Source organism: Parabacteroides provencensis (assembly GCF_900232875.1).
Taxonomy (GTDB): Bacteria; Bacteroidota; Bacteroidia; order Bacteroidales; family Tannerellaceae; genus Parabacteroides; species Parabacteroides chinchillae.
In genome coordinates this window covers 1,431,593-1,489,263 of sequence record NZ_LT960488.1, presented here as the reverse complement: position 1 = coordinate 1,489,263, position 57,671 = coordinate 1,431,593, and the positions used below count along the sequence as shown (strand labels likewise).

Here is a 57,671-nt window from a genome sequence, read left to right as displayed (position 1 = left end):
CGGACAAACAATCGGTTGTACTTTCGGCGGGCCAACCGAGTTTAAATTTAATGGCGTCTTTATTCCCGATTATGTGGATATTTTATGGCCTGATGGTGCTATAAAAGGCTATTTCGATACTTTTCCCGGGCTTTATGATGACGTATATATGGATCTGACATTTGTACAGGTATTTGATCGTTTGGGATTGGATGCCCCGGTCGATTCTTTTGCTATGGCTTTTGCAAATGCTGATTATATGTTATGGGCTGCGAATCAAACAGCACGGTATAATATTTTGAATGGAACGATGCCTCCTGCTTCTGGTCATTGGTTGCGCAATCCGCATGCTGATGATATCGATTTTCAGATTGAAGCAGATTTTTCAGGCTTAATGTCACCGGGGATGCCTAATACTGCAGCCGGAATATGTGACCGGATAGGACATATCATGAATTATGGGAACGGTTGGTATGGAGGTGTTTTTGTTGGGGCGATGTATTCGTTGGCATTCGTTTATGATGATATTGAACAGGTGGTAAACGAAGCAATCAACATTATTCCGAAAGAAAGTACATTTTATCAATGTATTACGGATGTAATCCGTTGGCATAAACAATATCCTGACGATTGGAAACAAGCCTGGGCTCAATGTAAAATTAAGTGGGATAATGACAAAGGATCGCCTCATGGTGTGTTTAACTATTATAATATTGATGCTGTCATAAACAGTGCTTATATTGTGATCGGTTTATTGTATGGTGAGGGAGATTATGCCCGTACTTTGGAAATTTCGACCCGGTGCGGTTTTGATTCCGACTGTAACCCGGCTTCGGCAGGTGGAATTTTAGGTACGATGTTAGGTTATAGTAAAATTCCGGAATATTGGAAGAAAAATTTATATGAAGTAGAAGATTTGCCGTTTGCTTATACAGATATTTCTCTTAATAAAGTTTATCAGCTAAGTTATAATCAAGCTCTGCAAGTGATAGAGCGGAATGGTGGAAAAATAGAAGATGGTGAAATAGTTATACATTGTCAGACACCCGAACCTGTGGCTTTTGAGGAATGTTTTGCCGGTCATTATCCAGTGAAAAAAGAATCAGTTAATAAAAATCTGCAGGATTGGAAAGAATTTGAGTTTGATGGAATCGGTTTTGCGGTTACGGGCGCTGTATCAAGTAATGATCCTAAGTATGTAGCTCGGGTAGAGACTTATATTGATGGCGAATTGGTAGAGACGGCCCCGCTTCCGGCTGACATGATTCGTCGCCGGGAAGATCTTTTTTATAAGTATCAACTCCCTAAAGGTGTGCATAAGGTTTCTTTTAAGTGGTTAAACCCTCAGCCTGGTGCAACTATAAATGTATATGATCTGGTACTGTATTCGGATAAACCGAAAGAACCGGTTCGTTATCAATAGAAATAAAAACGCCGTTCAGGAAAATCCGGAACGGCGTTTTGTGTTATGAATAAGAATTAATATCTTCTACGGCTATAATCATCACGATTGTTATTTCCATAACCACCACCGCGGTTATTTCCGTAACCACCACGATTACCTCCGCGGCCGCCACCGAATCCGCCACCTGCAGGTCTTTCTGTTCTCGGACGTGCTACGCTTACTGAAATTGTTTTGCCTTCAAAATTTGTATCGTTCAACTCTTCAATAGCTTTTTGCCCTTCATTATCGTCTGGCATTTCTACGAAACCGAAACCGCGTGAACGCCCTGTTTCTCTATCGGTAATAATATTAGCTGAAGTTACTTCGCCGTACTGTGAAAATAAATCCTGTAAGCTGTCACTACTTGTGCCATAGCTTAAATTTGAAACATAAATGTTCATCTGCTTTTGTAAATTAAAATTGTTGTTTATTTAATGATCGAGATTCGCACGGCGTTCATTCCTCGCGTACCACGTTCTATTTCAAATATCACTTTGTCGCCTTCTGCAATCTCTTCCGGAGCTGCAGAGATATGGAAGAAGTATTTTTCTTTACTTTCCGTATCTATTATAAAACCATAACCTTTTGAGCTGTTAAAATGTTCTACCAATCCATTAAATTCGGTAGGTTGTTCTATCTCTGTTTGTTTTGGAACCGATACAAGGATTTCGGAAGCGTCAATTTCTTCTTTAGGCATAATATCCTGGGGGGTAGAGTGGATAAGTCCGTTTTCATCCACGTAAGCAAGCATTTCTTCAAAAGAACGACTGCCCTTGTTGAGGCGTTCTTCTTTTTTCTTTAGCTTTTCTTCTCTTTTGGTTTGTTTTAGTTTTTCTCTTTCCCGTTTCCCGGATGTTATTCTTTTAGCCATTAATTAATTTGTTTAAAGGGGTATACAAATGATGTCAATTTTGATAATGGAAAATCCGCTGTTACAGTAAAACGGAATTAAACACTTACAAAGAAGATTCAGAATAAACCCGGTTGTCAATGTTACAAAGGTATGGATATTATTTTGTTATTCACTTAAAATACTCTTGATTTATTTTTGTTTGATTATATTATTATTCATTTTCTATGAGTATTAACAGGTGGTAAATCATATACATACAGAGGTTCATCATCGAAAACACTCAAAACGTATAGTTTATTTCGGGATTCATCAACCGAGAGGTAGCGAGTCCGTTTATTTATTTGTATAGTCCGGATATAGTTTCCATCATAGTCATATTGTTCTATTGAAAAACAAAATTTATTGTCTTTTTTATCATCTTCAATAACTTCTTTGGGAGTTTTGCCACTGTATAGACAATATATATATTGCTCTCCTAATGATACATCTAAGTAATATGATACAGAGGTTATATCCAGCCAGTCTTTTATATCATTATGTTTTTTATGCTGATCGGGATACTTTATAATAGTACATGTATTTGTTTCTAAATTGAAGATATGTATTTGCCGGAAATATTGGTAAGCATAAACTAATATCTTTCTGACAGGATTAATTTCTAAACTGCCTATATAGGCACTCCATACATGTACTTGAGGGTCTAACGCAAGATTATATATTCGTGTTTTTGTCGTATCCCCTGCATGGTAACAGTATAAACTATTTCCGTTTGTCTCATTTTTAGCCATGTAGGACATATTGCCTGAAGAAACAAGTTTCATTGTTTCTCCGATATTTGTCCAGATAGAGTCTAAGTGTATATTAAAATCTTTGTCGATCAAAAAATGCCTGCAAATGCCACTATCATAAACTTCGCCAATAAAACCGGGACAGTTTCTGAAACCGGAAAAATCGGGATATAACATTTCATTCGGTCCGTTTCCTATTATTCCGAACTTGCCTATTCTCTTTTTCTCTGACAATGAATAAGCTAAAAAGTAAGGTTCATTTTGAGTTACTGCATTTTCTACAATGCACGTATCTCCTTTGACAAATATGCGGCCTGCAGGCTTTATGTAACCTTCCCTAAAACGAATGTGATATCCTTTTAAAACAGGAGATTGAATAACAGGTTGATTTTCCATATTGATAATTTCTCCCGAAAAGGAATTGTTCTTTATCGTTTCATTGGGTACATGGGTACATCCTGATATAAATACAGAAATAAAAAGAAGGGAAATACCAGAAATGTGTTTTATTTTTGTTTTTTTCATATGATGGGCTGTACTAATCTAAGATTGATAGTTAATGTGTTTTATCACGTGAATGCAAAATCGGTACAATATAAACGAAATATTCGTAATAAATTAAAGTATGTTCGTCTAATTTGTCTTCTATAACTTTATTTATTAATCTTGCGTATTTACTCTATTTTAAACCATCGGGATGTTTTTCCAAAAACATCCCGATGGTTTTATAAAATGATCCTGATGATTTAAAATATACAATTAAGTAGGGATTGTAAAATCGTTGAAAAGGAAATGTTGTATGGGGGAGCTTCCGGTTTTTATTATTTCCGTAATATTTTATATATTTACACCCTATTATAAAGGATTGTATGAAACCAGAAGATATTACGGAACAAGAAGACAAACAGGAGTTAGAAGAGACGGACAGCCAGTCGGTAACTGACGAAAACCAGGATACATCAAAAGAAACCAATCAGGAAACCCATTCGGAATATAGAGTGCCTACAAAGACGGAGGGACGTGTGACCTACCATTTATCGGGTATGTATCAGGATTGGTTTCTGGATTATGCATCGTATGTTATTTTGGAACGTGCTGTTCCGCATATCAATGATGGGTTGAAGCCTGTACAACGCCGTATTCTTCACTCCATGAAACGCCTGGATGACGGGCGATATAATAAAGTGGCTAATATCGTGGGACATACGATGCAATTTCACCCGCATGGCGATGCTTCAATTGGTGATGCGTTGGTACAATTAGGGCAGAAAGATCTGCTGATAGATTGCCAGGGTAACTGGGGGAATATTTTAACGGGAGACGGCGCTGCAGCTCCCCGTTATATAGAAGCTCGTCTTTCTAAATTTGCTTTGGAGACAGTTTTTAATCCGAAAACTACAACCTGGCAACTTTCGTATGATGGACGTAATAAAGAACCGGTAACGCTTCCGATTAAATATCCCCTGCTTTTAGCACAAGGAGTGGAAGGTATTGCGGTAGGTTTGTCTTCTAAGATATTACCACATAATTTTAATGAACTTTTAGATGCTTCGATTGCTTACCTGAAAGGAGAAGGGTTTGCTCTTTATCCTGATTTTCAGACGGGAGGGTATATTGATGTTTCCAAATATAATGACGGAGAGAGGGGGGGATCTGTAAAGGTTCGTGCCAAAATCAATAAACTGGATAATAAGACTCTTGTCATTACTGAAATACCATACGGGCGTACTACCTCTACTTTGATAGAATCGATCCTGAAGGCGAACGATAAGGGTAAAATTAAAATCCGGAAAGTCGATGATAATACGGCGAAGAATGTGGAAATACTGGTGCATTTGGCAGCCGGTGTATCATCTGATAAGACAATTGATGCACTTTATGCATTTACGGATTGTGAAATTAGCATCTCGCCGAATTGTTGTATTATTAAGGACGAAAAACCTCATTTTTTGACAGTGAGCGATGTGCTCCGTCATTCAACGGATAACACGTTGGTGTTGTTACGTACCGAACTGGAAATCCAGAAAATGGAGCAGGAAGAGGCATTATTTTTCGCTTCTTTGGAACGAATTTTTATAGAAGAACGTATTTATAAAGATAAAGCATTTGAAGAGGCAAAAGATATGGATGCGGCAATAGCTCATATAGACTTACGTCTGGAGCCGTTTAAACCAAATTTCATAAGGGAAGTAACCCGTGACGATATCCTGAAATTAATGGAAATCAAGATGGGACGTATCCTGAAATTTAACTCGGATAAATGTGATAGCCTGATAGCCCAGATTAAGGAAGAGATAGCGCGTATTACTAATCATTTGAATAATATTGTAGCGTATACTATCGATTGGTTTGCTATGCTGAAAGAGAAATATGGCAAGAATTATCCGCGTATGACAGAGGTGCGCAGTTTCGATACGATTGAAGCGACCAAAGTTGTTGAAGCTAACGAAAAATTATATATTAACCGTGCCGAAGGATTTATAGGCATGGGGCTGAAGAAAGATGAATATATTTGTAACTGTTCCGATATAGACGATATTATAATTTTCTACCGGAATGGCACTTATAAAGTGGTGAAGGTTAGCGATAAAATGTTTGTCGGCAAAGATATTTTATACGTAAATGTATTTAAACGTAATGATAACCGTACGATTTACAATGTTGTGTATCGTGACGGCAAGGCCGGTTGTAATTTTATCAAACGCTTTGCCGTAACAGGTGTTACGCGTGATAAAGAATATGATGTAACAAAAGGTACGGAAGGCTCGCGCGTACTTTATTTCAGTGCTAATCCGAATGGAGAAGCAGAGACAATTAAAGTGATACTGAAACCTAAGCCTCGCCAGAAGTTGCTTGTGTTTGAAAAGGATTTTAGTGATATTGCCATTAAAGGACGTGCTTCGATGGGTAATATCCTGACAAAAGCAGATATACATAAGATTTCTTTGAAACAGAAAGGTTCTTCTACTTTGGGAGGCCGCCAGGTCTGGTTTGACCGGGATGTTTTACGTCTGAATTATGATGGGCGCGGAGAGGAACTGGGTGAATTCCAGAGCGATGACCAGATTTTAGTAATTTTGCAAAATGGAGATTTCTATACGACAAACTTTGATCTGAGTAATCATTACGATACCAATATCCTCATAATTGAAAAATTTGATTCTAATAAAGTCTGGACTGCAGCACTTTATGATGCCGATCAGAATTATCCTTATCTGAAACGGTTTCAATTGGAAGCCGGTAGCCGGAAACAGAATTTCCTGGGTGAAAATCCGAAAAACCGTTTGTTTATTCTGACAGATGAAGCTTATCCCCGTTTTGAAGTGATATTTGGCGGCTTGGATTCTTTCCGTGAACCTTTGGTGCTGGATGCAGAAGAGTTCATTGCGGTGAAGGGATTTAAAGCGAAAGGAAAGCGTATCACAACATTTGGAGTGGAAACTATTAATGAACTGGAGCCGGTACGTTTTATTTCGTCTAAGGAACAAGGAGATCATGAAGAGAAAAATAATGGAAATGAACAGGATGAGGAAGCCGATGGAAAAAGCGATTCAGATATTCTGGACGAAATTACAGGACAGATGAATTTATTTGAAAAATAGCCTATGAGACGAATAATTGGTTTGCTGACGGGATATTTTCTTTTTGTGGCGATTTTGCCTGTGGTGGCACAGTCGGAAGAAAAAGAGGACTATTGGACGGTAAATGAAGGAACGATGATCGGGGCGGGACGAATGCATTTAATGGATACGTATCTGACACCGGGAAATGAAGTTAATTATACTGGCTGGACTTTGCGTGTCATGGATGAACGCATGAAAAGAGTCAAACTGGCAAATTATAAGGTAACCCGTCAACAAATTGTGAGTCTGGATGGTGGAAAGACACTTAACCCGGCGGGAAGTGCGATAGATTATGCTTTGTTCTTGGATTATACTTTAGGGTATTATTATAATTTCCCCGTTTTTGTACCCGGATTAAAATTATTGGCGGGAGGAGCCGGACATTTATTGGCCGGATGTATTTATAATACACGAAACACAAATAATCCGGTATCGGCAAAAGCCGATATCGGTTTGAACCTGTCCGGAATGGCAATTTATAATTTTCGGGTCAGAAATTATCCTATCACATTCCGTTACCAGCTGATGGTGCCGTTTGCAGGGATTTCTTTTGCACCACATTATAACCAATCATATTATGAGATGTTCGGGTTAGGAAATAATTCGGGGATGGTTCATTTCAATTCTTTCCATAATAAGTTTGCTATGAAACATTATATTACTGCCGATTTTCCGGTAGGCTGTCTGACAATTCGGATGGGGTATTTGAATAGTCGTTACCAGACAGATGTAAATCAGATAAGCAGTCATATTATAACGCATACTTTTATGCTCGGTTTCGTAAAGGAATTTGTGGCTTTCGGAGGTAAACGCGCAATGAACAATAAACACACATACAAGAGTACTTATTATTAGAATGAAAATACGATACTATATATTGTACGGTTTGCTTTTGCCTGTTATTCTGTTTTCAGGATGTGAAAAAGCAGATGAATACGTTTCATCTCCGACAGCTAATTTTGAGGCTTTATGGAAGATCGTGGATGAAAACTATTGTTTTTTTGAATATAAGGATATTGATTGGGATGAAGTGCATGAACGTTACCGTGTACAGATTTCGGATACAATGAGCCGGTATACCATGTTTGATGTTTTGGCAAGTATGCTGAACGAACTGAAAGATGGACATACAAACCTTATATCATCTTTTGATATGTCCCGTTACTGGGCTTGGTATGAAGATTATGCTCCGAATTTTTATAAAGATATACAAAGCCGTTATTTAGGTACTAATTATAAAATTGCAGGCGGATTGAAATATACCCGGTTGGCAGATGACGAATTCGGGTATGTTTATTATGGCAGTTTTTCTAGTGGGGTAGGTGAAGCTAACTTGGATGAAATGTTCTTGTATTTTAAAGATTGTAAGGGGCTCATTTTTGATGTACGGGATAATGGAGGAGGTTCATTGACTTATGCCGATCGTATTGCTGCCCGTTTTATGGAAGAAAGGATGCTGACAGGATATATACAGCACAAAACGGGTAAAGGCCATGCCGATTTTTCCGATCCTTATCCTATCTATTTATCTCCAACGATGGATCACGTACGTTGGTTACGCCCTACTGTGGTGTTAACAAACCGTCATTGTTTTAGTTCTGCAAATGACTTTGTGCAGAAAATGATGCTGATGCCTTATGTTACGGTAATTGGAGACAGAACCGGAGGTGGAAGTGGCTTGCCATTTACTTCTGAACTTCCAAATGGGTGGAGTGTCCGATTTTCTGCTTCTCCGATGCTCGATGCAAGTAAGCAGAATACAGAATTTGGCATTAATCCGGATATTAATGTCCAGATGACTTCGGGCGATGTCCAGCGTGGAAAAGATACTCTGATAGAGTCTGCAATATCTTTCCTTAAAGAACAGACAAGTGACAAATAAAAAGGTGTAAATGGTAAAACTTTACTTTTGTCATAAAAACTTGTCTGAAATATTTGTGTATTATTAAAAAAGAATTACCTTTGCACCGCAATCAAAAGCGGCTGTGGTGTAATTGGTAGCCACGCCAGACTTAGGATCTGGTGCTTCACGGCGTGGGGGTTCGAGTCCCTTCAGCCGCACAAAATGCAAAATCCTTCTAAGATATTCTTAGAGGGATTTTTTGTTTTCATACCTTTTTATCTTGGGAAGTATATTAAAATTGCGGATATAAATTTACGTACATTTTTTACTTTGAAATGCTGACTTTAAATGTTAAATTTAAACGTTTTTAGTTCTATTGTATGTAGTTTTATACAGACTAACACTTTTTGGCTATAGGGGCTTTGGGGCTTAACATATATTATTCGGAAAACGCTTGACAAAAAGGTTTTTGGAATGTATATTTGCAATGTGGTTTTTTCATAATAGTATTAGATTTAAGGTTAACAAAGTTGGTTAGGGGTTGTCGGGAGACAACCTTTAATTTTTTATATAGGTATAATCGCCTTACAGAGATTGCAAATAAATATCCTGTAAGGCGATTATTTAATTTTTAACCAGTGCATAGATATTGCCCGGCATTGTTTTAATTATTCCATTCATTTCCATTTCAAATAAAATTCCGGATAATTGATGGACTGCTATGTCCAGATGAAGCGCCAGCTGGTTAATATGAAGTTCTTTCTTTTCATTAAGTAATGATTGTATCTGGGCGAAATCTTCCCTTTCGGGAAAGGACAGTTCGGTTTGTATAGCGCCGGATTGTTTTTGTTGAGGTATATCCCAGCGCATGGCTGATATCAGGTCTTCGGCAGAGGTGATAAGACCTGCTTTGTTTTGTTTGACTAGCAAATGGCATCCTTTGGAATGTGTGTCTGTAACTCTTCCGGGAAATGTGAAAACATCTCTGCCATACGAAAAAGCAATATCGGCAGTGATTAAAGACCCTCCTTTGTCGGCAGATTCGATAACGATAGTTGCATCCGCCAGCCCAGCGACAATCCGGTTGCGCTTTACAAAATTAGGTTTGTCTGGTTCTGTTTTGCTGGGAAAGTCGGTGAGAAGACCACCCTGTGGTAGCATCTCTATTGCCGTATTGCGATGTATAGAGGGATAAATGCGATCTAGTCCGTGCGCGAGGACAGCTACCGTTGCCAATTGATTCTTTAATGCATTTCTGTGAGCACAGATATCTATACCGTAGGCCAGTCCGCTAACAATTAGCGTATCTGGTAAAAGACTTGCCATTTTATCGATTAATCCGGCTGTTAATTCGCGTCCGTAGTCAGTTGAATGGCGTGTCCCCACGATACTGATGATATGCTTCTGGTTTAAGTTGGCATTTCCTTTAAAATAAAATAAAACCGGAGCGTCCGGGCATTGCTTCAAACGTTCCGGATATTCGTTGTCTGTCAGGAAGTAGGGGGTGATATTATTCTTTTCTATAAAGGCCAGTTCCTGTTCGGCTTTTAGGAATACCTCCGGACGCTTGATCTCTGCTGCTAACAGTGTTCCTATACCCGGTACTTTTTCCAATGTTTGTTTTTTCTCTGAAAAGATAGCCTCGGGATCTCCGAATGTTTCTAAAAGATGGCGGGCCAGGATATCTCCCACCCCGTTTATCATAGTCAGGCTTATTTGGTAAATCAGTTTGTTTGTCATGTATTACTTGTTCAATCGTTTCAGCATTTCGTCGAAATACTCTCCCCTGGTTAATTTGCCATCTTGTACAATGACAGATTCTACAATGCCCTTAGTTGCGAGGGCACCGTCTGACGCCCGGTAAATATCCTGTTCGAATACGAGTTTTACCCCTTTTTTGTATACATTCAGGCCGGAGATATAACTGTCACCGCTTTTAAGTGATGTTTTGTATTGTATCTCTACCCGCGATACGAAACCATCTATGCCTTTGTCATGCATGGCACCGAAGTTTTCTCCCAGCGATTCCAGAAATTCATGACGTGTATGTTCCATATAATGTTGGTAATTGGAATTATTTACAACCCCCTGCAGGTCACATTCGTAGTCGCGTACTTTATCTGTCAGTTTAAAAACATATTCTTTCATGTTATTTCAGTTCATTTATAATGATATTCGGTTCCATTTTATAAAGTCGGTCGGAAGGACGTATTTTCTCATTGACTTTGAATGAAAAACGTTCACCTTTTACGGTTTCATGTACCGGTTTCATGTCGACGCGGATTTCGTTTATTGTCTGCATGACAGCCCCGGTCGTGGGTCCGGTAATCAGAATTTCGTCTCCTACATTCAATTTGCCTGATTCCATTTCAAATTCGGCAACTCCCAATCCACTGAAATATTTAATACCTTTGGCTAAGTATACTTTCTTTTTAGTGGCTCCCGAACCATATTTACTACTCCATTCACCCAGGCGTTGTCCTAAATAGTAACCGTCCCAGAAACCGCGGTTAAAGACACTTTTTAGCCGTTGATCCCACTCGTCTACCTTTTCTTCATTAAAAGTACCGTTGCAATAGGCTTGTACGGCTTCTTTGTAGCATTCGGTAACAATACGCACATACTCCGGCCCGCGGGCACGTCCTTCTATCTTAAAGACTCGTACGCCGGCATCCATCATTTTATTCATAAAATGGATCGTTTTTAAGTCTTTTGGAGACATGATGTATTGATTTTCTATGTCCAGCTCAACATTGCTGTCTTTATCTTTCACTGTATAGGCACGACGACATATCTGCATACAAGCTCCCCTGTTGGCCGAAGCATTCATTTCGTGCAGGCTTAAATAGCATTTACCTGAGACGGCCATGCATAAGGCTCCATGAGCAAACATTTCGATGCGGATCAATTCTCCTTTGGGACCTTTGATCTGTTGTTCTACGATCTGTTTGTATATATCGCTTACTTGTTTCAAGTTCAATTCACGTGCCAGCACTACCACATCTGCAAAACGGGCATAAAATTTTAATGCTTCTACGTTGGAAATGTTCAATTGAGTGGATAAATGTACTTCTTGCCCGATACTGTTGGCATAATCCATTGCAGCTACGTCTGCTGCAATTACAGCGGAAATTCCGGCAGCTTTTGCTGCATCGATAATTTCGCGCATCAAAGGGATGTCTTCTCCGTAAATAACAGTGTTTACGGTTAGGTAACTTTTGATTCCGTGTTCACGACAAATGGAGACGATACGGCGTAAATCGTCTGTTGTGAAATTGTTGGAGGAGCGGGAACGCATGTTCAGTCCCTCAATCCCGAAATAAATAGAATCGGCACCTCCCTGTATGGCTGCCATTAAAGATTCGTAAGAACCTACTGGCGCCATTATTTCAAAATTTTTCTCGTTCAATGTTCTCTCTGAATTAAATATTTACCTCACAAAGATACACGTTATTTTTGGAATTGCCTACATGACAGGCTGTACCACTTCCCAGCCGGTAATTGTCTGGAGAAAGCCTACAAGCTCTTTAGCCATTTTTTTATGTTGTTTCATTGAAGGATGCCAACCGGAACCATAGCCAAGTGAACCGTCTTGCGGGGTCATGTCAAAACGATAGACATTGGTGTATCCTTCGGTTTTAAGTTTAGCAAGCGCTTGATCCATGGCATTTCTTACGTCTTTCAATGGTTTACCATTCAACATAACACCACTCAGAAGAACGATCTTTGCTTTGGGATAATAACTACGAAGATCATGGATAAAATTAACATAGGCATTTTTTAGTTTGCCGGTATCATACGTGTTATTTGATACGTCGTTTGTTCCGAGATTGATACAAATTACATCTGGTATATATCGGGAAAAGTCCCATGTTTCAGTACTGTCCATGAATTGTGTTTGGTAATACAAATCAGGAAGACAAGTGCCGGCTGAGCCCTCTATCGAATCACCATAATTGCGATATACACCGATACCGGATTTTGCTACAACCTGATGTTGTGCGTTAAACGCCCGGGCTGTTGTTGCTCCGTAGGTATAATAGAAGTTTTCATCTTTATAGTCAAAGGGACTCTCAGCTTCCGCTTCTATACCGTATCCGCAGGTAATGGAGTTTCCGATAAATTCGATTTTCTTTTCCGGCAGGGCTGGAGGTGGTAATAATTTCATCCCTTTATCCAGATAAAATCCGCGGAATTCAGGACGGAAATCCCTTCCTTCGTAGGCTAACATGATTACAGCTTTGTGTTTGCCCTTGGAAAGATGGCTGGCTATCGGAAGAATACTGTCGTTTTCCATAGATGTAACTCTAAAAGGTTTACCACCATCAAGTTCTACCGTGAAATATCCGCTGTGCGGTTTTACTCTCATAGAGAGGGAAGTGCCTTCGAAGTTTATTATGATTTGTACCCCAGGATAAGTGAATGCCGGAGATTTGGGATTTTGGAAACTGACACGACCGGTATATAGAATATTTGAGTTGTCGGCCGGAATAAAAGTGCTTTGCTGTGCATAAACTTCGGTTGTACAAAAAATACTTCCTATTAGGAGTAATAATAAAATATCAATTCTTTTCATACGTATGATTTAATATGTTAGACGTGCAAATATACCGTATTCTTGCCGGAAAAGCTGTATTTTTGCAATTGTAAAAAGAAGAGTTATATATAGATATGAAGATAGGTACTATTGATTTAGGTGAGCGCCCGGTATTTCTTGCCCCGATGGAAGACGTGACGGATATTTCTTTTCGGTTAATGTGTAAACGTTTCGGAGCGGATATGGTTTATACGGAATTTGTATCTAGTGATGCCTTGATCCGTAGCGTAAATAAGACGCAGCAGAAATTACAGGTTGCTGAAGATGAACGGCCGGTCGCTATTCAGATATATGGAAAAGATGTGGAGTCGATGGTTGAAGCTGCCCGTATTTGTGAAGCTGCCCGTCCGGATATTTTAGATATTAATTTTGGTTGTCCCGTTAAAAAGGTTGCAGGAAAGGGAGCTGGCGCGGGTATGTTACGCAATATACCTTTGATGTTGCAAATTACGCGTGAAGTAGTAAAAGCTGTAAATATTCCGGTTACTGTCAAAACACGTTTAGGGTGGGATGCAGACAATAAGATTATAGTAGATATTGCCGAACAATTGCAGGATTGCGGTATTGCCGCCCTTTCTATTCATGGGAGAACGAGGGCGCAAATGTATACGGGAGAGGCGGACTGGACATTGATCGGTGAAGTGAAAAATAACCCACGTATGAATATCCCTATTATTGGGAATGGAGATGTTACTTCTGCCGAAGGGTGCAAACAATGTTTTGATACTTATGGAGTGGATGGTGTTATGATAGGCAGGGGAAGTATTGGTCGTCCATGGATATTCAGAGAGGTAAAACATTTCCTTCATACAGGAGAGTTGTTGCCGGAGGAACCTTTCAGTTGGTACTTGAATATTTTAAAACAACAAGTGTTGCAAAGTGTAGAGCGTCTGGACGAACGCCGCGGTATATTGCATATACGCCGTCATCTGGCTGCTACTCCTTTATTCAAAGGAATTACTGATTTTAAACAAACTCGTGTTGCCATGTTGCGTGCCGAAACAGTGGAAGAATTATTCGGAATTATAGATATTATACCTGAAAAGTTCGGAATCATCAAATAGAGTTGTTGATATATATCAAAATGAAATATAAATATAGTAATTTTACAATAAAATGATATATTTTCTATTGTTTTTTATGTAAATCATTTTATATTTGCATCGAGTTTTTTTCATAGTATTTTAGATCTAAGGTTAACAAGTCTTTGCAGGAGGGAGTCGGGATGACTGTTTCTTTGGGAAGCATAAAAAAGCCGTACTGTAATTTTGCAGTACGGCTTTTTTATAACGGTTAGTCTGTAACTATTTCTTTTTAATGTTTAATGGTAACACTTCATTCTGATACGGGGCTACAACTTTAAAATTTCCTTTATCATCCGTCCAACGGCAGGAAGCAATGGAAACTGCATTTCCTTTGATGCGTAGTACGGCAAAAGAGCCATTACCGTCTTTGTCCGGCCAGGCATTGTTTACCTGATAGATTGGGTAGCCGCGATAATGTTGCAGGGAAGCCGTATGAGTATGTCCTACTAAAAATGCAGCTACATTGTATTGATCCAAAATATCGAACAAACGATCACGCTCCTGTTGAGGCCACCATTTGATTGCCCATTTGTCTACACCGTAATGTTGGATGTATACGACCGGATTTCTGTCAGAAGCGTACGTTTTGAGATCGTTGGCAAGCCAGTCCAGATTACTTTCGCAATAGGCGGTATCTCCGGAGAAGCGTTGTGCCTGTACAAAATGAACATCACCAATATTCCAAGAATAACTACGGCTGGATGGATGCAGGTTCAGGATTTCCTTTTTTGCCAGCTTGTCATTCAGGATAGAGTCGATATAATGCAACGTGAAAGCACGTCCTTTCAGATTATCAAATACTTTATCCGATACACCCGGATCGATGTCATGGTTGCCCAAGCCGGGATAGACTGTGTAATGAATGGTTTTTTCGCCATCACCCGTTTCGTAACGTTGACGGTAAAGAGACAGGATTTCGGGACGGGCTTTGTCGAACATATCACCGGCAAGAATAACGCCGTCCAGCTTTTTTACCTTCTCTCCTGCAATACCCGGTGCTGCATTTTGGGGGAAAGTAAAATTGTTCTCGATGCGATTCATGGTTACTACATGGTAGTATTGGTCTGTTTCCGGCGGAAAGTCAAAATGCAAATCTCCGGCTATCACGACTGTGACGTCTCGTTCGGGTTTTTGTTCTTGTGCATTCAAATAAGATATACATAAGGCCGATAAGACTGTCATCAATAGATATTTCATGTTCATACAGTTTGTGTTCCTTCTTTGATGTTTATAACTTTTTGTTTATCTCCCCATAGAACAGTCAGTTCGAAAGGTGTGTTACTGCTGATTTCGATTTGCGGTTCCTGGGTAGCAGAAGTACGTGGCTTCACTTTAATGTCAACCAGACCTTCGGTGCCGAACGGATAGCGTTTAATGCCGTAGCTCTCTGTTAAGTTTACATCAATGGTCATCTTTTTATCATATACATTGGAACGGATGCCGAAGATATGTTCGATCAAGACGGCAATAGGGGGTAGCCCTGTCCAGCCAATAAAGTCGGGGCGTGCCATAAATCCCGGTTCCATAGTCTCGGGTGCATAATATTCCCAGAATGTTCCGGTATTTTTATAAACGCCGAATACGTTATTATAATGATTCGTTGCGATGTCGTAGGCCATCTTACGGTAGCCTTTGTCTGCCAGTCCTGTTAGCACCATATAAGTGGCTCCGGGCCATACACCGCCTTGCCAGTAGCGTCCGTTGGCTTTGTATTTTGCATTATTGGCTGCTAATGAAGGTATACGGTGAGGGCGGTTAAAGGTTTCTTTGTTATCCAGTTCGGCAACAAATGCGTCCAGGCGTTCTTTGGGAAGCACATCGGTAAGCAGTGCCCAGTAGGCATAGATACCTTTTGTGGATGAGAGGGAGCCGTCGCGGTATTGGTCGAACAGGCATTTTTCTTTATCATCCCATAAGTTTTCGTTGATATAGGCTTTCAGCATCTTCTGTTCATCTTCAAAATCTTCAATTTCTTGCCAGCGTTCCAAGTAAAACCCCATTTCAAGTAATAAACCTGCTATGAAGTATTGCTGCAGGGTTGCATCCAGCCATATCATGTGGCCGTGGCTGTAAATCATATTATATTCCGGTTGTACGCGGGGCATGTTATCCATTCCCGTTCCCCAGCCGCTGCTCCAGTAGGTTCCGTTACGCCAGGTATGGTTCAGCTTGAGCCATTTGTAGTAGGCGCAGAGTACGGGGAATATCTTATGCAAGCGTTCGGTGTCTCCGAATTGCTTGTAATAAATCATTTCGCTCCAGGGCAGAATGTTGGGGCCTGTGCTGGTAGGGTCATAACGTTCGAAGCAATCGGCTCCGTCCGATTTGATTTCGCGACAGATAAATCCGTCGGGATGCTGTTTTGCGTAGAAGTTATCCAATGTGCGCTGGAATGGGAAAAAACGTGTGCCGTAACGGGCAAACATCGTGATGAAGGCGGAATCCCACATAAAGATATTACCGTTGTAGGCCGTGTCAATGTAGCTGGAAACGAATCCGGAGCCGGCTTCGGGGGCTTTGATGTTGCGCACTCCTATTTCCCATGCTTTCCAGTACATTTCCAATTCTTTGGCATGTCCGTCCCAGATGGGTTCTGGTAGTATTTTTTTTGCTTCTGCAAACGAGCCCGGTACAGTTGTTTCGGGAGAGGCTATGCGATATTCGTTCTCTGTAACCAGGGGTTCTTTCAGATATGTATTTTTGTAAGGAAGGCGATACTTGGGAATATCTTCTTCCGTCTTGCTTTGTGCCAGCAGGCTGCTTGCCGGAATAGCTGTTGCACTGGCGGCGAGAAGAGATTGTTTCAGGAAATTTCGTCTTGTAGTCATATTTTTCGGTATTTAGAATTTGAACAAATATAATCAAATATGAATAATATTAGAGTCCCATCAGGGTTTTGATCTTCTTCATAACATCTGTGTTTTCGAAAATTCCTGTGAAGTTTTCGCATCCGGGGCCGAAACTATAGACAGGAACCATTACACCGCTATGTCCTCCGGTAGAGAACTTGCATACGATACGGCCTTCGTCCAGATCGCCGTCAACCAGGGTAAGGCCTCCTGTTTCGTGGTCGGCTGTTACTACTACCAGCGTTTCGCCGTCTTGTGCAGCCCATTGCATTACGCGGCCTACGGTGCGGTCGAAGTCGTGTGTCTCCTGCATCAGCAGATCCAGATCGTTGAAGTGTCCATAGTCATCCAGCTGAGAGCCTTCTATCATAAGGAAGAAGCCCTGAGGGTTCTGATTCAATAATTCGATCGCCTTCATGGATGCACGTGCCAGCAAATCGCCGCGTTCGGCAGGAAGCGGAGTATCTACTGTGTCGGTTACGCAGAATACTTTGCCTTTTTGAATGCCTGCCAGTTCTTCCCAACTGCGTGGGGTTTGATATCCTTTGTCGCGTAATTCTTTGAAAAGGTCGCGACCGTCTTCACGATTTTCAAATAGTTTTGATCCGCCGCCAAATACATAATCTACGCCGCAGTTTACATAATCTGTAACGATGGCAGCTTCGGCGTCACGGTCGGTGTTATGACAACAGAAGTCGGCCGGGGTTGCATCCCACAAGCGGCAGGTAACGGCCACGCCGCTGGATAGTCCTTTTTTGTTTGCCAATTTGCATAGTGATTCCAGCGGACGTCCTTCGGGGTCTACACCTACCATATGATAGTTTGTCTTATGTCCTGTGGCCAGAGCTGTTCCGCCGGCTCCCGAATCGGTTATTAGTTTATTGGCACAATAGGTCTTAGACAAGCCTACGGTCTGACAGTTGTCCAGCCATAGATGGCCGCGGTTGGCTGTCCATGCCGAGTATACGTGCATCAAACTCATTCCGTCGCCAATCATCAGGATGACGTTCTTTATCTTTTTGCCTTGGGGCGGAGTTATTTTTTCAACAGCATAGGGTGTTTTCAACACGTAAGTCTGTTCTTTGTCGCGGCGGCTTTGTGCCGTACAGTTCGGGATGATGCCCGCAAAGGCAACGATAGATGCGATTATCGCAATGAATACATTTCTTTTCATACTTGAATTATTTATGTCGTTTGTGTTTTTTATTTCAAATTTAACCGACAAAATGCTCATGCATGTGTGCGGGAAGGTTCTGTTGGCCGGCAATCCTTTTTTCCTCTTTTCCGGCTTTATCTGACGTACAGATTACTGGCCGGGATTGCTTCCAGTTTCGTTGCTCCGGGTGTTTTCCATCCCCAGCTCAGGTGTTCGCCTTCATAATCTTCAAAATAAAGAAGGGTGAAGGGGTGATAACCTTTTGCCAACGGAATACGGCCTGTAGCCTGAATGGCTGCATGCGAAGTGTCATTGTTTACTACTTCTTCTTTGTCGATCAGGAGCACACTGCCGTCGTCCGAACGAGTGGCAAACTCATAGATCCCGTCTTCGGGTATATATAAATAGCCTTCGAAAATATATCCGAAATGGTCTTCTTGTTTTGTATTTCTGATGGATGGTTCGGGCATCGTGCCTGCTTCTACCACTTTGGAACGTAACAGGTCGGCAACCAGTTGATATTCTCCCTCATAATATTTGTAAGAAACGCCATGTTGTGAAGGATTTACCGGAGAAGCCGGGCGAAGAACCGACTTTGTGGCGGTGATAGTGTAAGTACGGCTGGGTTCGAACCCTTCTTTATAGGCTTTTGCCTTGATGGTCGTAGACTCTTTCAATTGTATGGGTGCGGAGTAAATGGGTGACTGCTCGGTTGGTTCCGTACCATCCAATGTAAAATGAATAACCGCATCTGTTGTGGCAGACTTTAATTGGGCTGTAATTTCCTCTTCAAACAAATCTAGATCTTCCGAGATATAAGGAATGGAAACGGTTGGCTTAGTAGTGAACGAGTAGGGGGCATCTTCCGGCTGTGTTCCCCAATGTTTGTCGGGAGTAGCCGTTAATGTGAAATCTAACAGGCCGCCCTGCATTAATTGATCGTAGGTAATAAAGCATGTTTTTATCTCTTCACCGTTCAGCATTACCTTTGTGATGTATTTATTGCGCTTCGGCTCGTTGGCGGTAACCACCAGGGTTTTGCCATTGCCCAGCTTTATGGTTGCTTTCTCAAATAATGGAGAAGTCAGCACATACTGGTTAGATCCCGGACATACGGAATAAAATCCGAGGCTGCTCAGAATATACCAGGCTGACATCTGGCCACAGTCTTCGTTACCAATAATACCTTCAGGAGTAGGTTGATACATTTCGTTCAGTAAACGGCGTGTCCATTCCTGTGTTTTCCAAGGTTCGCCTACATAACAGTACAAGTAAGCCATGTGATGACTAGGCTCGTTGCCGTGTGCATATTGTCCGATCAATCCGGTAACGTCTGATAATTCTCCGTCAACTTCAGATGAAACGGTAAACAGACTATCTAGATTTGCAATAAAGTTTTCGCGTCCGCCAAATAACTGCACTATTCCGTTTACATCGTGAGGGGCGAAGAAACGGTATTGCCATGCGGTGGCTTCGGTGTACGAGCGGCCGATAGCAGAGGGATTGAAGGGTGCCTCCCAGTTTCCGTCGGCACGTTTGCCGCGGAAGAACTTGGTGCTTCCGTCAAATACATTGATGAAGTTTTGCGAACGGTTGATAAACGTGTTGTAATCGTCTGTCTTTCCTAAATCTTTTGCCATTTGGGCAATGCACCAATCGTCATAAGCAAATTCTAAAAGGCAAGAAACAGATTCTTTTTTGATATTGGAAGGGATAAAGCCGTTGGTAATATAATAACCGGCTCCTTTTTTATTCTTTTCGGCGGAAACTTTCATTGCCTCGAAAGCTTTTTCCACATCATAACCCCGTACGCCTTTCATGTAGGCATCTGCAATGATAGAAACAGAGTGGTAACCTATCATCGTCCCTGTTTCTCCGGCGGAAAGAGGCCAGAGCGGGAGTTCTCCGCTGGCGTCATACATGTTAAGAAGCGAAACCACCATGTCGTTCACTAAAGCGGTGTCGAGCAGGGTCATCATCGGATGCCATGCACGGAAAGTGTCCCAAGTAGAAAATGTCGAGAACTCGCGGTGCCCGGCAGGGATTTTGCCTATTGTCATATCATGGCGTCTGTACTCTCCATTTACATCGTTCACAATGTTAGGTATTATTTTGCTATGATAAAGGGCAGTGTAGAAATTTGTTTTTTGGGCGTCGGTGCCACCTTCGACTGTGATGGCATCCAGTTCTTTTTCCCATTCGGCTTGGGTTGATTGGCAGATGGCGTCGAAATCAAATCCTTTGCTTCCTGTTTCGGTCTCCAGATTGGCACGTGCATTATCGGCATTTACTATGGAGACGCCTACTTTGCAAACTAAGGGTGCATTGTCTGACAGGTCGAATGTTAGTGTCATTATTTTTCCGCCTTCACTTACCTCTTCGGCTTTCAGAGGATGAGAGAAAGAAGCAACGAAATAGATATATTGTTTGTCTACCCAGCCGCCGGTGCAACGCATGCCGGTAATTTCATTATCTCCGGTTTTTTTCAGATCATATTCGTATAGACGTTCATTATCCAGCATGTGGGTTAGGTCTATTACTAGTTTGGCATTAGAAGGATCTTTTTTGTATGTATAGCGGTGGATGCCGACGTGCGGGGTGGCTGTTAATTCGGCAGTAACACCTGCTGCAGGTAATTCTACGCGATAGTAGCCGGGCCTGGCTTCCTCGTTTTTGTGTGAGAATGGTATTGGTGTGTTTACAGAGGGGCGGAAAAGGATATCACCTAAGTCGATACAGCCTGTTCCACTCAAATGGGTATGTGAAAAACCGATAAGAGTTGAGTCGCTGTAGTGATAACCTGAACAAGCATCCCAATTGCCGACACGCGTGTCTGGACTTAACTGTACTCCTCCGAACGGGGCGGTTGCTCCGGGATAAGTATGTCCATGGAAACCGGTTCCGATAAAAGGATCGACATAATCAATTGGATTTTTTGGCGCTTGGCTGCATGCCGTAAACAGGGCAATGGCAGTAAGTAGAAATGTTTGTTTTAGTTTCATATCCATAATATGAAATGCTTTTTTCATGGTGATGTGTTGTTTGATTTAATGTTATATATAATATACAATAAATGAGGTCAAACTACCTATTTATTTTATCTCTTTTCAGAGGAAAAAACGGGCTGTTTCAGTATAAATATGAAACAGCCCGCGTTTATTTTAGAAAGTGAGGTAGATTAATAACCTTTGTTTTGTACTAACTTACCATTAGATTTGGTAATCTGTTCGCTCGGATAAGGGAATACAATCATATAATCCTGATATGTATTCTTGCTTAAGTAATCTTCGTACGGAGCGATTGTAAATGGAGATTCCGGATTAGCACGATCTTCATATTTACGAATACGTGGATGTGCATTCAACTCTTTTTGTGCCAAAGCTTTGATTTCTGAGTTGGCAGAACGGTGCCAACGTTTCAGGTCAAACAAGTGATCTGTGAACTCGAATGCTAATTCGCAACGACGTTCGTGATACAGATCTTTCATTGTTGCGGTGCCGGAAAGCGGCTGCAGGTTAGAACGCAGACGTATACGGTTGATATCAGCAGTTGCTTTGTCAGCCTGACCGGTCATTAAATAAGCTTCGGCACGGAACAATAGCATTTCTGCGAAACGGATAATCGGGAAGTTTACGCGTACTGTCGGCCAGTCGCCGTTAGCACTTATTGCGCCTTCACCTACAGGATCTGAATATTTGAACGGATCCATGTATTTGTTGACCATAAAACCAGCTTCAAGATCGGAAGTAGACCAGAATTTACGCGGTTCTCCAAAGTATGGGAATTCCTGATTGTATTCCAATATAGAACGAACTAAACGATCATTGCCTTTTCCGTCTTTTAGCATTTCTTCATAAATGTCGTAAGACGGTTTTATTTGTCCCCAACCGTTGTATTTACCCCAGCCTTTATTTTCTAGAATTACACCGGGAAATTCGGAACCACCCGGTTGTGCACCACCAATACTTGGGATAGTCCAAAGATATTCGGCATTCCAATAATCTGAGAAGTCTGAGGAGAATGGTTCTGCAAAAGATTTTGCCAAGTCACGATTATAGTTCGTTTCTAACAGGTTGACCATTTCAATTACATTTTTCCATTGTGTTTCATCCCAGGTAGCCCAGTAAGCATATGTCTTTGCTTTGAAAGCAACGGCAGCTGCCTGATGTGCACGACCTCTGTTGTCTACATCATATTCTTCAAATTTGGGAAGGTAAGAGATCGCTTTATCCATATCCTCGATAATCATTTTATAATTATCCATGACTGTGGCTTGCTGAGTAGGAATGGAGTTGTCATAACCACCTGCAAAATCTTCATAACGAATGAAGGGTACGCCTTGCTCATTTGTGCCATAACGATAAGCCATCAGAAAATGTGCCCAACCGCGATTAAAATAAGCTTCACCCAAACTGCGTTTTTCAATAGCGGTCAAAGTTGTGCCTTTTTCTTTTTTTACCAATTCCTGAATTACCCAGTTCGCGCGGGATATTGTAGAATACATACGGTTGAAAACATCTCGTAGAGGAGATTCGTCTCCTGTATAGGCAAGAGTTGCTAAAGTGTTGTAACCACGTGTACGTCCCCATACGATATCGCAGGCAGCACCTTGTTCCCAAAATAATTCACGGCCGTAACAACCTTCCTGATGGAATCTTTCATATAATCCGTCAATGGCATCTATTGCCTGCTGGTCATTCAGAAAATAGGAATCTGTAGTTGCATCTCCTTCCGACTGAACATCGAGGAAATCACTACAAGAACTACAAACCAATGCAGACAAAGCTAATACAGTAATATATTTTTTCATCTTATGATACTTTGTTAATTTAAACATGATTTAAAATAGCAGATTAGTAAGTCAATTTTACACCTACAGAGAATACACGTGAAACCGGATATTTTAGAGCATCCCAGCCTCCGCATTCAGGGTCCATACCTGAATAGTTGGTAATCGTGAACAGATTTTCCCCACTAAAGTAAACTGTCATTAGGCTCTTACGATCTTTCAAATGAGAGCATTTGCGGATAACATCGTCCAGATTATAAGATACAGTGAAGTTTTTCAGACGTAGATAAGAGGAATTTTCCAAATACCAGTCAGACGGAGTGCTGAAGTTGCTGTTCGGGTCGTTTTTTGACAAACGAGGAATGTCTGATCCTGTATTAGAGGGGCTCCATGCATTCATGATCTCCTGCGAACGGTTGAAGTTACCTTCCACATCACTTAAAGCCATATATTTACCTACGTATAATGTTTGTGCGCCACCTACGCCTTGGAACATTGCACTGACAGAAAGTTTCTTATAAGTGAATCCTCCGGAGAAAGAGAAGGTTGTTTTAGGTGTTGCGCTTCCGCAATACTGACGGTCTTTGTCGTTGATTACACCATCTCCATTGAAATCGATAAATTTCAAATCTCCTGCTTTAGCATCCGGTTGAATACGTTTTCCGTCTTTGTCTACATAAGCAGCAGCTTCAGCATCACTTTGGAAAATACCGCCGGTCTTGATTAGATAGAAAGAACCTAGAGGTTCGCCTTCGGCTGTCTGATACATATAGGGTAAGTTACGGAAGCTACCGTCAAAGTCGCTGCCATTTTTTGTGATTCCGGTCCAAACACCCGGAGTTCCGTCTTCGTTCTTTACACCAATGTCGGAAACCCAGTTTTTCAAGTATGAAAAGTTTCCGGATACGAAGTATGACCAGTTTTTATTTACTTGCTGATTCCAGTTAATCTGGGCTTCGAAGCCTCGGTTACGAACTTCTCCCTGATTTACCAACATGGCATTGATACCAATAGTTGACGGCCAGTTCATCGTCTGGGATTGGATCAGGTTGAACGTACGTTTATCGAAGTAGTCGAATGCCATACTCAAACGGTTATCGAACATATCAATATCCAGACCTAAGTCCCATTGCTCAGAAGTTTCCCAAGTCAGGTTCGGATTCAATGCTTTGGAATTGTAAACAAAGTTACCCCAAGTCTTATTAGATTCCACACCGTATTGAGCTTGTTCCAGCCATGAAGTCTTAGCCAGAAGTGCCGATTTGTAGTTGTAACCGATAGAACCCAGGTTACCAACACGTCCCCAAGATGCACGGACTTTCAAAAGATTAAGGATGTCATTCTTCGGGAAGAAAGATTCATTGGATATTTTCCATCCTGCTGTTATAGCAGGGAAGTCGCCGTGGTTATTATCTTTAGGCAGACGGCCTGCATAGTCGCGGCGGAAAGAAGCTGTTGCGAAGTAGCGGTCGTCAAACGAATAAGCTAGACGGGCAATTAAAGATACGTTGGCATCCGGTCCTTCCAAAGCATCTACTGCTGAGATAGAGTTGGCATATGACAAATATTGCAAATAAGGAGATTCGTCTGATAAATCTTTGCCATTAATTTCAATACTGCGTTTACCATAATGGTCGGCAGTAGTAGATAATAAAACGCCGACTGTATGCTTGTCGTTGAATGTGTTGTCGTAAGTTAAGGTATTCTCCGTTTTCCAAGCATCCATACGATAAGTCGTTTCGTCCAAGCTGTTTGATAAAGCAGGTTTACCTACTTCGTCACGGATCGGACTGAAATTTTTGTAAAGATTATTTTTTAAATTGTAAGTGAAACGGCTTACGAATTTTAGTCCTGTAACAATGTTCGCTATTTCCAAGCTGGTGGTGCTCCAGATATCACTGGTTCTGTTGTATCTGTTTTCTGCTTTCAATAAACGAACCGGATTGACAGCGTCACCATGGATATCGGCAAAGTTGGAGCCATATTTTTCTATATAAGCAGGATCTTCGGTTGTTGTACCACCGTAAGTTCCATCTAATGGATTGTAAACTGTAGCACTTGCAGGCATATACATGGCAGCCAAAACAACGCCGGTATAAGCGCTTTCTGTATCTTTCGTACGATTTTCATTGTTTTTCCAAACAAGATCTTCGCTGATGGTTACCCATTTATTTAGTTTGAATTTACCATTATAGCGTAGCGAAAGATTTTTGTTGAACGTATTGATCAATACACCTTCGTCATTGTCGTAAGCAAATGAAACACGGTTTGAAGCATTTTCGGAACCAACATTCAGGGCTACGTTGTGGCGCTGGTAAAATGCAGTACGGAAAATTTCGTCCATCCAGTTGGTACGAGTCGTTGCAATCCATGGGTTTTTAACAGGGTCCCATCCTGTAGGCAATGAAAGTCTGGCATTCTTAAAAGATAATGTACGCATTTCCAACTGTTCCTCCGCATTTAACGGTTTAATTACATTGCTTGCTTTACGGATACCGAATGTGGCGTCATAAGTCAAAGACGTTGCACCTTCTTTTGCTTTTTTGGTAGTTACCAGAATTACACCGCCGGCACCGGATTGGGCACCATAAATTGCAGCAGAGGCAGCATCCTTTAATACAACAATGGATTCGATATCATTCATGGAAGCGATAGGGGCTCCGGGAACGCCGTCAACAACCCAAAGTACGTTATCTCCGTTTTGCGAACCTTGTCCACGTATTACGATAGAAGGGGCTGTTGTTGGGTCTCCACCATTAGACTGAACAGTAACACCCGCCAGTTGTCCTTGCAACATGCCTTCCGTGGAGCTAACAGGGCGGATAACCAGGTCTTCCGTATTGCTCAAAACGCCTACAGAAGCAGACAAATCTTGTTTGCGTTGTCCTGCTCCATAGCCCAATACAACAACCTCATCCAGCTTTTGAGTATCTTCTGTTAAAATGATGTTGAATGAATTTTTACCGCTTACCGGAATATTCTGTGTTAAATAACCGATATAGCTAATCTCTAATATGGCGTTTTCAGGAACTTCCAAAGTGAAATCTCCATCAAGCCCGGTAATGACTCCGGTTGTAGTACCTTTTACAACAATGTTAGCACCGATGATGGGTTCGCCAGTTGCATCTTTTATGATACCGGAAACTTTTTTTGTTTTTTGCTGTGTAGAATTTGTTTTTACAGAGGACTTCTCTGATCCGGAATAGAGAGTTACAATACGATCTTCAATTTTGTACTTGACTCCTGTTCCACGGAATGCTTGGTCCAGAATCGCTTCAATGGCTTCGTTTTCTGCTTTTAGAGATACATTGTTAACATGTAAAGACTCTAGAGATGTGTCATAAGAGAAGACAACGTCTGTTTGTTTTTTTAAAGCGTTTACTACGTTCTTTAGAGTGGCGTTGTTGAGTGAAATCTCAACGTTGAACCGTTGCTCAAATGCACTGGATGTTGGAGTTGCCTGGGCACCTGCAACAGCACAGCACAATGAAATCCCTACGCATAACCGTTTCATAGAGATAAAATCATAAAATCTTTTCTTCATACTTTTTGCTGTTTTTTTTAAGATTAACATACATACTTTCTTACAAAATATTCATAGTTGCATTTAAGTAAGCATAGATTTACATCACATAGGCTATCATTATATTAATTAGTTTAGCTTGCATTTATAGAAATTTTTAAACCTTAGTTCATAAAGAACTCCGTTTTTTTTCTTTTGTTTTTAACACTTTGAACTCTTCATCTACTTTCTTAATTGTTAATAGGTGACAATAATTCTTCATGTCCGGCTCTTCCTTTATTCTGAAAGGTCCTTAATTTTAAATATCAAACCCCTTTTAGCGCATAGACTAATTAATGAAATGCACAGTTCTTTATGAACTTTTGCGAATCTATATGTATTTGTTAATATCGCCGCAAATTTCGTTATTTTTTTAATTCTTTCAGCATGAAAGAGGATTAACTAAACATGAATAAAATATTACAAAACTATTTCAGATGGAATGCTTGTGTGTTTTATGGTCACATGGTTTTTCTATCTGATACTTATATATACAATTAGCAGATAGAAACTACCTAGTGAAAACTCTTTTTTTTTGGAATTATATAATATTTATATTTGGCAGATCGGTTAAGGAAGGATTTCCGCTTTTATTTTAGTAATATATGATAGTTGATCCAATGCTTCTTGTGCTCCTTTGGAACGTTTAAAAGAAAAGTTGTATATGCGATTTTCCAGAAACCGTATATCCATTTTTATATTTACATTATATGTTTCTTCAATACAACGAAGAATTTCGGAAATACTGACATTTGTTAATGAAATCAGACCAAATCTCCACGAAGTTAAAGCATTCGCATCTACTTCATTTATTTCTACGGATTTGTTCGCTTTTGAATATCGTGCCTGCTGTCCCGGACGAAGTATTGCTAACTTTTCTCCATGTCTGTTGTCTAACCGGATGGAGCCATTCATTAGAATGGTCTCAAAAGTATTATCCTCTTCGCGGGAAAATACACTGAACGATGTTCCTAAAACTTTAATTTCGTTTTCTCCAGCTTTGACGATAAACGGATGATCCGGATCTTTTGTTACTTCAAAGAACGCTTCACCTGTAAGATGTACCTCTCTGGTTGATCCTTCAAAAGTGGTAGGGCATGTTAAGGTAGAATTGCTTCCTAACCAAACGACGGTTCCATCAGCCAGAAAAAAGGTTTTTATAGAGTTTTCGTTTGAATGGTTCGTGTAGACACGGACCGGACTTGTTTTTTCTGCAGAAGGGCTTTTAATCAGGAAAGGAAGTGAAACTGCTAATAATAAAATTGCAGCGGCAACCCCAGCACAGTATTTTAAAATAGTAAAAAGCTTTTTTTCTTTGGTCGAGGATGCAATTTTATTAATACGTTGGTTTAATAGTTTTAAAGAATAATCTATGTTATATTCTGTTTTGTTTAATACATGCTTTGAATTCCAAACTGCTTTTATATCAAAAAATGCAGCTTGGTTTTCTGGTGAAGTTTTTATCCATTCCAGGATTGCTTTTTGTTCGTTATCCGTAGCTAAACCAGATAAATACCTATATATAGTTGTTTCGTCCATTCCGATTCTAAATCCAATTCTAAATCCAATTCATAATAAATACAATTGTCATAATAAAAACACCTATTAGAAAATTATTTTTTTATTTTTTTGATACAATATAAAGTAGCAGTAGAAGGATTGGACTTATTTTATATTGTATAAGCTTTTCCCGTAACTGCTTGAGTGCCGAATATATATGGTTTTCAACCGTGCTTAAGGAAATGCCGAGCATCTGACTGATTTCTTTACTAGGCATATCTTGTAGATAACTTAAAGAAAATACTTCCTTACATCTGCTAGGTAAACTTTCTATTGCAGTATGTATATCCGAATGTAGTTCTTTATTATATAATTTCCGGATCACATCATTAGCGTCCGGATCATAATAGCTATATCCTATCATTTCGATTTCTTTTTCATGGATAGAGCAATAATTATCGGAGCGGCTTTTCTTCTTTAATATATTTAATGCGGAATTGTAGACAGAACGTAGTAAATAACCACGGATGGACTGTGTATTATCAAGTCCGTCTTTATGTAACCAAATGTTGATGAATACATCCTGTACTAAATCTTCGGCTTCGTCTTCACCTACTAATAGAATTGCGTAAGAACGTAAAGAAACATAATGCAACTTGTATAGTTCATTAAAAGCTTGTTGGTCGCTATTTTTGATTCTTTCAACTAATGATAATACATCCGTCATCTTCGTTCGTACAATTCATTATTTTGCAAATATATTATTTTTGGGTGGACAAACCAATATTTTGCATTTAATGAATGGCTTAACGTTTACGTGCCGCGGCTTCTTTCGCTTTTAAAGCTTCTCTACGTGCTTTTTCTTTCGCTTTTAATTTCTCCTTATATTCACGTTCTTTTTCTTTGCGTTCTTTCTCTTTCTGTTTCAGACGCTCTTTGTATGCGCGTTCTTTTTCTTTACGCAATTCTTCACGTGCTTTCAGTTTCGCTTTTTTGTCCGCTTCGGCTTGTTTCGCCTTTTCTTTCCGGTCACGTTCCAACTGTTTTTCTTGCTCGGCTTTTGCTTTCAGTAAAGCTTCTTCTTCGGCCTTTTGTTTTTTCAGAAGTTCTTCACGTTCCTTTTCTTTTTGGGCCTGAAGTTCTTTCTGAGCCTTTTGCTCTTCTTCAAAAGCTTTGCGTGCTTCTTCTTTCCGCTGTTCTTCTTCGGCAGCCTCGCGCTTACGTATTTCTTCTATATCTTTTAATGTCAATCCATGATCTTCGGCAGGTGCTTGTATAATGGAAACAGAGTCTTTTTGCTCTTTGTTATCCGGAACAGTAACTTCTGTCACAGGTATAACCGTGTCTTTTACTTCCGTTACAGGCTGTTGCAACACTGGTTGTTTTTCTGTTTGTATGTTTTGCTTTGCTGTATCGGCCGGCAGTATTGTTTCTACAGGTTGTTCGTTTGTTATAGGTTCTTCTTTTTCTTCCTCAGGCTTGCTTTGTTCTTCTTCGGCAGCCTCGATGCGGGCTTTCCAGCGGGCTACTAATTCCGGAGCTTTATCTCCAAAGTTTTCTTCAAAGAAAGAGACATATTCGTCCAGTGTTTTACCACGCATTAATGTCTCGTAATTGTCGTCCGAGATAGGCAATATGGCTACTTCCTTATTCAGGGCGTTGCCATAACCGTCTTTGCCGTATATCATTTTATAATATTGAAGAATTTCATCGAAATTGATGAAGCCGCGAATCATTAACATGCTGATAGGGCCAGTTTCTTCTATATTCAAGTCAAATTCTTTTACCATGAAGTTGGCAAAGTTGTAGGCTGCAACGGCAAATAATAATTGATTCTTATCCAATGATCCTGTAGGATACACTAACAGCATCCGGTATGGAGTCATCGTTTCGTTAGTGAAAGTACGTGCGGAATCTGCTGCAGATAATGTTCCGTCGTCGCCAACGCCGAAACGTAAGTTCCACGTCATACCTTTTATTCCGCCTTGAACCATAGTACGGCCACGCAATACGCCTTTCAGCATTTCTCCTGCCAGCTCCGTAACGTCTGCATCCGGGTATTTCTCTACTAAAGCCCTTAACGCATGTTTAAATCCTTCCGCATCACCGGCCTGTACGTATGATAAAGCGTCTAAGAACATGAATTTAGGCATCAGGTTTGCCAAAGGATATTTCTGAGACATTTTCTCATAATTTTTACGCACGGCTATAGTGTCTTCGGCCAGATACCTGTTGTATGTGTACTGATAAATAGAATCTTGTATCGTATCCATCATGCGAATGTTGTATTCGTAGTTAGGATCGGCAATAGCTATGGCATAGTCGCTTTTCGGGAACTTTGCAATCAATTTCGATTTATATTCTGCTGCTAAAGTACTGTTGTTTGCCCGGAGAGCCATCAGGTAAATTTGATAAAAACTTTCCAGGCTATGGCCGTTTTGGGGGAAACGGCGTTCTAATTCTTCAAAGGCTTTTACCGATAGAGGTATATTTTCCAATTTATCTTTATAGATCATAGCCATATTGTATAAGCCGTCTGCAATAATCAGATTAGAAGCATCTACGTCTTCTTGTGTAAACGGGAGCTGTTGAAGATAAAATTCCCGCGTTTTCGGGTCGTCCGATGCAACAACCGGTTCCCCGGCTTCTTCCGGATTAAACGGCGTACCGTCAGGCCCTGTCAATTGGGTAGAATCGTTTGGATTGGTTGCATTTTCTTCATTCATGTTTTCATTGAAAGTGGAAAGAGCCTTTTTTCGTCTTCTCCAGTCATCTTCCAATGTTCTTCGTCCCCATTTCCTCTGGAATTGGGTCTTTCCTTGGGCAACCGTTTGAGGATTATAGAAATAAAATGCCGAACCACCTGCTGTTGTCGGTAAAACAATCCCTCCGGTTTCTGTTCCCGGCCGGTCTATGCCTGTGCCTTTTGATTGTTGTTCTGCCAGATAAGCTTCTTTTTCTGCAAGCGCTTTTGCCTCCTCTTCCTCTTTTTTGACCTTTTCTATTATTTTATCGATAACAGCGAAACGTTCTGTCTCCGGCATTTTGGCTAGTGTTTGCAGACTGTCCTGTAAATGTACGGCTTCTATATGTACAACCAGTTCGTCTAATACTGCCGATAGTTTGGCTACACGCGGATAATCTTTGTATTCTTTCTGTATACCGGCCATAGCACCGCTAAAACAAGGCTGGGCTTTAACGTAGTCGTGTTGTTTGAAGTAGATATCGCCCAGTTTTATCTGGCAAATAGCCTTGTCAATACCGTTCAGGGTACTTTTGTCAATACCTTGTTGATAATTGATGATAGCGTTAGTTGTGTCTTCACGGCTCAGATATACATTGCCAAGTGCATAATAAATCTGATCCAGATAGTCTTTGTTTTTCTGGCTTTTTGCCATACGTTGCAGCATCTTTATCACCTTCAGGTAATTGCTGCCTGTAAAAACTTCTGTCTGCCGGATACGTGCTGCAAACTCCAATTCATACGGAGGATTGGCCTTAATTACACTGCCGAAGGCATTGTAGGCAAGGCCATCCAGGGACTGGTTGGCATATAATTGTCCCAGCAGATATTTCATACGTGTCTTTTGCCGGCGGTTCTTTTCGGCTTTTATTGCTGTTTTAAGGTAAGGAATGGCATCTTCATACTGATTATTCTTGATGAGATAGTCTGCATAAACAGCAGCGTATCTGTTTAGTTCTTTCTTGGGAATACCGTTTGCATTCAGTTTTCCCAAAATATCTTCCGATTCGTAAAACCAACCCATTTCCGAATAGCAACGTGCCTGCCATAGGCGTGCTTCGGCAACAACCTCTTCGTCCTGAGCGTAATGACGGACAATGTATGAGAAAGTGGCGGACGCCTGCAAAAAGTCTGCATTATAGAATTGGGCTTGTCCCATCATCAGCCAACATTTCTTGAGGAACGGATTATATTCTTCTTGCTCTTGCCATGCCCTTTGTTTAGGGTTGTTTCTCCATCCCGGTTTCTTGGGCGGTTTGGCTTTGATAGAATGAAGCTTTATGCCCTTGTTACTCTTTTCGATAGCCCGGTCGAAAGGGCCTCCTGTTGTTTGTTTATCTTTGGGTTGGGCGCTGATAGGGTACATAAGAATCATCTCCGAATAATTCTCCTTGTAACCATCTTGCAGGGCTTTTAAGGCTTCGTCGAAGGAGGTTCTGCCGTTAAAGTAGATGTTGTATCTTGTGTTGAGGGAATGGTAAAAACGGTTTGCTCTGGTATTCTTTTTTGTACTGCAAGACCAGAGTATGGATATAAACAACGGTATTATTATATAGTAGAAACCTTTCTTCACGTATCAGCCTGCGCTTCTTATTCTATTATTAAACTCTGTTATTCTTTATTTATTGTCTGTGCAGGAAGAATAAAATGCCTTTTGTAATTAAAAACAATACAACCAATACTAGGATAATGAATGCGCCCGACGGAACATTCAGGAAATAAGATAATATCAGGCCTGCTACACATCCCGTAAAGCCTACCAGAATACTTCCCCAAATTATCTTTTTAAAATCCGAAGTTATCAGATTTACTGTTATCTGAGGCAAAGTAAGCAGGCTCATTAATAACATGATTCCAACCAGACGGATGGAGAGGACAATCGTTACGGCGATAAAAAACATCATGGTATATTCTATTGCTTTTACCGGCAGACGCTGCGTTATGGCAAAGTCGTTGTCAAATGCCACATACATGATCTCATGGAAAAATAGCAGGAACACAATCACCAGCATAACTGCCAGGATAGTTATTAAAAAAATGTCGGTCATCGAAATCGTCAGTATGTTTCCAAAAAGATAGGCCGACAGGTTGGGAGCATATCCCGGTGTAAGGAAAATGAAGATAACCCCTAATGCCATTCCTAAAGACCATACGCCGGCAATGGCCGAATCTTCGCGTACGTTTTGTGTTTTGCTCACCCATTCTACACCAAATGCTGAAAGTATGGAAAATACCATTGCCATAAGGATCGGATTCATACCCAGGTAAAAACCTAGTCCGAGTCCTCCGAATGAGGCATGCGTGATACCTCCGCTTATAAATACCAGACGGCGTGATACGATATAAGTGCCTACAATGCCGCAAACTATAGCTGTCAGTAAACTGCCTGTAAGAGCGTTTTGAAAAAAGGTGTATTGAAATAATTCCATTGTCAGTCCTCCGGTTAGTGGGTTCTTCTTTCTCCCACAATTAAGAATGCTTCGTCTTTCAAAGCATCCGGCAGTTGGACGCCTCTCAATTGCAAGCTCCGTAGCCAGCCTGCCACTTCAATCTCCTGCAGGGTGTATAGTATTTCCCGGAATTCATTAACTGCTTCATCACTGTATTCATCCGGTTCTGTTCCGATATATTGATCCAATTCTTCGTCGTCGTAATAATCTATTTTTTTGCTTACCGCCGCCAACAGACTGTCGCGTTCGCATGTTTCATGTTGCCCGCAACATACTTCTGGTATTTCCTGGGATTCCGGTATTTCGGTAATTTCACCCCGTTCGAGCATTCTTTGTAGTTTCTTATTCCTGAAATAGCTGGCAATGGCCGCTATGGTTCCAAGAAATACTACGCTGATGAATATAATTAAGTACCACATGTTTCGTTCAATCTTAATCTTCGGTAATTCTAAATCCTGCCTGTTCCAAATCTTTCCAGTACAAAGGATAACTCTTGCTTACTACCTCCGGATTAGCTATACAAACAGGTCGAAGCAGCGCTACCGGTGCAAAAGCCATCGCCATACGGTGATCTTCGTATGTTGCTATGATCGGGTTACTTTCGGGTTCGCATCTTTCTCCGTTCCACTCAAGTATACTGTTATTGCTGTCCGTAAGTATATAGCCTAGTTTTTTTAATTCCACCTTCAGGGCTTCTATCCGGTCTGTCTCTTTTATTTTCAGAGATTGCAATCCGGTGAAACGGAAAGGTATATTAAGGAACACACAGGTTACTACAAAAGTTTGTGCCAGATCGGGTTCATTTATGAAATCATGTACCAGTTTCTTACAAACGTTTCCGTTGTGGCGTAAAAGAATGCCTTTGTTCGTAAAAGTAGTTCCTACTCCCAGTTGTGCAAACAGTTTGGCTACGGCTGAGTCGCCTTGCAGGCTGTTTTTGAATAATCTCAGCAGTTCTATTTCCGCATTCGGACAGAGTGCCATGATCTCGTACCAGTATGAAGCAGCGCTCCAATCGGATTCGACAGTAAAGTGTACCGGTTTGTATTCTTGCGGAAGTACTTTTATTGTCTGCCCGTTCCAATCGGCTTTTACACCGAATTGCTCCATTAATTTAAGGGTAAGGTTTATATAGGGACGCGAAATGATATTACCTTCCAGATGCAATACCAAACCGTTTTCCATCAAAGGTGCTATCATCAGCAAGGCCGATATATATTGCGAACTTACTCCGCCGGCTAATGAGATTTCGCCGCCTTGCAGTGCACTCCCGAATATCCGCAAGGGTGGGTATCCCTCTTTTTCCATATATTCTATCCTTGCCCCTAAAGAATTTAGTGCGTCCACCAGTATTTTAATGGGGCGGTTTTTCATCCGTTCCGTCCCGGTGATTGTCCACTCGCCAACAACCTTTGAGAGAAAAGCCGTGAGGAAGCGCATAGCTGTTCCGGCAGCTTTGATGTCAAAGTTGCTCTCATTGGAGTTAAGCGCCTTTATCATCACTTCCGTATCATCGCAGTCGGAAAGATTTTGTATATCGTATGGACTATAGCTTAAAGCATTCAGAATCAAAGCTCTGTTGCTGATGCTTTTAGAAGCGGGAAGCTGTATGGAGGATTGAAGTCTGGCCTCCGGTGCTTTAATCTGGTAATTCATCTTATTTCCTCATTAATCAAGATACAAAAATACGGAATTAAATTGATATATGATTTGCCGGCCGGATAGTATTTCGCTTATTCGTTGTTATACAACTACTTCTGATGTCTGTCAGTGAACTCGGCTTTCTCTGGTATGAAAGAAGGTATAATTTAGTAAAAAGTACAAGTGGATTTATACTTTTGTCACTGCTGAAAATTAATTTCTATCTAGCTAATAATTGATTTTTACCTTAGGCAAAATTAATTTTGACCCAGGTCAAAAGAATAAAAGTATAGTGTCTTTGATATAAAAAGTCATGAGGGGAAATTTAGCCAATACCATAGTAAGGAATACAGTAAATTAGTTTTTAAACTGACTGTTGTTGTTTTTGATTTGATATTTTGCTGTTTCCGATATGGGTAAGTAGATGAGATACTCTTTTTTCATAGCAATAATGAAATAGTCCATGTTTAAATCTACGCCGGAAATGTCTGTATATTTCCGGATAATTCCTTTAACGGCGAAGATTTCATCATCACAATAGAAGTTCAGATCCGGATAAAATGTACTGAAACAGGAATCGTACGACAATATTAATTGTTTATAATCTTCAACTCTGCAAACGTTCATAGTAATTTACTCCTTTTATCATATAACATCGGGTATAACAAAGAGTTTTGATAAACTTTTCTTTTAAAGCTTCCTGTTAATATTTACATTTTATGTAAGTTTGTCCCTTGGTTGTAACGATAATGTAATAGATGAATGGTTGTTGTTAAAGATTTTGAAATACTGAAGGGACAGGCTTTGGTTGCCACAATCGGTTTTTTTGACGGGGTTCACCGTGGACATCGTTTCCTGATAGAAGAAATGAAACAGGTGGCACGGTTAAAAGGCTTGCCTTCTGCCGTAATTACTTTTGCCGATCATCCGAGAGCTGTGCTTCATTCAGATTACCAGCCGAAGCTTCTGAATTCTTTTGAAGAAAAACTGGAGCAGTTGGAGACTACCGGAGTTGATTATTGCATTGTGTTAGACTTTACAGTTGAACTTTCGCGCCTGTCGGCTTCCGAATTTATCCACAAAGTACTTGCCCGCCGATTGCATGTCAATACATTGTTGATAGGTTACGATCATCGTTTCGGACACGATCGTACGGATGGATTCGGACAATATGTTATTTATGGTAAGGAATGCGGTATAGAAGTTATTCAGGCTACGGTTTACGATGCCGGCCGTACGGCGGTTAGTTCGTCGGAAATACGGCATTTGATAGAACAGGGCAATGTAGAAGATGCAGCTTATTTGCTCACTTATCCCTATCAGATAAAAGGGCATATTGTGAGTGGCTATAAGGTAGGCCGTACTTTAGGGTTTCCCACAGCCAATATAGAGTCGGACGAACCGTTTAAGGTACTGCCTGGCATTGGCGTATATGCTGTTTATGTTTATCTGAAAGGTTTCCGTTATGAAGGTATGCTGTATATCGGTAGCCGTCCTACTTTGAATAATGGGACGAACATAACTCTTGAAGTAAACATTTTCGACTTCTCAGGCGATATATATAACGATGAGATAATTGTTTCTTTTATCCGGTTTGTACGCGGTGATGAGAAATTCGAATCTTTGGAAGCCTTAAAGGAACAATTGGAGGTAGACCGGGTAACGGTAAAGCAGTTATTAATGGATGAAAATGAGTAGCGGCATGTTTTACGATGCAATAGATACGTTAAAAGGAATGATTTCCCGCCCGTCTTTCAGCCGGGAAGAAACAGAGGTTGCCGACTTTCTGCAACAGAAATGGGCAAAAGATGGCGATAAAGTCTGCCGTAAGGGTAATAATTTATGGATCATCGGTAATAATTTCGATCCGGGTAAACCTACTGTATTGTTGAATTCCCATATAGATACGGTAAAGCCGGCTTCGGGCTGGACAAAAGATCCGTTCGCTCCTGAGGTGGACGACGAAGATAAACTGTATGGTTTAGGCAGCAACGATGCCGGGGCAAGTGTGGTGTCTTTGTATGCCGCCTTCCGTACGTTGTGCTGTAAAGAGCAACCGTATAATCTGATCTTTCTTGCATCTTGTGAAGAAGAAGTTTCCGGGAAAAACGGATTGGAAAGCGTATTGGCAGAACTTCCTCCCGTAGCTTTTGCTATTGTTGGCGAACCTACAGGTATGCAACCGGCGGTAGCCGAAAAGGGGTTGATGGTACTGGACTGTGTTAGTACAGGTAAGGCGGGGCATGCGGCACGTAATGAAGGCATTAATGCCATTACGCTTGCCATGAAAGATATTGGATGGTTCAATACATATCAGTTTCCCGAAAAGAGCGATTTCCTGGGTCCGGTAAAGATGAGCGTGACTATCATTCATGCCGGTACGCAACATAATGTAGTGCCCGACCGTTGTGAGTTTACGGTAGATGTACGGACAAACGAGTTCTATCCGAATGAAAAAGCTTTTGAGTTAATAAAAGAGCAAGTGTCGTGCACGGTAAACGCCCGTAGTTTCCGTTTGAACTCTACACGTACGCCTTTAGATCATCCGTTTGTACAAAGGGCGGTTATGATGGGAAAAGAACCGTTTGGCTCTCCCACACTGAGCGACCAGGCGTTGATGCCATTTCTTTCCGTTAAAATAGGACCGGGTAATTCTGCCCGTTCGCATGCCGCAAACGAGTATATTGAATTGATGGAGATACGGGAAGCAATAGATACTTACGTCCGACTTTTGGATGGTCTGGCTTTATAGGTTACATAAGTCTGGCTGTTGTATAATCCCATTCATGCGGGCCCGACTGGGGTTTATATACCAGCGATTCCGCAGTTTGTGAAACAACGGTGTCAGATGGAACATCTTCTCTTATTGTACAACCGGCCCCTATAACCACATTGTCGCCAATCGTAACACCTGCCAGGATTGAGCAGTTGGCACCTATCCATACGTTGTTGCCAATGGTAATCCCTTTCTTATATCCGATCTTCCGGAAATCACGCTTGTGATGGTTTACGGTAGAGATAACCGTGTTAGGTGCAATTTCTACATTGTTCCCGATCTTAAGTCCACCGTGCGCATTAATATATACACCTTTGCAATCTCCCGGATCGCAGCAGATTCCTTTTTCTATTTTTTGCCATTCAATGATCTGGCTGGTGAAATGCACAGGCCAGGGAACACTTCTGTTGATACCTACTATTTTCTGCATCAGGAAGAAGTGTATGAAGATGTGGGCATAAGACGTATAACCTTCCTGGCGTTCGAAACGCGGATATGCCCAATGGATAAGAATACGCAGAACCGGTTCGGAAATATTTTTGAGAAGTTGTTTCATAATCTGTATTTTTTTATCTGCTTTTTCATGTATATGTCAATCAGGATATAATGCAATGTACCGATGACGGAAGTCGCCAATAATACATACTTAAATTCCAGACCTGCTCCTATTGCGAATATAGCTATCTGGCATATCACAAGAGAAACATTAAAGAACAAAAGCAGTTTTTGATGCCGCAATATATCTGCTATTGAGCTTATGGGTGAATAAAGCGCATTAAACAGAACAAAGATAGCAAAATAACGGATCATCTCTCCGGATTCTATCCACTTGGCTCCAAATAGGAATGAAAACAGTTGAGGTCCGAACAGGAAGAAGAATACCAATAGGGGAAGTACGAAACATAATATCATCTTTTGAATACGAATTGTAAATGAGTATAATTCGTGCGGACGCCTCTGGTACATTTCGCTGGCCTCTTTTTTGTATACTTTGCCAATGGCGAGGGATAGCAGGTTTATTGGCAGCCGTATGATAGAATTGGCAAAAAAGTATAGTCCGGCTACTTCAAGCGGATAGAAAAATGTAATTAATAACGGAAGTCCCAGTAAAGCAAATGCATTGAATAAATTTCCGATGCTGGCATAAATGGCAAAGTCCCGGTATTCCCAGGCATATAGCTTTATCTTGATCCATGAAAGGGAGCGGAATAGACCTTGCTTATTTTCGTCTGCGAGATAAAGGTAAATAAAATAGGCAACGGCAAAGATATACCCGGTGAATGTTCCCCAGATCAATCCTGCAGATATGCCTACATAACCAAACAGAAGCTTTAGTATCGGTATGGATAGTCCTTGGGTGAGTTGTCCGGTTACCATCTTTTTATAAGCTCCCTGCCGGTTGTACCAACTCGTGAAGCCGTTTATCCACCCCATGATAAGGATTACAGGCGGTGCCATCCATAAAATGCTATAGTCCGAGACATTCAATATCCCTGAGAAATAGGGCTTGAATACATATAATATCAGGCAACTGAATATGCTTATCAGTATGGATGAAAGCAGAGAGAGGGAGAGCATTGTACGTGCTTCTCCCTGTTTGCGCGAGATGACAACAACATAATCGTAGTTGAGTGTGGCAATCACTCCTCCTATACCAATGACAGACATAAATACGGATAGTTCTCCGAATTCCGTTTTGGAATAAATACGTGCTAAAAATAATTGGATGATAACGGGAATGAGTTGAGCCAGACCTGTACCGGAGAACAAGAGTAATATATTACGGAAGACGGGGTTTTCCGTCCATCGTTGGATATTTTTCGGGAGCGGATTCATAAGCCGGGCTGTTTGTTAATCCAACCACGGAGCCGGATTGAGTTTCGTTTTTTCTTTCCAAAGCTGGAAATGAAGGATTGTTGTGTTTCCATCTTCCGTATCGGTGAAAATACGCCCGATGGCCTGGCGGGTAGAGACCCGGTCTCCGGCTTTCACATATACTTCACTAAGGTTACTGTAAACAGTCAGGTAGTTACCGTGGCGTATGATAATGGAATTATTATATCCCGGTACTACAAATACGCGGGTTACTTCACCGTTGAAGACCGCGCGGGCATCTGATCCCGGAGTGGTCTGGATATCTATTCCGCTATTGCTTGTACGGACATATTTCAGTTCCTGATGTTGTTGTTCGCCGAATGAAGCAACAATTGTATGTGAACCAGCTACCGGATAAGGCAGTCTACCGCGATTATTGGCAAAATTATCGGATAGTTGCTTTTCCGCTTTCGTCATGGCATAGCCGCCTTTTGTATCGGCAACACGTTCTTCGCGAATTGGTTCTGAAGAAGATTTTGAGCCTGGGGCGGCTTTCTCGCGGGCACGACGTTCGCGTTCTGCTTTTTCACGGGCCGCTTTGGCTTCAGCTTCTGCACGCGCAATCTCGGCGGCAATTTGTCGTTCTATCTGACGATTTAAAGCTTGTGCCTGACGTTGTTTTTTACGTAATTCTGCCTGTAGCTTCTTTTGTTTTTTATTTAGTTGCTGTATTTCTTCTTTCTGACTCGATTCTTCCGATACCAGCTTCTTGTTCTCATTTTCGCGGGTGCCTAGAAGGGTTAGTTTTGCAGATCGCGTTTTCTCTAACTCTACCTTTTTCTGGTTAATTACTTTTTGCTTGTCTATAATGTCGTTGGCCTGCCGTTTCTGCCAGTCGGCATATTCGCGTAAATATCGCATGCGGCGTAAAGATTGTGCAAAGTTATCGGCAGATAGAATGAATAAAAGTTTGTCTTGCGAGCTATGCCGTTTATATAGGCTTTGTGCAGATTTGCTATAGTTGGCTCTTTTATTGCCTAATTCTCTTTCCAGTTGAGTTATTTCACGGTTCATTTTGTTCATTTGCCCGTTGATAGCGTCAATTTCCTGGTTTAAAATACTGATTACTTTCTTGCGGGATAGTATTTGTTGCGACAACAGGTTAAGACGATTCAGCGAGTTTTTGGCCGTCTGTTTTGTTTCATTCAACAGTTGGCTTGTCGTTTCAATTTCAGCCAGTGCTTCCTTACGCTGCTTTTCAAGTTGTCTGACCTTATCAGACTTTTGAGCATAAGCGGGAGCCAGAAGAATTAAAAATATGACAATCCAACAGTGCTTCATATCCGTTTAGTTACTGTTATTACTTATTGCTTTTATTATTTGTGCAAAGGTAATACGTTTATATTTTGCAGGGATGCTGAAATCCATACTTAGCGGCATATCTGTTTGTATACGGGAGAAATGGATTCTGATGTTTCCTTTGGAAAGATTATTCTCCAGTAATCGTATGTCCATGAGCATCGGGAACGGTTGGTCTCCGGCTAACCTGAAATCCTGATAATCCCATTGAAGCATGTATTTGTCGGATGGTTCACTGATGTGGGTGGCAAGAAGCTTTTCTTCTCCATCGGCAGTAAAAGTATAAAGCAGTCCCATGGAATCTTTTGTTTTGACTTCAGCCAGCCCATTTTCTTGTTCCAGCCTGAAATGATTGTATTGCTTCGGTGAAATAGCCTGCTGTCCAGGCAAAAACAAATGGTTTGTGAAAAGTGCTTGCAAATTGTAGAAATTAAAATCTATTGGAGTTTGCCCTTTCAAACCTGAATAGCTTTCCGTTACAAAACGTTTGTTTATGCGGTCAATGACTTTAATACTATCTATACTTAGTTCTATGCGAAAGACTTCAATACCAAGAAAAGGTTGTACGGATAATTGGAAAACGCTATCTTTAATCATTTTCAGATCAACACGCGAACTCATATTCTTATCGGGCAGGTTAAGGTCTACATTCAGACGTGCCGAAAGTGTGTTGAAATGGAATTCCTGTTCTTGCATGGATGCAAAAAACTCATTGTACGCTTTGGTGCCGCTGCTTTCTACAGTTCCTACTTTCTTGGACGACTTACAACCGGCTAAAGAAAGTAGCATTATTATCCCTGCAAAAACAACTAATCCTCTAAACTTTCCCCATTTATTCATTTTGCATCTTTATCTTCAATATAAATACCTTCGGCAATCTTACGGTCGAGTATCTCTGTTTTCTTTCCCATTTCTTTGGCTTTCTTCCATTGTTCAATGGCTTTTTCTTTATCACCGTTCATAAACAGGATGTCACCGTAATGATCTACCAGTTCCGCACTTTTTGTTTTATCTTTCTCAAGTGCACTTTCTATATATATTTTTGCCAACGTATAGTTGCCCTGCACAAAGAAAATCCAGGCGTATGTATCCAGATAAGTTGCATTATCCGGTTCCAGTTTTATACATAGAGCGCTCATTCGTTCTGCTTTCTTCAGGTCTTTCTTTTCTAACGAAAGGAAATAGCTGTAATTGTTTAATACAACAACATTGTTTTCATTGTATTTCAGCGCTTCGTCATACGCTTGATAAGCCTGGTCCATCTTCGTCATCTGATAATAGATATCACCTATTTGTCCGTAGAAATCAGATTTTAAAGGCAGGTTTTCTTTCGGGATAACATTCAGTCCGGTATAATAGGCATTCAGGGCCTCCTGGTATTTTCCTTGTTGATAATAGGCAATCCCCAGATAGAAATAATACTCGGGCGATTGGGGAAATAGTTCAATACACTTGTTGCAGATACGCATTACTTCCGGAATATCTTCCGATTTTAATGCCAGATTAAGAAGTTGTTGCCAGGCTCCGGCATTATCCGGTTCCATTTCTGTTACCAGTTGGAATTGAAACTTAGCCTCTTCGTTTTTTCCTTGTGCCAGCAACAGGCCGCCATACATCAGCTTCAGATCTATATCTTCCGGATGTTGTTCCAGTAACGTCTGGAATAGCTGGTTTGCACTTTCGGTTCCCTGCTTTGTTTGTTGTAGTTTGAGGATGTAGCGGGACAGGATATTGACTTTTGTTTCTACATCTAATTTTTCGTTGACAAGAGCTGTCCGTATTTGTTCTTCTGCGGCTGTTTTATTATCCGTTGCCTCATAATAATTAGCCATGGAGACGATATAATACGGATTCAACGGATCTACTTCGTGTGCCTTCTGGTAATAAGCCAGGGCTTTCTCCATTTCTTTCTTCTCCAGGTGGAGGTCTCCCAATATGATCTGATAACGGGCTTCCATCGGATACTTATCAGCCAGTTTTTCTACTTCCCTGAATGCTTCGTCTTGCTTTTCCAGTTGATTATACAATTTATACTTCTGCATGGAAAGAGCTTCGTTCATACCAATAATCGATTCTAGCGAGTCGTATGCGTCGATTGCTTTACCAATATCTCCGCTTTGGGTATAAGCATCGGCCAGGTAATAATATAATTCGGCCTTGTCGGGATATTCTTTTATTAGTTCTTCATACTCTTCGGCTGCTTCTCCGTACATGCCTAAGTTGCGGGTAACACTTGCCAGGGCAATTTTATAAGTGTAGTTGTCCGTACTGTTTGCTACAGCCCGTTTCAACATCTCTACAGCTTTATTAGGGCGGTCTAATTGTACATAGAAAGACGATAATTCGTAAAGAACCGGAGCTGCTGTCGAGTCAAGCTCCAAACAATGATAAAAAGCATCGTAGGCAGCATCAAACTTGCCGGCATTCTTTAAATTGAGCCCTTCGTAGAAGAAATAATCAAATTTACGTCGGTCGGCATCACTTATCTTTGCAGCTACAGAAGAACCAATAACTTTGGCATTCGTTGCTTTTACCGGAACGAAGCAGGTCATCAGCAATAATAGTGCAATATATTTCAGAGATTTCAATGTCATAATTTTATTTGTTCACGTAAAGAGATATTCTCTTATTGTTTTCCGGTATGTCCGAAGCCTCCGGCACCGCGTTCGGTATCGTCCAATACTTCTACCGGTTTCCATTCAACATGGCTGTGAGCGGCAATAACCATCTGGCATATACGTTCTCCGTCGTTTATCTCGAATGGCACATTTGACAGGTTTACTAAAATAATGCCTATTTCTCCGCGATAATCGGCGTCGATAGTTCCCGGTGTATTCAGTAAGGTAATGCCATGTTTGATAGCCAAACCGCTGCGTGGACGCATCTGTGCTTCATATCCTTCCGGCAACGAAATGTAAAGTCCGGTAGGGATTATTTTACGTTCCAACGGATTTAACACGACAGGTTCCGACAAGTTTGCACGAATATCCATACCTGCCGATAGCGGTGTTGCGTATGCCGGCAGCGGATGATGGGATTTATTAACTATTTTTACTTCCATGAGTTCTTAATTATTGACTGACAAAGATATTTAAAAGTTGACAGTTGACAAACGACGGTTGACAGATGTTTGATTCCTGTATAGAATATTAACTGTCGGTTAATCCGTCCAGTCTCCATGATCTTTTATTAATTGTACCAAACGTTCTACGGCTTCTTCTTCCGGAATGTTTTTCAATATACATTCTTTCCCTTTATATAGGCTGATTTGTCCCCGTCCGGCACCAACATAACCGTAATCGGCATCAGCCATTTCTCCGGGACCGTTTACGATACAGCCCATGATACCGATTTTCAGACCTTTCAGGTGCGATGTTGCCTCTTTGATACGGGCTATTGTTGTTTGCAGGTCGTATAATGTACGTCCGCAGCTCGGACAGGAAATATATTCCGTTTTGCTGATACGCAAGCGGGTAGCTTGTAATATACCAAACATGTATTTGTCTGCAACGGAGGTCTTGGTTCCTTCATTATGCAACATGATGCCATCTCCGAAACCGTCTAATAATAAAGTTCCGAAATCGGCAGCCGATTTTAGTTGCAAGGCTTCCGTGTCTGTTTCCTGATAATCCCGGTGCAGTATAACCGGAATGTCGCAACCGGCCGATAATAGTTTATGCATGGCGGCACGTTCGGCACCAACCGCATTCCGATGATAAGTACTTAGAATTACAACTACGGTTTTGTCTTTTTGGAGGGTTTTGATCAGATTTTCGTTCAGGTCGCTGTTCGTTATGCGGATGAACTTCAGGGGTACGTCATAGTCTTTCAGTTCTTCTGCTTCGGAAGCAATAAAGAAAGGAAATGCGTTCGGACGTTCTTTCCAGAAATGGGCATCTACCAACAGCCTGAAGTTGTCGGGCAGATTATCAGGATCCTCTTTGCCAATGTATATGTAGTCAGGTAAAGAAGAATGATCAAATTCAAAATTCCCATCACTGCGGTCGGAAATGACAATAGGAGGGAAGTTTCCTCCTATGCCTTCTACGGCACGGGTTTTACGGCGGGTCGCGGTTACCGGATCATAACCTGCGGATAAAGTGCCCACAATCGGTTTGTGCTCCCGGCGTTCCAATATATGTTCTACCAGTTTGCGGGCTACAGGTATCTCTGCTTCCGGATCTTCACTTAATGACACCCGGATCGTGTCACCGATACCATCAGATAATAAAGCCCCTATACCAACGGCACTTTTTATACGTCCATCTTCTCCGTCTCCGGCTTCCGTTACTCCTAAATGTAAAGGATAGGCCATGCCTTCCTGCTCCATCGTCCGTACTAATAAACGGACGGTCTTCACCATCACAACAGTGTTGGATGCTTTAATTGATATAACTACATCCGGGAAATGTTCGTCTTTGCAAATACGAAGAAATTCCATGCATGAGGCTACCATGCCTTCGGGTGTATCGCCATAGCGGCTCATAATACGATCGGACAGCGAACCGTGATTTACGCCAATACGGATGGCGGTTCCGTGTTTCTTGCAAATGTTAAGGAAAGGAACAAAGCGATCGCGGATTTTCTGTAATTCGGCTGCATATTCCTCGTCAGTGTATTCAAGATGACTGAAAGTTTTTACTTTGTCTACGTAGTTGCCCGGGTTAATGCGGACTTTTTCTACTTCTTCTGCAGCGGCATCGGCTGCTTTGGGATTGAAGTGTATATCGGCAACCAACGGGGTGGTGAAACCTTGTGCGTTTAATTGTTTACGGATTTCTCCCAGATTGCGTGCTTCCCGTTCTCCTTGTGCGGTAAAACGAATGTATTCGGCACCCGCTTCAATCATTCGTATTGCTTGATTGACTGCTGCATCTGTGTCCATAGTAGATACATTTGCCATGGATTGGATGCGAATCGGATTTTTTCCTCCCATCGGAATGTTTCCGATATGAACAACAGACGATTTACGCCGGGTATAATTAAAATAATCCATAATTCAGTTGACAATTCAGTTGACAGGGGATAGTTGGCAGGTGACAGGTGCGCAAACGGTATTTGTGTTTACCTGTCACTAGCCAAGAGTCAACTAATTAGTTTTGTATTTAAAGGAAACCTGAGCTAATTCTTCATTTGCTTTCACGATTTTCTTTTTCAAATCTTCTTTGTATGCAACAAGCTTTTCCTGGAGTTGTTCATCTCCTACGGCAAGCATTTGTACTGCAAGGATACCGGCGTTAAGTGCTCCGTTAATTCCTACGGTTGCAACAGGGATTCCCGGAGGCATCTGTACGATAGCCAATAGGGCATCCATACCGTCTAACGAAGAGTTGATAGGTACGCCGATAACCGGCAATGTCGTCATGGATGCTATCACGCCGCATAAATGGGCTGCCATGCCGGCTGCTGCGATAATCACTTTAATGCCGCGGCTTTTGGCTCCTTTGGCAAAAGCCTCCACTTCTGCCGGAGTACGGTGGGCAGACAGTGCATGCATTTCGAATGGGATTTCCATTTCGTCAAGCAACTTGGCTGCTTTTTCCATAACGGGCAGGTCTGATGTGCTGCCCATTATTATACTTACAACAGGTGTCATATTCTCTTATTTTGCAATCAATTGTTCATAATCTGCCGCAGACAACAGTTCATTCACTTCAGATTTGTCTTTCAGAGAGATTTTGATCAACCAACCTTTACCGTAAGCATCTTCGTTAACCAATTCCGGTTTGTCTTCCAGTTCAGCATTAATTTCCAATACTTCGCCGCTAACAGGCATAAACAGGTCCGATACGGTTTTAACAGCTTCGATTGTTCCGAACACTTCTTCTTTAGCAACTTCTTCGCCTTCCGTAGTGATGTCTACATATACGATTTCGCCCAATTCGCCTTGCGCGTAATCTGTGATACCAACATAAGCAACGTCGCCTTCTACACGAATCCATTCATGGTCTTTTGTGTACTTTAAATCTGCAGGAAAATTCATAATTTTAGTGTTTTTATTAGATGAATAAATAGATATAACTTAATAACGAGGCTACAAATGTACATATAAATCCCAGACAAAAGCCTGCATATACCTGCATAGGTGTATGTCTTTGTAAAAAGATACGTGATGTACCTACCAAACCGGCTATCAGCAATACGGCAATGAAAGCCCAGAAAGGATTTATCATGTGTATGCGTGCAACTCCCATAATACCGCCCAGTAATCCGCCTACGCCAATGGCATGCGCACTTATTTTCCAGAAAAAATTAATGCTCAAGGCTATTATCAGTGAGACACAGACGCCTATCAGAAGCGCCAGTATCCAGAATGGCATCATCATCTTATAGAGGAAGAAGGTGCAGACCATAATGGAAGTTATGAAAATAAGGTAAGGAACAATGCGTTCTTTGCGGTCGGAAAGTTCCAGGTCGACAGCTGCTCCGTTTTTTACCATCAGCCAAATAAACACACCGGGTATAATTGCCGTAGAAACAAATGTACCTCCTAAAATCGTTAGCTTTACAGGGAGCGGGTATATGGCAAGGTAGGTGTAGGTAAGAGCCAATATGATCCCATAGGTCACCATAAGCAACGGATGGAATAGGATGGATGTTATATTAGCAAATAATCTCATGTTGTTTATTTATTAAATTTCTTTTCTGAGCCGGGCTACCGGTATATCCAGTTGCTCCCGGTATTTTGCAACTGTCCGGCGGGCTATTACATATCCTTTTTCTTTCAGGATAGTGGCTAGTTCTTCGTCTGTCAGGGGCTTGCGTTTATCTTCGTTTTCAATATGTTCTTTCATGATCTTTTTTACCTCGCGGGTGGATATTTCTTCGCCACTGTCGGTTTGCATCGATTCGGAGAAGAAATATTTAAGCGGGTAAATGCCGAAGTTTGTTTGTACATATTTACTGTTGCTTACCCGCGAAATCGTGGAAATGTCATATCCGGCACGTTCTGCTACATCTTTCAGTATCATCGGACGAAGGGATGTTTCGTCTCCTGTCAGGAAAAAGTCGCGTTGTAACAGAATGATCGCTTCCATTGTGCGTTGTAAAGTTTCCTGACGTTGCTTAATGGCGTCAATAAACCATTGGGCGGAATCCAGTTTCTGTTTTACGAACTGTACGGCGTCGCGCATTTTAGCCGTTTGGTTTGCTTTGTTTCCTGCATAATCCTGAAACATTTCGGCATATTCGCGATTAATTCTTAAATCGGGAATATCGCGGTTATTCATGCTTAAGGTCAGCTCGCCATTGTTTGCTTCCACCAGAAAATCGGGTATGATCTGGCTCATGGCCACTTCCATAGAACCACCCCAACTGCTTCCCGGTTTAGGATTCAGCATGGTTATTTCGTGAATTGCATTCTTAAGTGTGTTTTCGTCGATATCCAGTCCGCGTAGAATCTTATCGTAATGCTTGCGGATAAACTCTTCGAAGTATTCGGTCAGAATGTGTATTGCTAATGAATTGACAGGCGTTTGTTCGCGTTTGTCCAATTGGATCAGTAGGCATTCCTGCAGGTTACGGGCGCCTACTCCTGCGGGTTCAAAATCCTGAATGATGGAAAGAACCATTCCTATTTCGCCTTCATCCACTTCTTGTCCTGCCTGAAAAACCAAATCGTCGGCAATAGCGGACAGATCGCGTCGCAAATATCCGTCGTCGTCAATATTACCTATAATATATTCTGCAATTTTCAGTTGTTTTTCCGTTAAGTCACGTAGTCCGAGCTGTTGCAGTAAAAATTCGTTTAATGACTGGCTTGCCGAAAAAGGAACATCTTCCTTTTTTTCTATCCTGTCACTCATTTCGCGGAGCTTGTAGTCCGGTATATCATCTTCGCTCAGATAATCGCCAAGAGAAATATCCGTGTCTGTTTCTACCGGCATTATGTCTTCGGCGTTATCTTCTTCAGTCCGTTCAAAGTCGTCTAAAGGCTCGCGTCCTTCTTCCAGTGCCGGATTATCTTCCAGCTCATGCTTCACTCGCTCTTCCAGTTCAATGGCTGGAAGTTCCAGAAGCCTGATCAACTGTATTTGTTGAGGAGAAAGCTTTTGTTGTAACTTTTGTTGTAACTGTTGCTTCAACATAAATCTATAAATGCTAAATGTACGAAAATTATCCGCCCATATATATTACTTAGAACATGCAAATATAAGTTTTTACTGCAAGATTCGTGAACTCTTTTATAAAATTAAGACAGCGCATGCTTGTCGGTTGGAACTGATGGCAATTGAAACCGGGCAGAGGCCATTCGATAACCCTGTATTTATAATGTTTTTCTTGATGAAAAAGTAAGTTGACAATTATCGGCCAAGCGGCCGACAATTGTCAACCGCTTGGCTGACGGTTGTCGACCGTATGGTTGACGACTGTCAACTTACTATTTGTTTAGCATCTTTTTTTCATTTTTCCGCTTCGAAAGAGCGCATTGTCTGCAGAACTGTGTATATTTGCTTTAAATTAAATTTGCAATTATGAAGATCTCTTATTTTATTATTGCTTTTATATTTTGTTTTTGTACAAATATTCAGGCTCAGGAAAACTTAGGAAACGAATTTATGAAACAAGCTCAAACCAGTTTTGAGCAGAAAGATTATACAAAGGCGCGTTACCTTTATATCCGTGCTTATAACTCCTTTGCAAACCAGGGAAAATATGCACAGGCGGTTGAGTGTGGAACAAAAGGAGCTTTTCTTTATTACCGTGAGAATTATTATAAGGAAGCTTTTGAACTTTGCCGGCAAATGACGCAATTATTACAGACAGAGGAACAAAAATCGCAAAATGTATTTTATGATGAACGTTTCCAGATCACTAAAGAACGGTTGCAAATGTATATGAAGCTTAAGAATGCGGCCCAAGCCGAACTTCAGCTTGCCGAACTGAATAATTTAGCCAGCCAATCCAAAAGCAGCAAACTTGCCGAAGACTTGTTGTATACCAAAGCAAGTTACTATTATGCTTTAGGGAAAAATGAACAGGGAGATGCCGCATTCCAAAAACTTATCAGCCAATACAGGGAAAAGAAAGAATACGATAAGGTGAGCGATTGCTACAGAAGCCTGATTAATATAGCTTTGAAATCCAACGATGCTCCGTTGATGAAGCGAACCTACGAGAAGTATATCGTTTGGACGGATTCGGTAAAAGCCTTCAATGCGCAGGATAAGTTGGGCGCATTGCAGATGAAATATGATGAGAGCCTGAAAACAATACAGGAGAAAGATAGCCAGTTGTCGGGTAAACAATATATGATAGTTGGCCTTACTACATTTGTTGTAATATTGATTGCAGCACTGTTGTTATTGATATTTATATTGTTGCGTTATTTGATACTCACCAAAAAACTGAAGAATATTATTAAGATAAATAACGAGCATAACGAACAACAGACTAAGTTTATACAAAGTATCTCCGAACAAATGGCTCCAACGTTGGATATGCTTGGCGTTTGTGTTGGCGAATTGCCGGCAACAGTGTCGCAACAAGCCGTATCTATAAAATCCCGTGTAGATGCTTTGAGACAATTCGGGTTGAACATTCAAGAACTTTCTTCGCTGGAAGGTTCTTTAATGGAACCGTACGAAGTACAGTCCTTCAATGTAGGAAACTTCTGTAAGAAGACAATGGATAAGATCGTTGACGACGTTCAGCCGGAAGTGGAGACGGTAGTGGATGCTCCTGCTTTGGAAGTAAAAACAAACGCTGTACAATTAGAGCGTATCTTGTTGCACTTATTGAGGAATGCTGCAATCAATACTTCTTCGGGTAAAATTACACTAGAGTTTAAAAGAAAAGGCGCTCATCTCTGTAACTTTATAGTGACAGACAGCGGAACAGGTATTCCTGCAGAGCGTAGGGAAAGCATATTCAAGCCGTTTATGGAAGCAAAGGATTTGGCAGATGGTGATGGATTGGGCTTGCCTATATGTGCTTTGGTTGCTAATAAACTGAATGGAAACCTATCTCTTGATATGGATTATAAGAGAGGATGCCGGTTCGTTTTGTCATTGCAGATTTAAAATAAGATAGATATTGACAGAAAGGAGTTGTATCATCCGTGTTCCATGAATACGAATTTGATACAGCTCCTTTTTTGTTATTAATACCTGAAACTTCCTCCGCCTAAAAATTCTCTCAATAAAGAAGTTCCGGGTAACTCTTCATCCGGTATGTAATTAAAGTATCTCAAGAAGCGAAGCAACCTATAGGCTTCCGCATTTGTGCGGTCGCTCTCTTTGACTTCAGATAAAATCGGTTCGGCAAACCGGCGGAGTGCAGCCAGTTCGTATAGCATGGCACTATTAAACATGGCGTCTGCATTTTCCTGGTAAGGGAATATCCATTTGTCTTCTCCGCGGCGTACGCTGGGCCATCTCGAAATGGTTTCTTGTGCCGAATAACCACGGAAACGATAGTCGCGGATGATACGGCGAAGCAACCGGTTGTCTGTTGTCGGTATCCAGTTATGATTATCTAAAGAAATAGACGTCAAGACGGAAACATACACACGATATTTGTATTTGTCGTCTATAAACGCCGTAAGTTCCGGATTCAAAGCATGGATGCCTTCGATAACGAGTATGGAATTGTCATGCAGTTTCAATTTCTTTCCTTTATAAATACGTGAACCGGTTTCGAAGTTAAAGCTGGGTAGTTCTATCTCTTCGCCGGCCAGCAGCTTCTTAAGATCACTGTTGAAATAAGGCAAATCGAGCGCGTAAAGCGACTCAAAGTCGTAATCGCCTGTTTCGTCTTTAGGTGTATCTTCCCGGTTTAGGAAATAATCGTCTAAAGAAATACCTACCGGATGCAGCAGGTTGGTGGTAAGTTGTACTTCCAGCCGTTTGCAGAAAGTTGTCTTTCCGGACGATGACGGGCCTGAAATCAGAACCAGGCGTACACCGTCTTTATAACGGTGGGCAATTTCTTCGGCTATCTTTGCCACCTGCTTTTCTTGCATGGCTTCGGAAACAAGTATGATTTCGCGTGAAAGTCCTTTTTCAATGGCCAGGTTCAGGTCGCCTACATTGTTTAAACCCACAGTACGCTGTAAAGTAAGATGTTCTTTGTATGCTTCGAACATTTTGTCCTGAGGGATGACAGGCTCCAGTTCCAGGGGATTGCTCCGCTTGGGGATGCGGAGTAAAACACCGTCGGCATAAGGAACAATGTCAAACAGGTTTATATAACCCGTAGATGGAGTCAGACAACCATAAAAGAAATTTATATATCCGTCTAATTCGTAATATGAAGTGTACGACATTCCGGTTGTTTCTATTAAACGTGCCTTGTCGTTCATTCCCCGTTCGCGGAACAATACGGCGGCATCTACGGTACGTACGGTTTTAAGATGGAAAGGAAGGTCGGCGTTGATAATTTCACACATCCGTTTCTTTATTTTGTTTATCGTCTCCTGGTCTATATCCTTGCCGTTGTGAATAACGCAGTAATAACCTTTGGAAATAGGATGTTCCAGATTTAACGTGGCACAAGGAAGAACATCGTTTACTGCTTTTGAGAAAATATGGCATAAGGAACGTACATAAGTACGCAATCCGGAAAGCTCCGTATAATCGACATATTCAATGTCTTTTGGTCTCCAGCATTTGAAATTCAATCCTTCTGTCCGGTTATTGACTTGTGCGTTCATCGGACGATAATGAAGCGGAGCACCAACGGCTGCATATATATCAAGTAGTGAAGATCCGACGGGAACTTCTTTGTAAACATTGTTATTTTTACAATAAATTGTAATTGTTTCAGACATTGTATCTCAGTTATTATTTATAATTTTGTCCCCTAAAGTTAGGAATATTAATCGGATATACATCCACTTAAACAAATTTTAAATGGACTATTCTTTTTTTGATTTTCTCCGACTGATAGGGTCGCTGGCCTTGTTTTTGTTCGGAATGAAAATCATGAGTGAAGGATTGCAGAAGTTTGCAGGTGATAGTTTGCGAAGGATTTTAACCGCAATGACCACAAACAGGGTGACGGGCGTATTAACAGGAGTACTGATAACGGCATTGATTCAATCTTCATCGGCAACTACCGTGATGGTGGTAAGTTTTGTAAATGCAGGGTTATTAACGCTTACCCAATCAATCGGAGTCATTATGGGTGCCAACATCGGGACAACCGTTACAGCATGGCTTATTTCGGCACTCGGCTTTAAAGTAGACATCGCAGCATTCGCACTTCCTCTCCTCGCATTTGGGCTTCCGCTCTTTTTCTCTGGGAAAAGTTCCCGCAAATCATTAGGTGAATTTATTTTTGGTTTTGCATTTTTGTTTATGGGCCTTCAGGATTTGAAGGCAAATGCACCCGATTTGGGTGCGAACCCGGATATGCTGGCTTTTGTGCAAAACTACACGGATATGGGCTTCTTCTCCATTATTTTGTTTTTGTTTATCGGTGCCGTGCTGACTATGATAGTACAGGCTTCGGCTGCTACGATGGCAATTACATTGATCATGTGTGCAAACGGGTGGATAGACTATCATTTGGGCGTAGCTTTGGTGTTAGGCGAAAATATAGGAACTACTATTACTGCAAATTTAGCGGCCTTAACAGGTAATACACAGGCGCGAAGGGCTGCTTTGGCCCATTTGGTTTTTAATGTCTTCGGGGTGATATGGGTGCTTGTTTTGTTCTATCCATTTACGAGTGCCGTGTCATGGTTTGTTACTAATGTTATGAAGATTACTGATCCTGCTGTTGCCGTTTCGTTTAAACTGGCAGCATTCCATACAGCATTTAATATCAGTAATACATTTATTATGATATGGTTTCTTGGTCTGATCGAGAAAACAGTTTGTTCATTAATTAAAGGAAAACCGGAAGATGAAGAATATCGTCTGCGCTATATCACCGGCGGCATGCTGTCTACGGCAGAACTTTCCATTTTGCAGGCTCATAAAGAAATTACGTTGTTTGCAGAACGCACGGCACGTATGTTCAACATGGTGAAAGAGTTGTTTTATGAAAAAAATGAAGAAGTTTTTCTTAAAACGTACGGACGGGTGGAGAAATATGAAAATATCAGTGACCGGATGGAAGTAGAGATTGCCAACTATCTTACGCAGGTTTCCGAAGGCCGTTTGAGTTCCGAGAGTAAAGAAGAAATCCGTATCATGCTGCGTGCTGTTTCTGAAATAGAAAGTATAGCCGACGCGTGTAACAATCTTTCCCGTACAATAAAGCGAAGAAATGAGTTCAATTCCGAGTTTTCTGATGAACAGAACAAACACATGGATCACATGTTTGATCTCGTGACGAAAGCATTGGAACGCATGAATATCGTTTTGCATAAGCCGGAACTGGTACATGACGATATCAACCCGTCTTATAATATTGAAAATGAAATCAACAATTACCGCAACCAGTTGAAGAATCGCAATATTGAGGACATTAACAATAAGAAATATCAATATCAGGATGGTGTATATTATATGGATATGGTTAGCGAGAGTGAGAAACTGGGTGACTATGTGATTAATGTAATGCAAGCCGTTGTAGATAAGAAAATATAATCTCCCAAACACGGAAAGTGATACGAAGACAGGGCTGCTTGTTCTATTTATTGCAACAAGCAGCCCTGCTTTTATATAATTGTTCAAAATAAGTGTAAATGTTTAGTATATTCGGCTGATATAGAAATGTCAATCCAGGCAAATACACATTTTTAGCCTGCTTCTTCCAAATGCGCTGCTGTACTTTTATGCCCGACGGAGTTCCGGGATAAAAGCATTATAAACAATATATAAAAACAGTAGCTTATGAAGTCAATTTTTACCCAAAGACAGTATTTCTTGCTTTTTGTTCTGATCCTGCTTGGTAATTTAGGGAAACCTCTTTTTGCACAAACAGAAGTCAGTTCTCAGAGCGAATTAGAAAATGCGGTGGCTAATGCGGCAGGAGGTGCAACAATTACAATTACACTTTCGAGCCAGTTTCCTTCTACGTTAGATAATGTAATAACTCTGGCAAATACCAATTCGAGCCGGATTGTTATCGATGGAAATAATCTGGAGCTTTTACCTAATCCGGGTAGCCGACATTTTAAGGTAACCAAAGGCGATGGTTCTATTGAATTCCATAATCTGATACTGAAAGGTTATTACGATGAGAATGCCGGAACTCCTTCGCCTGCCGAAAGCGGTGGTGTGGAAATAGGTAGCGGGACCGGAGAGATTTCTTTCGGTAATGTTCATTTTACCCATATACGTAATTATGGAGCTATAAACGGAGCATTTAATAACCGGCTGAAAATAGAAAAGTCTACTTTCGAGTATAACTATAGCCCATTGGCCGGTGGAGCCTTGTGTTTTGAAGGAGGAATTAAGGCTTTGAATGTGGACTATTCCACATTCAACAGGAATAGTTCTAATGGTACCGGTTACAGCGGAGGTGCAATCAATGTAAAAGTAGGTGGCAGCGGTTCTGTTGTCGATATACGGAACAGTGTGTTTTTGTATAACAGTACGAAGCATCTGGGTGGAGCCATCGCTTTTCATATCGTAAATCCGCCGACGGCCAATTTCACAATCGATGCCTGTTATTTTGAAGGAAATAAAACAGTGAATCCGGGTGGCGCCAATTATGGCCCCTGGGCAGATGCTGGTGCGATTGGGTTATATTCAGATAATGGTGACCATAATTTTACGTTAACAAATTCGACATTTGTGTCTAATGAGTCGTATGATGACGGCGGTGCGCTGATGATACAAAACTGGGGCACAAATAGTAGTAATACGATCTCAAATAATACATTTTATAGTAATATCTCATGGGGACAGGGCATAATTTCCAGTAATAATCCTCCTACTGATGCCGGTGGCGGAGCTATCCAGTTTTCTAAAAAGACGAAAGCCGATCTGAAGAATAATACATTTATAGGGAATAAAGCCTCAGGGAAAAATAATCCTCAACTGACAGCTTTAGGTGGTTCACGGGGTGGCGCTATTGCTTATCATTATGATACCAGTCCGAATAAGGTTTATCCGGAATTGTCGATGGAAAACAATATTCTGGCCGGTAATTATGTGACGGATGAAAACGACGATATAATGCCGGGCGATTATGCGAATATTACTATTACAAGCCATGGTGTGCTTAATGATTTAGGAGGCAATATCGGTATTGACGATGGTACACCGTTGGCAAATAATGTTACGATCATGAATATCTTTGGAACTTCGACTCCGGTTTTACAAGATAACCAAAGTAACGTTTATGCCGGAAATCCGAATGACAATACAACCGGTTATTATGTATTACTGCAAACAATTCCTATTTTACCGAATGACAATGAAAGCGTCTTTGGTTTGGCTGACGGTTCTGTTGTAACACCTTCACAATCTGCTGATCAAAGAGGTTATGCCAGGGTAAACGGTTCTTCGGATGCAGGTTCTGTTGAAATGCTTTGGGTCCGGTTTGATGCAAATGGAGGCAGATGGAACGGGTTGCCTTCGTTGAATTATACCGGTGTGGAATATTATGCCCAGGACGTGAATGTTAATACAAGCAAGTATTTTAAAATTACTCATACGGATGCAACGGTAACTTCTCCCTCTGCTGATCCTGTTCACGACACTTATACGTTTGGAGGATGGGTTTTAGACGATGGTAGCGATACACCCTGGAATCCTGCAACCCAAGTGGCGGAAAATGTAAAAGTGAAAGCTCTCTGGAACGCAGGTAATATATATACGGTATCTTATCATGGAAATGGAAATACGGGAGGGACTATACCGGCATCCCAACAGGTACAAGCAGGCACGATTTATACGGTTGCAGAGGACAAACCTTCCAAAAGAGGCTATTGGTTTGAGGGATGGAATAGCTCGGATGATAACAGAGTTTATCATGCCGGACATACGTTTACTATGCCCGAGCAAAATGTTTCTTTGACAGCCTTGTGGGAAGAGATAATTATTCCCGAGCCGGGAAAAGACCCTGTGCCGGGTGTGGAATTGATGGATCTGGCAGCCGTTTGTCCGACAGAGAAGGTCGTCAGGGGTGAATTTAATACGCTTTATACCGATAATCCGATGCATCATGCTATTGCTTTTTCTGATGAAGCGAAGGCAGCAGGGTTTAAAGACCTGGAAGAATATACATTACTGCCGGATGGATATTTTGTGTTTGAAGTTCCGGTTTCTGTACCGAACGGACTTTATCAGGGAGTTCTGAAACTTAAATGTGAAGAGAATCTTCAACTGATAGAAGAATATCCATTTGAATTTGAGGTATTGGAAGGTATACAGATATTGGAACATCCCCAGACTGTGGAATCTGTATGTAATGGCTCTGTCTTTGAGCTGACTGTATCGGCAGCCGGTCACGGGCTGGCTTATCAATGGTATCATAATGGACGCCCGATTTCCGGAGCAACCGACAATGTATACGAAGCCGAGATTTCTAATGAAACAAAAGGAGAATATTATGTACAGGTGGCAGGAACTTGCGGTTATATAAATAGTGATACGGTTTACGTCATTCAGAATGCTTTACAAATACAAATAAAGTGGGATGATGTTTTATATGTTACCAATACGGATAACCGGTATAAATCGTTTCAATGGTATAAAGACGGCATGCCGGTATCTACTTATGGTAATGGTATATATTATACGGATACGGAAGGTTTGAGAGGAAGCTATTCTGTGCGTGCATACTATCCGGATGGAAGTTTCGATGAGAGTTGCCCGGTTTATTTTGACGGACAAACAAAGTCGTCGTCTGTTCGTGTATATCCGAATCCGGTAAAACCGTATGAAACGATTACAGTTGAGATAAACGGTATGGAAGA

At 41.2% G+C, this 57,671-nt stretch carries 42 protein-coding genes and 1 tRNA gene (2 of these 43 running past the window's edge); 11 read left to right on the top strand and 32 right to left on the bottom strand.

Annotated features, from left to right (window positions below; genetic code table 11):
* On the top strand, positions 1-1,402 hold the 3' portion of the coding sequence (locus CTY47_RS06535; RefSeq protein ID WP_199163396.1) for an ADP-ribosylglycohydrolase family protein. The gene continues 146 nt to the left of window position 1, outside the view; 1,402 of the gene's 1,548 nt are visible here — the last part of the coding sequence; the start codon falls outside the window, past its left edge; it ends in the stop codon at positions 1,400-1,402.
* A gap of 56 nt (positions 1,403-1,458) precedes the next feature.
* Here CTY47_RS06535 and CTY47_RS06530 read toward each other — a convergent pair whose 3' ends face one another.
* The 3 genes from CTY47_RS06530 to CTY47_RS06520 form a co-directional block, all read right to left on the bottom strand.
* Positions 1,459-1,824, bottom strand: a complete 366-nt coding sequence (locus tag CTY47_RS06530) for an RNA recognition motif domain-containing protein (protein ID WP_099463955.1) — start codon at positions 1,822-1,824, stop codon at positions 1,459-1,461.
* A gap of 26 nt (positions 1,825-1,850) precedes the next feature.
* Complete coding sequence (locus tag CTY47_RS06525) at positions 1,851-2,294, bottom strand: cold-shock protein (RefSeq protein WP_099463954.1); 444 nt, start codon at positions 2,292-2,294, stop codon at positions 1,851-1,853.
* 197 nt (positions 2,295-2,491) lie between these two features.
* Complete coding sequence (locus tag CTY47_RS06520; RefSeq protein WP_099463953.1) at positions 2,492-3,589, bottom strand: BF3164 family lipoprotein; 1,098 nt, start codon at positions 3,587-3,589, stop codon at positions 2,492-2,494.
* A 344-nt stretch (positions 3,590-3,933) separates the two neighbouring features.
* Here CTY47_RS06520 and CTY47_RS06515 point away from each other — a divergent pair, with 344 nt between their 5' ends.
* From CTY47_RS06515 to CTY47_RS06500, 4 genes are all read left to right on the top strand, one after another.
* Positions 3,934-6,666 carry a DNA gyrase/topoisomerase IV subunit A gene (locus CTY47_RS06515; RefSeq protein WP_099463952.1) on the top strand — a complete coding sequence of 911 codons (2,733 nt, stop codon included), beginning with the start codon at positions 3,934-3,936 and terminating at the stop codon, positions 6,664-6,666.
* Between the two features lie 3 nt (positions 6,667-6,669).
* On the top strand, positions 6,670-7,542 hold the full coding sequence (locus CTY47_RS06510) for a DUF3316 domain-containing protein (RefSeq protein WP_099463951.1): 873 nt from the start codon (positions 6,670-6,672) through the stop codon (positions 7,540-7,542).
* Between the two features lies 1 nt (position 7,543).
* Complete coding sequence (locus CTY47_RS06505; protein ID WP_099463950.1) at positions 7,544-8,569, top strand: S41 family peptidase; 1,026 nt, start codon at positions 7,544-7,546, stop codon at positions 8,567-8,569.
* Between the two features lie 97 nt (positions 8,570-8,666).
* Positions 8,667-8,748: transfer RNA gene (locus CTY47_RS06500), tRNA-Leu, on the top strand.
* A 406-nt stretch (positions 8,749-9,154) separates the two neighbouring features.
* On the opposite strand, the gene dprA is transcribed toward CTY47_RS06500, so the two are convergent.
* From dprA to CTY47_RS06480, 4 genes are read right to left on the bottom strand one after another with little or no spacing between them, the layout of a single operon-like run.
* Entirely contained in the window at positions 9,155-10,270 is a 1,116-nt protein-coding gene (gene dprA / locus CTY47_RS06495) for a DNA-processing protein DprA (RefSeq protein ID WP_099463949.1), read from the bottom strand.
* Between the two features lie 3 nt (positions 10,271-10,273).
* The gene (locus CTY47_RS06490) at positions 10,274-10,678 is read right to left on the bottom strand and encodes an acyl-CoA thioesterase (RefSeq protein WP_099463948.1); all 405 of its coding nucleotides are present in this window, start codon (positions 10,676-10,678) and stop codon (positions 10,274-10,276) included.
* Between the two features lies 1 nt (position 10,679).
* On the bottom strand, positions 10,680-11,939 hold the full coding sequence (locus CTY47_RS06485) for a peptidase U32 family protein (RefSeq protein WP_099463947.1): 1,260 nt from the start codon (positions 11,937-11,939) through the stop codon (positions 10,680-10,682).
* Between the two features lie 57 nt (positions 11,940-11,996).
* Positions 11,997-13,106 (bottom strand): SGNH/GDSL hydrolase family protein, encoded by a 1,110-nt coding sequence (locus CTY47_RS06480; RefSeq protein ID WP_099463946.1) that lies wholly within the window; start codon positions 13,104-13,106, stop codon positions 11,997-11,999.
* A 95-nt stretch (positions 13,107-13,201) separates the two neighbouring features.
* Here CTY47_RS06480 and dusB point away from each other — a divergent pair, with 95 nt between their 5' ends.
* On the top strand, positions 13,202-14,191 hold the full coding sequence (dusB, locus tag CTY47_RS06475) for a tRNA dihydrouridine synthase DusB (RefSeq protein WP_099463945.1): 990 nt from the start codon (positions 13,202-13,204) through the stop codon (positions 14,189-14,191).
* Between the two features lie 240 nt (positions 14,192-14,431).
* On the opposite strand, the gene CTY47_RS06470 is transcribed toward dusB, so the two are convergent.
* From CTY47_RS06470 to CTY47_RS06410, 13 genes are all read right to left on the bottom strand, one after another.
* Positions 14,432-15,409, bottom strand: coding sequence for a metallophosphoesterase (locus CTY47_RS06470; protein WP_158228509.1), 978 nt, complete (start codon positions 15,407-15,409; stop codon positions 14,432-14,434).
* Positions 15,410-15,411: 2 nt separating this feature from the next.
* Complete coding sequence (locus tag CTY47_RS06465; RefSeq protein ID WP_099463943.1) at positions 15,412-17,040, bottom strand: MGH1-like glycoside hydrolase domain-containing protein; 1,629 nt, start codon at positions 17,038-17,040, stop codon at positions 15,412-15,414.
* Between the two features lie 49 nt (positions 17,041-17,089).
* On the bottom strand, positions 17,090-18,235 hold the full coding sequence (locus tag CTY47_RS06460; RefSeq protein ID WP_099464107.1) for an alkaline phosphatase: 1,146 nt from the start codon (positions 18,233-18,235) through the stop codon (positions 17,090-17,092).
* Between the two features lie 116 nt (positions 18,236-18,351).
* Positions 18,352-21,219 (bottom strand): GH92 family glycosyl hydrolase, encoded by a 2,868-nt coding sequence (locus CTY47_RS06455; protein ID WP_099464106.1) that lies wholly within the window; start codon positions 21,217-21,219, stop codon positions 18,352-18,354.
* 176 nt (positions 21,220-21,395) lie between these two features.
* Positions 21,396-23,027 (bottom strand): RagB/SusD family nutrient uptake outer membrane protein, encoded by a 1,632-nt coding sequence (locus CTY47_RS06450; RefSeq protein WP_099464105.1) that lies wholly within the window; start codon positions 23,025-23,027, stop codon positions 21,396-21,398.
* A 43-nt stretch (positions 23,028-23,070) separates the two neighbouring features.
* The gene (locus CTY47_RS06445) at positions 23,071-26,550 is read right to left on the bottom strand and encodes a TonB-dependent receptor (RefSeq protein WP_233202098.1); all 3,480 of its coding nucleotides are present in this window, start codon (positions 26,548-26,550) and stop codon (positions 23,071-23,073) included.
* A 588-nt stretch (positions 26,551-27,138) separates the two neighbouring features.
* Complete coding sequence (locus tag CTY47_RS06440; RefSeq protein ID WP_099463942.1) at positions 27,139-28,107, bottom strand: FecR family protein; 969 nt, start codon at positions 28,105-28,107, stop codon at positions 27,139-27,141.
* Between the two features lie 82 nt (positions 28,108-28,189).
* On the bottom strand, positions 28,190-28,795 hold the full coding sequence (locus tag CTY47_RS06435; RefSeq protein WP_099463941.1) for an RNA polymerase sigma factor: 606 nt from the start codon (positions 28,793-28,795) through the stop codon (positions 28,190-28,192).
* Between the two features lie 79 nt (positions 28,796-28,874).
* Complete coding sequence (gene porW, locus CTY47_RS06430) at positions 28,875-32,384, bottom strand: type IX secretion system periplasmic lipoprotein PorW/SprE (RefSeq protein ID WP_099463940.1); 3,510 nt, start codon at positions 32,382-32,384, stop codon at positions 28,875-28,877.
* 49 nt (positions 32,385-32,433) lie between these two features.
* Positions 32,434-33,240 carry a metal ABC transporter permease gene (locus CTY47_RS06425; protein WP_099463939.1) on the bottom strand — a complete coding sequence of 269 codons (807 nt, stop codon included), beginning with the start codon at positions 33,238-33,240 and terminating at the stop codon, positions 32,434-32,436.
* A gap of 14 nt (positions 33,241-33,254) precedes the next feature.
* Positions 33,255-33,680: a phospholipase gene (locus tag CTY47_RS06420; protein ID WP_099463938.1), complete on the bottom strand. Its 426-nt coding sequence runs from the start codon at positions 33,678-33,680 to the stop codon at positions 33,255-33,257.
* A gap of 13 nt (positions 33,681-33,693) precedes the next feature.
* On the bottom strand, positions 33,694-34,917 hold the full coding sequence (locus tag CTY47_RS06415; protein ID WP_099463937.1) for a 3-phosphoshikimate 1-carboxyvinyltransferase: 1,224 nt from the start codon (positions 34,915-34,917) through the stop codon (positions 33,694-33,696).
* 342 nt (positions 34,918-35,259) lie between these two features.
* Entirely contained in the window at positions 35,260-35,529 is a 270-nt protein-coding gene (locus CTY47_RS06410) for a hypothetical protein (RefSeq protein ID WP_099463936.1), read from the bottom strand.
* A gap of 135 nt (positions 35,530-35,664) precedes the next feature.
* Here CTY47_RS06410 and ribF point away from each other — a divergent pair, with 135 nt between their 5' ends.
* Together ribF and CTY47_RS06400 are read left to right on the top strand one after the other, a co-directional pair.
* Entirely contained in the window at positions 35,665-36,600 is a 936-nt protein-coding gene (ribF, locus tag CTY47_RS06405) for a riboflavin biosynthesis protein RibF (RefSeq protein WP_099463935.1), read from the top strand.
* A gap of 4 nt (positions 36,601-36,604) precedes the next feature.
* Positions 36,605-37,654 carry a M20 family metallo-hydrolase gene (locus CTY47_RS06400; protein ID WP_099464103.1) on the top strand — a complete coding sequence of 350 codons (1,050 nt, stop codon included), beginning with the start codon at positions 36,605-36,607 and terminating at the stop codon, positions 37,652-37,654.
* A 1-nt stretch (position 37,655) separates the two neighbouring features.
* Here the strand turns inward: CTY47_RS06400 and CTY47_RS06395 are convergent, their stop codons facing one another.
* From CTY47_RS06395 to rpoN, 11 genes are all read right to left on the bottom strand, one after another.
* A complete protein-coding gene (locus tag CTY47_RS06395; RefSeq protein ID WP_099463934.1) occupies positions 37,656-38,234 on the bottom strand; it encodes an acyltransferase in 579 nt (192 codons plus the stop codon).
* Positions 38,231-39,514: a lipopolysaccharide biosynthesis protein gene (locus CTY47_RS06390; RefSeq protein WP_099463933.1), complete on the bottom strand. Its 1,284-nt coding sequence runs from the start codon at positions 39,512-39,514 to the stop codon at positions 38,231-38,233. The genes CTY47_RS06395 and CTY47_RS06390 overlap by 4 nt, the downstream gene beginning before the upstream one ends.
* 15 nt (positions 39,515-39,529) lie before the next feature.
* The gene (locus CTY47_RS06385; protein ID WP_099463932.1) at positions 39,530-40,834 is read right to left on the bottom strand and encodes a murein hydrolase activator EnvC family protein; all 1,305 of its coding nucleotides are present in this window, start codon (positions 40,832-40,834) and stop codon (positions 39,530-39,532) included.
* 6 nt (positions 40,835-40,840) lie between these two features.
* The gene (locus CTY47_RS06380) at positions 40,841-41,692 is read right to left on the bottom strand and encodes a DUF4292 domain-containing protein (RefSeq protein ID WP_099463931.1); all 852 of its coding nucleotides are present in this window, start codon (positions 41,690-41,692) and stop codon (positions 40,841-40,843) included.
* Positions 41,689-43,404, bottom strand: coding sequence for a tetratricopeptide repeat protein (locus CTY47_RS06375; protein WP_099464102.1), 1,716 nt, complete (start codon positions 43,402-43,404; stop codon positions 41,689-41,691). The genes CTY47_RS06380 and CTY47_RS06375 overlap by 4 nt, the downstream gene beginning before the upstream one ends.
* Positions 43,405-43,478: 74 nt before the next feature.
* Entirely contained in the window at positions 43,479-43,913 is a 435-nt protein-coding gene (gene dut, locus CTY47_RS06370; RefSeq protein WP_099463930.1) for a dUTP diphosphatase, read from the bottom strand.
* A gap of 99 nt (positions 43,914-44,012) precedes the next feature.
* A complete protein-coding gene (locus tag CTY47_RS06365) occupies positions 44,013-45,848 on the bottom strand; it encodes a 4-hydroxy-3-methylbut-2-en-1-yl diphosphate synthase (RefSeq protein ID WP_099463929.1) in 1,836 nt (611 codons plus the stop codon).
* A gap of 93 nt (positions 45,849-45,941) precedes the next feature.
* Positions 45,942-46,448: a 5-(carboxyamino)imidazole ribonucleotide mutase gene (gene purE / locus CTY47_RS06360; RefSeq protein ID WP_099463928.1), complete on the bottom strand. Its 507-nt coding sequence runs from the start codon at positions 46,446-46,448 to the stop codon at positions 45,942-45,944.
* A 6-nt stretch (positions 46,449-46,454) separates the two neighbouring features.
* A complete protein-coding gene (gcvH, locus tag CTY47_RS06355) occupies positions 46,455-46,835 on the bottom strand; it encodes a glycine cleavage system protein GcvH (protein WP_099463927.1) in 381 nt (126 codons plus the stop codon).
* Between the two features lie 16 nt (positions 46,836-46,851).
* Positions 46,852-47,472, bottom strand: a complete 621-nt coding sequence (locus CTY47_RS06350; protein WP_099463926.1) for a hypothetical protein — start codon at positions 47,470-47,472, stop codon at positions 46,852-46,854.
* 12 nt (positions 47,473-47,484) lie between these two features.
* Entirely contained in the window at positions 47,485-48,939 is a 1,455-nt protein-coding gene (rpoN, locus tag CTY47_RS06345) for an RNA polymerase factor sigma-54 (RefSeq protein ID WP_099463925.1), read from the bottom strand.
* A gap of 387 nt (positions 48,940-49,326) precedes the next feature.
* Between rpoN and CTY47_RS06335 the strand changes: the two genes are divergently transcribed.
* Positions 49,327-50,874, top strand: coding sequence for a sensor histidine kinase (locus tag CTY47_RS06335; protein ID WP_099463923.1), 1,548 nt, complete (start codon positions 49,327-49,329; stop codon positions 50,872-50,874).
* Between the two features lie 80 nt (positions 50,875-50,954).
* Here the strand turns inward: CTY47_RS06335 and CTY47_RS06330 are convergent, their stop codons facing one another.
* Positions 50,955-52,622 carry a nucleoside kinase gene (locus tag CTY47_RS06330; protein WP_099463922.1) on the bottom strand — a complete coding sequence of 556 codons (1,668 nt, stop codon included), beginning with the start codon at positions 52,620-52,622 and terminating at the stop codon, positions 50,955-50,957.
* 82 nt (positions 52,623-52,704) lie between these two features.
* On the opposite strand from CTY47_RS06330, the gene CTY47_RS06325 reads away from it, so the two are divergent.
* Both CTY47_RS06325 and CTY47_RS06320 read left to right on the top strand, forming a co-directional pair.
* Positions 52,705-54,390 (top strand): Na/Pi cotransporter family protein, encoded by a 1,686-nt coding sequence (locus CTY47_RS06325; RefSeq protein WP_099463921.1) that lies wholly within the window; start codon positions 52,705-52,707, stop codon positions 54,388-54,390.
* A 246-nt stretch (positions 54,391-54,636) separates the two neighbouring features.
* Positions 54,637-57,671 carry the 5' portion of an InlB B-repeat-containing protein gene (locus CTY47_RS06320; RefSeq protein WP_099463920.1) on the top strand. The gene runs 175 nt beyond the window's last position, so 3,035 of the gene's 3,210 nt are visible here — the first part of the coding sequence; it begins with the start codon at positions 54,637-54,639; its stop codon lies beyond the right edge, outside the window.

Bases quoted from the DNA above. Each gene is read 5' to 3' on its own strand.
- CTY47_RS06530 (WP_099463955.1), bottom strand. From the start codon at position 1,824: ATGAACATTTATGTTTCAAATTTAAGCTATGGCACAAGTAGTGACAGC.
- CTY47_RS06525 (WP_099463954.1), bottom strand. From the start codon at position 2,294: ATGGCTAAAAGAATAACATCCGGGAAACGGGAAAGAGAAAAACTAAAA.
- CTY47_RS06520 (WP_099463953.1), bottom strand. From the start codon at position 3,589: ATGAAAAAAACAAAAATAAAACACATTTCTGGTATTTCCCTTCTTTTT.
- CTY47_RS06515 (WP_099463952.1), top strand. From the start codon at position 3,934: ATGAAACCAGAAGATATTACGGAACAAGAAGACAAACAGGAGTTAGAA.
- CTY47_RS06510 (WP_099463951.1), top strand. From the start codon at position 6,670: ATGAGACGAATAATTGGTTTGCTGACGGGATATTTTCTTTTTGTGGCG.
- CTY47_RS06505 (WP_099463950.1), top strand. From the start codon at position 7,544: ATGAAAATACGATACTATATATTGTACGGTTTGCTTTTGCCTGTTATT.
- dprA (WP_099463949.1), bottom strand. From the start codon at position 10,270: ATGACAAACAAACTGATTTACCAAATAAGCCTGACTATGATAAACGGG.
- CTY47_RS06490 (WP_099463948.1), bottom strand. From the start codon at position 10,678: ATGAAAGAATATGTTTTTAAACTGACAGATAAAGTACGCGACTACGAA.
- CTY47_RS06480 (WP_099463946.1), bottom strand. From the start codon at position 13,106: ATGAAAAGAATTGATATTTTATTATTACTCCTAATAGGAAGTATTTTT.
- dusB (WP_099463945.1), top strand. From the start codon at position 13,202: ATGAAGATAGGTACTATTGATTTAGGTGAGCGCCCGGTATTTCTTGCC.
- CTY47_RS06470 (WP_158228509.1), bottom strand. From the start codon at position 15,409: ATGAAATATCTATTGATGACAGTCTTATCGGCCTTATGTATATCTTAT.
- CTY47_RS06465 (WP_099463943.1), bottom strand. From the start codon at position 17,040: ATGACTACAAGACGAAATTTCCTGAAACAATCTCTTCTCGCCGCCAGT.
- CTY47_RS06460 (WP_099464107.1), bottom strand. From the start codon at position 18,235: ATGAAAAGAAATGTATTCATTGCGATAATCGCATCTATCGTTGCCTTT.
- CTY47_RS06455 (WP_099464106.1), bottom strand. From the start codon at position 21,219: ATGAAACTAAAACAAACATTTCTACTTACTGCCATTGCCCTGTTTACG.
- CTY47_RS06450 (WP_099464105.1), bottom strand. From the start codon at position 23,027: ATGAAAAAATATATTACTGTATTAGCTTTGTCTGCATTGGTTTGTAGT.
- CTY47_RS06445 (WP_233202098.1), bottom strand. From the start codon at position 26,550: ATGAAGAAAAGATTTTATGATTTTATCTCTATGAAACGGTTATGCGTA.
- CTY47_RS06440 (WP_099463942.1), bottom strand. From the start codon at position 28,107: ATGGACGAAACAACTATATATAGGTATTTATCTGGTTTAGCTACGGAT.
- CTY47_RS06435 (WP_099463941.1), bottom strand. From the start codon at position 28,795: ATGACGGATGTATTATCATTAGTTGAAAGAATCAAAAATAGCGACCAA.
- CTY47_RS06425 (WP_099463939.1), bottom strand. From the start codon at position 33,240: ATGGAATTATTTCAATACACCTTTTTTCAAAACGCTCTTACAGGCAGT.
- CTY47_RS06420 (WP_099463938.1), bottom strand. From the start codon at position 33,680: ATGTGGTACTTAATTATATTCATCAGCGTAGTATTTCTTGGAACCATA.
- CTY47_RS06415 (WP_099463937.1), bottom strand. From the start codon at position 34,917: ATGAATTACCAGATTAAAGCACCGGAGGCCAGACTTCAATCCTCCATA.
- CTY47_RS06410 (WP_099463936.1), bottom strand. From the start codon at position 35,529: ATGAACGTTTGCAGAGTTGAAGATTATAAACAATTAATATTGTCGTAC.
- ribF (WP_099463935.1), top strand. From the start codon at position 35,665: ATGGTTGTTGTTAAAGATTTTGAAATACTGAAGGGACAGGCTTTGGTT.
- CTY47_RS06400 (WP_099464103.1), top strand. From the start codon at position 36,605: ATGTTTTACGATGCAATAGATACGTTAAAAGGAATGATTTCCCGCCCG.
- CTY47_RS06395 (WP_099463934.1), bottom strand. From the start codon at position 38,234: ATGAAACAACTTCTCAAAAATATTTCCGAACCGGTTCTGCGTATTCTT.
- CTY47_RS06390 (WP_099463933.1), bottom strand. From the start codon at position 39,514: ATGAATCCGCTCCCGAAAAATATCCAACGATGGACGGAAAACCCCGTC.
- CTY47_RS06385 (WP_099463932.1), bottom strand. From the start codon at position 40,834: ATGAAGCACTGTTGGATTGTCATATTTTTAATTCTTCTGGCTCCCGCT.
- CTY47_RS06380 (WP_099463931.1), bottom strand. From the start codon at position 41,692: ATGAATAAATGGGGAAAGTTTAGAGGATTAGTTGTTTTTGCAGGGATA.
- CTY47_RS06375 (WP_099464102.1), bottom strand. From the start codon at position 43,404: ATGACCTGCTTCGTTCCGGTAAAAGCAACGAATGCCAAAGTTATTGGT.
- dut (WP_099463930.1), bottom strand. From the start codon at position 43,913: ATGGAAGTAAAAATAGTTAATAAATCCCATCATCCGCTGCCGGCATAC.
- CTY47_RS06365 (WP_099463929.1), bottom strand. From the start codon at position 45,848: ATGGATTATTTTAATTATACCCGGCGTAAATCGTCTGTTGTTCATATC.
- purE (WP_099463928.1), bottom strand. From the start codon at position 46,448: ATGACACCTGTTGTAAGTATAATAATGGGCAGCACATCAGACCTGCCC.
- gcvH (WP_099463927.1), bottom strand. From the start codon at position 46,835: ATGAATTTTCCTGCAGATTTAAAGTACACAAAAGACCATGAATGGATT.
- CTY47_RS06350 (WP_099463926.1), bottom strand. From the start codon at position 47,472: ATGAGATTATTTGCTAATATAACATCCATCCTATTCCATCCGTTGCTT.
- rpoN (WP_099463925.1), bottom strand. From the start codon at position 48,939: ATGTTGAAGCAACAGTTACAACAAAAGTTACAACAAAAGCTTTCTCCT.
- CTY47_RS06335 (WP_099463923.1), top strand. From the start codon at position 49,327: ATGAAGATCTCTTATTTTATTATTGCTTTTATATTTTGTTTTTGTACA.
- CTY47_RS06330 (WP_099463922.1), bottom strand. From the start codon at position 52,622: ATGTCTGAAACAATTACAATTTATTGTAAAAATAACAATGTTTACAAA.
- CTY47_RS06325 (WP_099463921.1), top strand. From the start codon at position 52,705: ATGGACTATTCTTTTTTTGATTTTCTCCGACTGATAGGGTCGCTGGCC.